52 protein-coding genes are annotated in these 57,671 nt (G+C 61.2%); 19 read left to right on the forward strand and 33 right to left on the reverse strand.

Annotated elements, in window-relative coordinates; all coding sequences use genetic code 11:
- Nucleotides 1-746 (reverse strand): LysR family transcriptional regulator (locus BCY88_RS24690; protein ID WP_147408555.1); only part of this gene is annotated, 746 nt, incomplete at its 3' end.
- A gap of 273 nt (nt 747-1,019) precedes the next feature.
- Here BCY88_RS24690 and BCY88_RS24695 point away from each other — a divergent pair.
- Nucleotides 1,020-2,447, forward strand: a complete 1,428-nt coding sequence (locus BCY88_RS24695) for an aminotransferase-like domain-containing protein (protein ID WP_120346791.1) — start codon at nt 1,020-1,022, stop codon at nt 2,445-2,447.
- 51 nt (nt 2,448-2,498) lie between these two features.
- On the opposite strand, the gene BCY88_RS24700 is transcribed toward BCY88_RS24695, so the two are convergent.
- From BCY88_RS24700 to BCY88_RS24730, 7 genes are all read right to left on the reverse strand, one after another.
- Nucleotides 2,499-3,410: a bestrophin family protein gene (locus BCY88_RS24700; protein WP_120346792.1), complete on the reverse strand. Its 912-nt coding sequence runs from the start codon at nt 3,408-3,410 to the stop codon at nt 2,499-2,501.
- A gap of 37 nt (nt 3,411-3,447) precedes the next feature.
- Nucleotides 3,448-4,455, reverse strand: a complete 1,008-nt coding sequence (gene cydB / locus BCY88_RS24705; RefSeq protein ID WP_120346793.1) for a cytochrome d ubiquinol oxidase subunit II — start codon at nt 4,453-4,455, stop codon at nt 3,448-3,450.
- Between the two features lie 4 nt (nt 4,456-4,459).
- Nucleotides 4,460-5,848: a cytochrome ubiquinol oxidase subunit I gene (locus BCY88_RS24710; RefSeq protein WP_120346794.1), complete on the reverse strand. Its 1,389-nt coding sequence runs from the start codon at nt 5,846-5,848 to the stop codon at nt 4,460-4,462.
- Nucleotide 5,849: 1 nt separating this feature from the next.
- Complete coding sequence (locus BCY88_RS24715) at nt 5,850-8,132, reverse strand: FdhF/YdeP family oxidoreductase (protein WP_120346795.1); 2,283 nt, start codon at nt 8,130-8,132, stop codon at nt 5,850-5,852.
- A 251-nt stretch (nt 8,133-8,383) separates the two neighbouring features.
- On the reverse strand, nt 8,384-11,176 hold the full coding sequence (locus BCY88_RS24720) for an ATP-dependent Clp protease ATP-binding subunit (protein ID WP_120346796.1): 2,793 nt from the start codon (nt 11,174-11,176) through the stop codon (nt 8,384-8,386).
- A 342-nt stretch (nt 11,177-11,518) separates the two neighbouring features.
- Nucleotides 11,519-11,899, reverse strand: a complete 381-nt coding sequence (locus tag BCY88_RS24725; RefSeq protein ID WP_120346797.1) for a TraR/DksA family transcriptional regulator — start codon at nt 11,897-11,899, stop codon at nt 11,519-11,521.
- 198 nt (nt 11,900-12,097) lie between these two features.
- The gene (locus BCY88_RS24730; protein WP_120346798.1) at nt 12,098-12,349 is read right to left on the reverse strand and encodes a hypothetical protein; all 252 of its coding nucleotides are present in this window, start codon (nt 12,347-12,349) and stop codon (nt 12,098-12,100) included.
- A gap of 235 nt (nt 12,350-12,584) precedes the next feature.
- Here BCY88_RS24730 and BCY88_RS24735 point away from each other — a divergent pair, with 235 nt between their 5' ends.
- The gene (locus BCY88_RS24735) at nt 12,585-12,932 is read left to right on the forward strand and encodes a DUF6566 family protein (RefSeq protein ID WP_259461502.1); all 348 of its coding nucleotides are present in this window, start codon (nt 12,585-12,587) and stop codon (nt 12,930-12,932) included.
- Nucleotides 12,933-13,003: 71 nt separating this feature from the next.
- Here BCY88_RS24735 and BCY88_RS24740 read toward each other — a convergent pair whose 3' ends face one another.
- The 7 genes from BCY88_RS24740 to rhaM all read right to left on the reverse strand — a co-directional run bounded on the left by BCY88_RS24740 (nt 13,004) and on the right by rhaM (nt 19,778).
- Nucleotides 13,004-13,366: a host attachment protein gene (locus BCY88_RS24740; protein WP_259461503.1), complete on the reverse strand. Its 363-nt coding sequence runs from the start codon at nt 13,364-13,366 to the stop codon at nt 13,004-13,006.
- Between the two features lie 363 nt (nt 13,367-13,729).
- A complete protein-coding gene (gene rhaS / locus BCY88_RS24745) occupies nt 13,730-14,737 on the reverse strand; it encodes a rhamnose ABC transporter substrate-binding protein (RefSeq protein ID WP_120346800.1) in 1,008 nt (335 codons plus the stop codon).
- A gap of 93 nt (nt 14,738-14,830) precedes the next feature.
- A complete protein-coding gene (locus tag BCY88_RS24750; RefSeq protein WP_120346801.1) occupies nt 14,831-15,847 on the reverse strand; it encodes an ABC transporter permease in 1,017 nt (338 codons plus the stop codon).
- Complete coding sequence (locus tag BCY88_RS24755) at nt 15,840-16,898, reverse strand: ABC transporter permease (RefSeq protein WP_120346802.1); 1,059 nt, start codon at nt 16,896-16,898, stop codon at nt 15,840-15,842. The genes BCY88_RS24750 and BCY88_RS24755 overlap by 8 nt, the downstream gene beginning before the upstream one ends.
- Nucleotides 16,895-18,424, reverse strand: coding sequence for a sugar ABC transporter ATP-binding protein (locus BCY88_RS24760; RefSeq protein ID WP_120346803.1), 1,530 nt, complete (start codon nt 18,422-18,424; stop codon nt 16,895-16,897). Before BCY88_RS24760 ends, BCY88_RS24755 begins: the two co-directional genes overlap by 4 nt.
- A 76-nt stretch (nt 18,425-18,500) precedes the next feature.
- A complete protein-coding gene (locus BCY88_RS24765) occupies nt 18,501-19,394 on the reverse strand; it encodes an amidohydrolase family protein (RefSeq protein WP_120346804.1) in 894 nt (297 codons plus the stop codon).
- Between the two features lie 60 nt (nt 19,395-19,454).
- On the reverse strand, nt 19,455-19,778 hold the full coding sequence (rhaM, locus tag BCY88_RS24770) for an L-rhamnose mutarotase (RefSeq protein WP_120346805.1): 324 nt from the start codon (nt 19,776-19,778) through the stop codon (nt 19,455-19,457).
- A 130-nt stretch (nt 19,779-19,908) separates the two neighbouring features.
- On the opposite strand from rhaM, the gene BCY88_RS24775 reads away from it, so the two are divergent.
- Nucleotides 19,909-20,907, forward strand: a complete 999-nt coding sequence (locus BCY88_RS24775; RefSeq protein ID WP_120346806.1) for a LysR family transcriptional regulator — start codon at nt 19,909-19,911, stop codon at nt 20,905-20,907.
- A 29-nt stretch (nt 20,908-20,936) separates the two neighbouring features.
- On the opposite strand, the gene BCY88_RS24780 is transcribed toward BCY88_RS24775, so the two are convergent.
- From BCY88_RS24780 to BCY88_RS24820, 9 genes are all read right to left on the reverse strand, one after another.
- Nucleotides 20,937-21,719: an L-rhamnose 1-dehydrogenase Lra1 gene (locus BCY88_RS24780; protein ID WP_120346807.1), complete on the reverse strand. Its 783-nt coding sequence runs from the start codon at nt 21,717-21,719 to the stop codon at nt 20,937-20,939.
- Between the two features lie 84 nt (nt 21,720-21,803).
- Entirely contained in the window at nt 21,804-22,982 is a 1,179-nt protein-coding gene (gene rhmD, locus BCY88_RS24785; RefSeq protein WP_120346808.1) for an L-rhamnonate dehydratase, read from the reverse strand.
- 48 nt (nt 22,983-23,030) lie between these two features.
- Nucleotides 23,031-24,362, reverse strand: a complete 1,332-nt coding sequence (locus BCY88_RS24790) for an MFS transporter (protein WP_120346809.1) — start codon at nt 24,360-24,362, stop codon at nt 23,031-23,033.
- A gap of 94 nt (nt 24,363-24,456) precedes the next feature.
- Nucleotides 24,457-25,209, reverse strand: a complete 753-nt coding sequence (locus BCY88_RS24795) for an SDR family NAD(P)-dependent oxidoreductase (RefSeq protein WP_120346810.1) — start codon at nt 25,207-25,209, stop codon at nt 24,457-24,459.
- A 222-nt stretch (nt 25,210-25,431) separates the two neighbouring features.
- Nucleotides 25,432-26,190 carry a GGDEF domain-containing protein gene (locus BCY88_RS24800; RefSeq protein ID WP_120346811.1) on the reverse strand — a complete coding sequence of 253 codons (759 nt, stop codon included), beginning with the start codon at nt 26,188-26,190 and terminating at the stop codon, nt 25,432-25,434.
- Between the two features lie 11 nt (nt 26,191-26,201).
- Nucleotides 26,202-26,588 (reverse strand): DUF1987 domain-containing protein, encoded by a 387-nt coding sequence (locus BCY88_RS24805; RefSeq protein ID WP_120346812.1) that lies wholly within the window; start codon nt 26,586-26,588, stop codon nt 26,202-26,204.
- A gap of 20 nt (nt 26,589-26,608) precedes the next feature.
- Nucleotides 26,609-27,172, reverse strand: coding sequence for a SiaB family protein kinase (locus tag BCY88_RS24810; RefSeq protein ID WP_120346865.1), 564 nt, complete (start codon nt 27,170-27,172; stop codon nt 26,609-26,611).
- Nucleotides 27,173-27,186: 14 nt separating this feature from the next.
- Nucleotides 27,187-28,302: a SpoIIE family protein phosphatase gene (locus tag BCY88_RS24815; protein ID WP_120346813.1), complete on the reverse strand. Its 1,116-nt coding sequence runs from the start codon at nt 28,300-28,302 to the stop codon at nt 27,187-27,189.
- A gap of 324 nt (nt 28,303-28,626) precedes the next feature.
- A complete protein-coding gene (locus BCY88_RS24820; protein ID WP_310796133.1) occupies nt 28,627-29,655 on the reverse strand; it encodes a LacI family DNA-binding transcriptional regulator in 1,029 nt (342 codons plus the stop codon).
- A gap of 115 nt (nt 29,656-29,770) precedes the next feature.
- Here BCY88_RS24820 and BCY88_RS24825 point away from each other — a divergent pair, with 115 nt between their 5' ends.
- The gene (locus BCY88_RS24825; protein ID WP_120346814.1) at nt 29,771-30,964 is read left to right on the forward strand and encodes a phytanoyl-CoA dioxygenase family protein; all 1,194 of its coding nucleotides are present in this window, start codon (nt 29,771-29,773) and stop codon (nt 30,962-30,964) included.
- Between the two features lie 91 nt (nt 30,965-31,055).
- On the opposite strand, the gene BCY88_RS24830 is transcribed toward BCY88_RS24825, so the two are convergent.
- Both BCY88_RS24830 and BCY88_RS24835 read right to left on the reverse strand, forming a co-directional pair.
- A complete protein-coding gene (locus tag BCY88_RS24830) occupies nt 31,056-32,303 on the reverse strand; it encodes an MFS transporter (protein ID WP_120346815.1) in 1,248 nt (415 codons plus the stop codon).
- 299 nt (nt 32,304-32,602) lie between these two features.
- A complete protein-coding gene (locus tag BCY88_RS24835; RefSeq protein ID WP_120346816.1) occupies nt 32,603-32,911 on the reverse strand; it encodes a hypothetical protein in 309 nt (102 codons plus the stop codon).
- A gap of 786 nt (nt 32,912-33,697) precedes the next feature.
- Between BCY88_RS24835 and BCY88_RS24840 the strand changes: the two genes are divergently transcribed.
- Nucleotides 33,698-34,024 carry an H-NS histone family protein gene (locus BCY88_RS24840; protein ID WP_120346817.1) on the forward strand — a complete coding sequence of 109 codons (327 nt, stop codon included), beginning with the start codon at nt 33,698-33,700 and terminating at the stop codon, nt 34,022-34,024.
- A gap of 213 nt (nt 34,025-34,237) precedes the next feature.
- Nucleotides 34,238-34,513, forward strand: a complete 276-nt coding sequence (locus BCY88_RS24845; RefSeq protein ID WP_120346818.1) for a hypothetical protein — start codon at nt 34,238-34,240, stop codon at nt 34,511-34,513.
- Nucleotides 34,514-34,570: 57 nt separating this feature from the next.
- Here BCY88_RS24845 and BCY88_RS24850 read toward each other — a convergent pair whose 3' ends face one another.
- Nucleotides 34,571-35,071: an arsenate-mycothiol transferase ArsC gene (locus BCY88_RS24850; protein WP_120346867.1), complete on the reverse strand. Its 501-nt coding sequence runs from the start codon at nt 35,069-35,071 to the stop codon at nt 34,571-34,573.
- Nucleotides 35,072-35,337: 266 nt separating this feature from the next.
- Here BCY88_RS24850 and BCY88_RS24855 point away from each other — a divergent pair, with 266 nt between their 5' ends.
- Nucleotides 35,338-36,642 carry an MFS transporter gene (locus BCY88_RS24855; protein WP_120346819.1) on the forward strand — a complete coding sequence of 435 codons (1,305 nt, stop codon included), beginning with the start codon at nt 35,338-35,340 and terminating at the stop codon, nt 36,640-36,642.
- A 35-nt stretch (nt 36,643-36,677) separates the two neighbouring features.
- Here BCY88_RS24855 and BCY88_RS24860 read toward each other — a convergent pair whose 3' ends face one another.
- Entirely contained in the window at nt 36,678-37,370 is a 693-nt protein-coding gene (locus BCY88_RS24860; RefSeq protein ID WP_120346868.1) for a J domain-containing protein, read from the reverse strand.
- Nucleotides 37,371-37,854: 484 nt separating this feature from the next.
- Here BCY88_RS24860 and BCY88_RS24865 point away from each other — a divergent pair, with 484 nt between their 5' ends.
- From BCY88_RS24865 to BCY88_RS24885, 5 genes are all read left to right on the forward strand, one after another.
- A complete protein-coding gene (locus BCY88_RS24865) occupies nt 37,855-38,514 on the forward strand; it encodes an NADPH-dependent FMN reductase (protein ID WP_120346820.1) in 660 nt (219 codons plus the stop codon).
- 410 nt (nt 38,515-38,924) lie between these two features.
- Nucleotides 38,925-39,140, forward strand: coding sequence for a transcriptional regulator (locus BCY88_RS24870; protein ID WP_120346821.1), 216 nt, complete (start codon nt 38,925-38,927; stop codon nt 39,138-39,140).
- A gap of 125 nt (nt 39,141-39,265) precedes the next feature.
- Complete coding sequence (gene iaaH / locus BCY88_RS24875; RefSeq protein ID WP_120346822.1) at nt 39,266-40,720, forward strand: indoleacetamide hydrolase; 1,455 nt, start codon at nt 39,266-39,268, stop codon at nt 40,718-40,720.
- Between the two features lie 66 nt (nt 40,721-40,786).
- Entirely contained in the window at nt 40,787-41,569 is a 783-nt protein-coding gene (locus tag BCY88_RS24880; protein WP_120346823.1) for a CDP-diacylglycerol diphosphatase, read from the forward strand.
- Nucleotides 41,570-41,759: 190 nt separating this feature from the next.
- Entirely contained in the window at nt 41,760-42,848 is a 1,089-nt protein-coding gene (locus tag BCY88_RS24885) for a fatty acid desaturase (RefSeq protein ID WP_120346824.1), read from the forward strand.
- A gap of 131 nt (nt 42,849-42,979) precedes the next feature.
- On the opposite strand, the gene BCY88_RS24895 is transcribed toward BCY88_RS24885, so the two are convergent.
- The gene (locus BCY88_RS24895; RefSeq protein ID WP_120346826.1) at nt 42,980-43,864 is read right to left on the reverse strand and encodes an SDR family oxidoreductase; all 885 of its coding nucleotides are present in this window, start codon (nt 43,862-43,864) and stop codon (nt 42,980-42,982) included.
- A 105-nt stretch (nt 43,865-43,969) separates the two neighbouring features.
- Between BCY88_RS24895 and BCY88_RS24900 the strand changes: the two genes are divergently transcribed.
- The 6 genes from BCY88_RS24900 to BCY88_RS24925 all read left to right on the forward strand — a co-directional run bounded on the left by BCY88_RS24900 (nt 43,970) and on the right by BCY88_RS24925 (nt 50,115).
- The gene (locus BCY88_RS24900; protein ID WP_120346827.1) at nt 43,970-44,389 is read left to right on the forward strand and encodes a winged helix-turn-helix transcriptional regulator; all 420 of its coding nucleotides are present in this window, start codon (nt 43,970-43,972) and stop codon (nt 44,387-44,389) included.
- Between the two features lie 206 nt (nt 44,390-44,595).
- Entirely contained in the window at nt 44,596-44,904 is a 309-nt protein-coding gene (locus tag BCY88_RS40450) for a DUF4148 domain-containing protein (RefSeq protein ID WP_120346828.1), read from the forward strand.
- 63 nt (nt 44,905-44,967) lie between these two features.
- Nucleotides 44,968-46,620 (forward strand): FAD-dependent oxidoreductase, encoded by a 1,653-nt coding sequence (locus BCY88_RS24910; RefSeq protein ID WP_120346829.1) that lies wholly within the window; start codon nt 44,968-44,970, stop codon nt 46,618-46,620.
- A gap of 480 nt (nt 46,621-47,100) precedes the next feature.
- Nucleotides 47,101-48,753, forward strand: a complete 1,653-nt coding sequence (locus BCY88_RS24915) for an alkaline phosphatase family protein (protein ID WP_120346830.1) — start codon at nt 47,101-47,103, stop codon at nt 48,751-48,753.
- A 272-nt stretch (nt 48,754-49,025) separates the two neighbouring features.
- Entirely contained in the window at nt 49,026-49,304 is a 279-nt protein-coding gene (locus BCY88_RS24920; protein WP_120346869.1) for a DUF1488 family protein, read from the forward strand.
- 19 nt (nt 49,305-49,323) lie between these two features.
- The gene (locus BCY88_RS24925; protein WP_120346831.1) at nt 49,324-50,115 is read left to right on the forward strand and encodes a phosphate/phosphite/phosphonate ABC transporter substrate-binding protein; all 792 of its coding nucleotides are present in this window, start codon (nt 49,324-49,326) and stop codon (nt 50,113-50,115) included.
- A gap of 31 nt (nt 50,116-50,146) precedes the next feature.
- On the opposite strand, the gene BCY88_RS24930 is transcribed toward BCY88_RS24925, so the two are convergent.
- From BCY88_RS24930 to BCY88_RS24945, 4 genes are all read right to left on the reverse strand, one after another.
- Nucleotides 50,147-52,171: an acetyl/propionyl/methylcrotonyl-CoA carboxylase subunit alpha gene (locus BCY88_RS24930; protein ID WP_120346832.1), complete on the reverse strand. Its 2,025-nt coding sequence runs from the start codon at nt 52,169-52,171 to the stop codon at nt 50,147-50,149.
- A 97-nt stretch (nt 52,172-52,268) separates the two neighbouring features.
- Entirely contained in the window at nt 52,269-53,054 is a 786-nt protein-coding gene (locus BCY88_RS24935) for an enoyl-CoA hydratase/isomerase family protein (protein ID WP_120346833.1), read from the reverse strand.
- Between the two features lie 29 nt (nt 53,055-53,083).
- On the reverse strand, nt 53,084-54,691 hold the full coding sequence (locus BCY88_RS24940) for a carboxyl transferase domain-containing protein (RefSeq protein WP_120346834.1): 1,608 nt from the start codon (nt 54,689-54,691) through the stop codon (nt 53,084-53,086).
- Nucleotides 54,692-54,926: 235 nt separating this feature from the next.
- Nucleotides 54,927-56,108 (reverse strand): isovaleryl-CoA dehydrogenase, encoded by a 1,182-nt coding sequence (locus BCY88_RS24945; protein WP_120346835.1) that lies wholly within the window; start codon nt 56,106-56,108, stop codon nt 54,927-54,929.
- Nucleotides 56,109-56,385: 277 nt separating this feature from the next.
- On the opposite strand from BCY88_RS24945, the gene BCY88_RS24950 reads away from it, so the two are divergent.
- The gene (locus tag BCY88_RS24950; protein ID WP_120346836.1) at nt 56,386-57,129 is read left to right on the forward strand and encodes a TetR/AcrR family transcriptional regulator; all 744 of its coding nucleotides are present in this window, start codon (nt 56,386-56,388) and stop codon (nt 57,127-57,129) included.
- Nucleotides 57,130-57,671: the final 542 nt, after the last annotated feature.

Below are 57,671 nucleotides of genomic sequence, written 5' to 3' on the forward strand. Positions count from 1 at the left end.
AGCGCATCGACGCACGCCGGCTCTTCCAGCACGCCGATGCCGACGCCCGAGAGGATCATTTCATACATGGGCCGCCAATGACTCGTCTTGATTGCAGTGCGGATCGGCACGCTCTCCACGACGGTCTCCAGGTGTCTGAGCGGCAACTGTTCCGTGCCGAACATGCCCTGCACCCGAATGAACGGATGCCTCACCAGCTCAGACGGTTCAGCAATCGGACCGTGCCGGCTGAGATAGCCCGGCGCGGCAACCAGCACACGCCCGACCTGACCCAGCTGACGGGCAATGAAGACCCCTTCGCCGAGCTGACCAAGACGAAACGAAATATCTACGCCCTCCGTCACGAGGTCGACGATCCGGTCGTTCAGGACCAGCTCCAGATCCAGTTGTGGATACGCTGCGCGCACCAGCGTCAACGCCTCCGGCACGACCGTCTCGCCAAAGCAATGAGGCGCCGCGATACGGATCGTGCCCTTCAGATCCTGCCCGTCACTCGACACCTCCGCGACCGCCTGTTCCACGGCGTGCAGAATCCGTTTGCTGCGGTCGTAGAAAGTGAGACCCTCGGGCGTGCAATTGAAAGCACGCGCGCTGCGCAGCAGAAGCCGGCAGCCAAGGTACTTCTCGAGCCGCTCGATGCGCTCGCTTGCGGCCGGTTGCCCGATATTGAGGTCCCGCGCCGCGCCGGAGATACTTTCCCGCTCAACCACCCTGACGTAAATACGCATGGCTTCCAGCAGATTCATCGTGCCCAACCTCCCTGTGTGCCGATTGCGCGTCACTCAAGCCCACTGTTACGCGTCGAAAGATCCCAACGTGGGGACCTGGCAATGTTCATTCGATGGAGTAAAGGTTAAGGCCGGGCCATCAACCGCAGAGTGCACACATCGGGCCGGCTCGCGTCAGTACAGTTCGGCTGCGACGCTGAAGCCAGATAGCTGCATGGCGACGCGAGCGCGTGTAAGCCATGAAAGAGACCGGTACAATTTACCGCAGCAAACCGCCAGGGGAATCGTCCGATGAATCTGTATGACAAGCTGGCAGACGATATCGAGAAACTGATCCGGCAAGGCGTGTACGGCCATGGCGAACGTCTGCCATCAGTGAGGCAGACCAGCCAGCAGCATCGGCTTAGCGTGACGACCGTTATCCGCGCCTATTTGCTGCTCGAGAGCCGTGGTTTGCTAACGGCCAGACCTCAGTCGGGTTATTTCGTCAACTTCAGGGGCGACGGGGGCGAACGGAAAACACTCGAACTGCGGCCATCGAAACCGATTCCGATATCGTCGCCGGTGGACGTCAGCCGGCTGGTGCTGTCCACCTTGCGCTCGATCGGTGTCGACGACGCCGTGCCGCTCGGCTCACCTTATCCCGATTCCAGTCTGTTTCCGTTCGAAAAGCTCAACCGCTACGCTTACGACGCGGGACGAGGCAAGACGCGCTGGGGCGTAACGGACGCGTTGCCACCCGGCAATGCCGCACTCGTGCGCCAGATCGCGCGTCGTTATCTCGAGAACGGCATGGCCGTCGATCCGAACGAAATCGTCATCACGGTCGGCGCGACTGAGGCGATCAATCTGTGTCTCCAGTCAGTTGCGAAACCGGGCGACGTGATCGCTGTCGAGTCGCCGACGTTCTACGCGATGCTCCACGCGATCGAACGCATGGGCATGAAAGCGATCGAGGTGTCGACTCATCCGGAGCACGGCATCGACATCGAGGCGCTTGCCGCAATCCTGGACTCGCACACCATCACCGCCTGCATGGTCATGCCGAACTTCCAGAATCCGCTGGGTTTTCTGATGCCCGACGAACGCAAGCGCGAACTCATGGAACTGCTGACGAAGCGCGACATTCCGGTCATCGAGAACGGCGTCTACAACGAGTTGCACTATGACAGCACGCACCCGAGCACCTTGAAGTCCTTCGACACGAAGGGGCTCGTGCTTCACTGCGGCTCTTTCTCGAAGACGCTCACGGCAGCCTACCGGATTGGTTGGGCGCTGCCGGGCCGTTATCGCGATCAGGTCGAGAAGCTCAAGTTTCTGAACACGCTGACCTCTCCGTCGATTCCGCAAATGGCGATTGCGGAATTCCTTGAGCGCGACGGTTACGAGCATCACCTGCGAAAAGTTCGACGGGCGTATGCGCAGCAGGCCAGACTGATGAAGGCCACCGTCGCGCGTTTCTTTCCTGAAGGCACGCGCATGTCCAACCCTGCGGGCGGATACGTGCTGTGGATCGAACTGCCGCCCCAGGTCGACGCAATGCGGCTCTACAAGCTCGCGCTCGACCAGGGGATCACCATTGGACCCGGCTACATGTTCTCGGTCTCGGAGACGACCTATCGGAATTTCATCCGCCTCAATTACAGCAGCGCCTGGTCGAGCGAAATCGAACAGGCGGTGATTACGGTGGGCAAGCTCGTCGCGATGTGTGCCCGTTAGCGGCACGCTCGCCGTCAGGCAGAGCGTTGGGCCGTGCGCGATGAGCGCCTCCTAAGTCAGCTGGTACGAGCGCACCGGCGCAACCTCGTCGGGAAGCTCACGGCCACATAGCTCAAGAATCGATCGTTCAATATTGCGGGTCATCGCGTCAAGCGCCAACGCATTCGGCGCGAGACTAAATGGCTCGGCGACTTCGCTGGCAATCGCCTCGAGTGCAATCAGCGTATAGGAAATGAAAACGCACAGAAGCGGCGTAAAGAATTCCGTTGAATCGACCAGACCGAACGGCAGCAACACGCAATAGGCGTAGACGGTGCGGTGAAGCAACACACTGTAGGCAAACGGAATGGGCGTGGATGCGATCCGCTCACATCCTCCTACTGTTCTGCCCAACTCGTTGATCTGTGCGTCGATCATCCAGAGCTTCGTATCCGATAACAAACCCCGAAGCTGCAGATCGGCGAAGTCATGGCGAACGTCGTTGAGCAGTGCCGTCGGCTTATAGCAGGTGTGCTGCAGCGCCTCGGTTCGCGTGCGTCCGAGAAAGCGCAGGAGATCAGGCGTCGGGTCGGTCCCACGCAACTGGTGCTTCAACGCGTACACACACGCAATCAGTGTATGAGCCACCTGAACATTGTGATCGCCCCGTGGCACGTAACACAGCATTTGCGAAGTCAGCGCACGCGCCGAGATCAGTGTGCTGCCCCAAAGATGACGCGCCTCATTGAACCGTTCGTAACTTGCGTTATTGCGAAACGCCAGGAAGATCGCCAGCGCGAGGCCGAACAAGGTGAACGGCGCGGTATTGAGTGGGATCTTCTCGCCGAAAATGCGCCCTTGCGTCATGACAGCAACACTGCTGACGATCCCCATGACAACCAGTTGCGGAATAATCGACTGCAACACGGAACCGTTCCAGATAAACAGCAGCCGGAACCAGTTTTCCCCTGGTCTGACAATCATGATGTGCTCTTTTAGTGTGTCGATTGCGCCGTTACCCTCAGTGGTAACCGGCGTCCCCTTCGCGTACCTTGCCGCGGAAAACGCGATACTGCATGACGTTGTAGACGAGAATGACCGGCAGCACGATCACCGTGCCGACCAGCGCGAACAACTGGCTCGCATGACTCGATGAAGCCTCCCAGATCGTCAGGGAGGGCGGAACGATGTTCGGCCAGATGCTGATGAGCAAGCCGCTGTAGCCGAGAAAGCACAGCGCGAGCGAGAGAAGGAACGGAGTCGCTTCGTGCTTCGAGCGAAGCGAACGCAACACGCCCCATACGCAGGCGACGACAAGAATCGGCACCGGCAGAAACCAGCCGAGATTGCCGCTCCCAAACCAGCGAAACGCCACCGCCGGCAAACCGATCACGGTCCAGAGACTCACGACGGCCATCACCCCGAGCAGGATGCTCACGAGCGGCCGCATCACCTCGCGCATCTTGCGCTGCAGTTCACCATCGGTCTTCAGGATGAGCCAGCCGCAGCCGAGCGTTGCATACGTGAAGAGCACACCGATCCCGCAGAACAGGCTGAACGGCGAGAGCCAATCGAACGGACCGCCGGCGAAACGGCCATCGACGATCTTGATGCCTTGCAGCAGCGATCCCAGCACGATGCCCTGGCAGAGCCCCGCGAGCGCGGAGCCGGCAATGAAGGCGAGGTCCCACGCGTGCTGGGTCCTGACGGCCTTGGCGCGCAGTTCGAAAGCCGCCCCGCGGAAGATCAGGCCCACCACCATCAGGATCAGCGGCAGATAGTTCGCAGGCAGCAGCGTCGAATAGACCACGGGAAACGCCCCGTAAAGCCCGGCGCCGCCGAGCACAAGGAAGGTCTCGTTACCGTCCCAGACCGGCGCGATGGTATTGAGCATCACTTGCCGGTCGGCTTTCTCCTCGAAGAACGGAAATAGCAGACCGATGCCGAGATCGAATCCGTCCAGCATCACGTAGATGAAAACGCCGAGTCCGATGATCGCGGCCCACACGACAGGAAGATCGATCTGCATGGCGTCACTCTCCTTCCAATGCGTCGAGCGGGCGATTGGTCAGCACCGGATACCGGCGTGACTTGCCGCGCTCGGGATGCTCCTCCGGTCCGCGCTTCATCATTTTCATCATGTAGTAGAACCCCATGCCGAACACCAGAAAATACACCAGTACAAAGATCAGCAGCGAAACGCCGACCTGCTGCGAGCTGACCGGCGAGACGGAGTCCACAGTACGAAGCACGCCGTAGACGGTCCACGGCTGGCGGCCGACCTCGGTCGTGACCCACCCCGCCAGGAGCGCCACAATTCCGGAAGGCCCCATGCACAGCACGAGCACCTGGTACCAGCGCGTCTCGTAGAGACGGCCGCGCAGCCGGAGCAGCAAGCCGAGCAGCGCCGTCAATAGCATCAACATGCCCAGACCCGCCATGATGCGGAAGGTCCAGAAGATGATCGGCGAGTACGGGCGATCCTGCGGCGCAAACTCCTTCAGCCCGCGGATCTCTCCGTCCCAGCTGTGAGTCAGGATCAGGCTGCCCAGGTGCGGTATCTGGATCGTGTAGCGCGTCACTTCCGCATTCATGTCAGGCAGGCCGACCAGATTGAGCGCCGTGCCGCCTTTCTCGGTTTCCCACAGCCCTTCGATCGCAGCGATCTTGGCCGGTTGATATTCGCGTGTGTTGAGGCCGTGCGCGTCGCCAACGAAAATCTGTATCGGCGCGAGGAAAAGCAGAATCCACAACGCCATCGAAAAACTCCGCGTGACTGGCTTGTCACGCCGGCCCTGCAATAGATGCCACGCGCCGCAGGCGGCGACGATGAAGCCCGCGACAATGAATGCGGCAATCGTCATATGCGCAAGGCGAAACGGGAACGACGGGTTGAAAATCACCTTCATCCAGTCGACCGGGACGATCTTGCCATTTTCGATGACGTACCCTTGCGGCGTCTGCATGAAACTATTCGACGCGAGAATCCAGAACGTGGAAATGAGCGTGCCCACCGCCACCATGAGCGTGGCGAAGAAGTGCGCGCGTGGACTGACCCGCTGCCAGCCGAACAGCATGACACCGAGAAAGCCGGCCTCCAGAAAGAACGCCGTCAGCACTTCATAGGTCAGCAGAGGCCCCGTGACGTTGCCGGCAACGCTGGAAAATCCACTCCAGTTGGTCCCGAACTCGTAGGCCATCACCACACCTGAAACCACCCCCATGCCGAAGCCGACCGCGAAGATCTTCGACCAGAACAGGAACATGTCCTTGTAGGCAACGTCGCCGGTCAGCAACCAGCGCCATTCCAGCACGGCGAGAAAACTCGCCATGCCGATGCTGATCGCGGGAAAGATAATATGAAACGAGACCGTGAACGCAAACTGCAACCTGGCAAGGTGGAATGCATCGAAGATTTCCATGTCAGGCTTCTGCCGAGCGCACAACATGAACCGGAACCGACTTGTACGAAGGCGTGCCGCTCTCCTTGTCGATGAAGTCGAGCGGTACCAGCACGTTGGCTTCCGGATAATAGGCCGCCACCGAACCCGGTGCGATGTTGTAAGCGATCGCCGTGATCTTCTTCAGGCGCAGCTGTCTGCCTGCTGAAATGGTTTCAATGTCGACCAGGTCGCCGTGTTCGAGCCCACGTTCGGCAAGATCGTCTTCGTTCATAAACAGCACGTCACGCCGGCCGAACACGCCCCGGTAACGATCGTCGAGCGCATAGATGGTGGTGTTGTACTGGTCGTGGCTGCGGATCGTGATGAGACGCAGCACATTTTCGGCACCGAGAACGTCGGCGTCTTCCCTCACGCCACCGTACACCGAGAACATCGCTTTGCCTGACGGCGTGGGCCACACGCGTTCGGTCGGAGGAAGCGGCATACGGAATCCACCCGGCACCCGGATTCGTTCATTGAAGGCCTCGAATCCCGGCACGGTTTGCTCGATCAGGTCGCGAATCCTGTCGTAGTCCGCGACCAGATCCGACCACGCCACCTTGCTGTGCGGCAGCGTTGCCTGTGCGATCCCGGCGACGATCGCCGGCTCGGATAGCAGGTGTTCGGACGCGGGCGTCAGCTTGCCCGAGGAAGCGTGGACCATCGACATGGAATCCTCGACCGTAATGGATTGCCGGCCTGTTGCCTGGATGTCCAGTTCCGTGCGGCCCACAACCGGCAGCACGTACGTTTCTTTTGCCACCAGCAGGTGCGAACGATTGAGCTTGGTGCCGAGATGAACGCTCAGGTCGAGCTTGCCCATTGCCGCAAAAGACTGCTCGGAATCGGGTAACGCAACCGCGAAGTTTCCGCCAAGGCAAATCAGGGCCTTGGCCGTGCCGGCGATCATCGCCTGCATGGCTTGCACGGCGTCGTGCCCGTGCGCCGCCGGCGGCGTGAACCCGAACACATCCTCAATCTGCTTGAGGAAGGTAGCGGACGGTTTCTCCGTGATGCCGACCGTACGGTTGCCCTGCACGTTGGAATGCCCGCGCAAAGGGCAGATGCCTGCGCCGGGCTTGCCGATGTTGCCGCGCAATAACAACAGATCGGCAATCAGACGGACATTGGCGGTGCCTTTGTTATGCTGGGTGACGCCCATGCCGTAGGTGACAATCGTCGCATTCGATTTTGCGTAGGCAACGGCAACTTCATCCAGATCTTCACGCGTGAGGCCGCTTGCCTTTTCGATATCGTCCCATGACGTCGCGTCCAGATCGGCGGCAAACGCCTCAAAACCCTGGGTATGCGTCGCGATGAACGCGTGGTCGAGGACGGTGTTGCCCTGCTCCGCGTCCATCTGCAACAGCGCCTTCATGATGCCCTTGAGCGCGGCTGCGTCCCCCCCGGCGTCGAGTTGAAAATAGGTCGACGCAATCCGCGTCGATCCGAAGGTCGCCATTTCAATGACGCTCTGCGGATCGGCGAAGCGCTCAAGCGCGCGCTCGCGCAGCGGATTGAACACGATGATCGGCACGTTGCGCCGCGAGCACTCGTGGAGTGTCCCCATCATCCGGGGGTGATTGGTCCCGGGATTGTGGCCAATCGAGAGGATGAGTTCGGTCTTGTCGAAGTCCTCCAGCGATACCGTGCCCTTGCCGATCCCGATCGACTGGGGCAAGCCGACGCTGGTCGGTTCGTGGCACATATTCGAGCAATCGGGGAAATTGTTCGTCCCATACTCGCGTGCGAGCAATTGAAAGAGATAGGCCGCCTCGTTCGAGGCCCGGCCTGAGGTATAGAACTCGGCCTCGTCGGGCGAGGACAAGCCGCGCAGCACTCCGCCGATACGCGCGAACGCATTCTCCCATTCGACCGCCAGGAACTTGTCCGTCGCGCGGTCGTAGACGAGCGGATGCGTCAGCCGGCCGAGATCCTCCAGTTCGAAATCGGTTCGCTGCAGCAGCGACGTTACCGTGTTGCTGGCGAAAAACTCCGGCGTCACCCGCTTGGTCGTCGCTTCCCATGTGACTGCTTTCGCGCCGTTCTCGCAGAACTGGAAGGTCGATTTGTGTTCCTTGTCCGGCCACGCACAACCCGGGCAATCGAAGCCGTCGGGCTGATTGGTCCGCATCAGCGTGATCGGCGCCTCGATGCTTTCCATCTGGGTTCGAACGGCTTGCGCTGTCGCTCGAAGGGCTCCCCACCCTCCGGCGGGTGCGTCGTACGGGCGGATTCCGGGAACTTCGCGTCGCGTGGTCATATGAGACTCCATGGCCTGCCTTGGGAAGCCTTAAGGCCTTATCGTGGGAAACTACGCCGTATCAAGCCATAAAGTCTGGATACGGATTCAGTCTAGTTGTACCGACGCGCTGCGAAGCGTACAGATTAACCGGCGGCTGGCGTGCACAGTTCAAACAGCGTCACGCCGCTACACCGTTACCGGTCTCGACCAGGTGGGTGCCGCACACGGTCGGCGGCGACGCGGCAGACCCGCCTGACCTGTTGCGGACATCACTCCTTGGTGGCGGCGCTTTCAGTCGGCTCGGCACTGCCGGCCTCTTTAGACGGTTTTTTCTTCGCGCGCCCATTACTCCCCTTCCCGCTCGCCGCCTTGGGCGCAGGCGCTGTTTCGCTCTTCGTGAACTTCACTTCGCCGCTGTCCTTGTCATAACTGACCTCGACGCTGTCGCCCGACTTCAGGACGTCGCCGAGCATCTCCTTCGCCAGCCGTGTTTCCAGCTCCTGGCGAATCTGGCGTTTCAACTCGCGTGCCCCGAACTCCGGCCGGTAACCGGCCTCGGCGAGGTGATCGATCACCGATTCGTCCATCTTCAACGTAATGTCCTGCGCAGCGGCGGTGCGCGCCACCCGTTCGAGCTGGATCTGCACGATCGAGCGGATGTTGTCGCGCGAGAGTCCATGGAAGACGATGATCTCGTCGATCCGGTTCAGGAATTCGGGCCGGAAGTGGCCCTTGAGCACGCCCATCAGTTCCTCGCGGATCGCTTTCTCACCCTGGCGATCCGCCTCGGCTTTCTCGAGGTTGTCCATGATGATCGATGCGCCGAGATTGCTCGTCGCAATGATGATCGTATTGCTGAAGTCCACGACCCGGCCCTTGCCGTCGGTCAGCCGCCCGTCGTCGAACACCTGCAGCAGCACGTTGTACACGTCGGGGTGCGCCTTCTCGATCTCGTCGAGCAGGATCACGCAGTAAGGACGCCGCCGCACGCGCTCGGTCAGTTGCCCGCCCTCGTCATAACCGACATAGCCCGGAGGGGCGCCGATCAGGCGCGCAACCGCGTGACGCTCCATGTATTCGGACATATCGATACGAACCACCGCCTGCTCGTCGCCGAACACCGTTTCCGCCAGTGCCTTCGCGAGTTCGGTCTTGCCGACGCCAGTGGGCCCCAGGAACAGGAACGTCGCAATAGGCCGGTTCGTCTGGCCGAGCCCCGCACGCGACAGACGCACGGCATCGCTCACGGCAACCACCGCGTCGTCCTGCCCGATCACGCGCTCGCGCAGCTTGTTCTCCATCTCCAGAAGCTTCCGGCGCTCTTCCTGCGTGAGCTCGGTGACCGGAATACCGGTGAGGCGCGATACGACTTCGGCAATTGACTGCACGGTCACTTCGAGCGTTTCCGAGCCGGTCTTGCGCTGCCATGTCTCCATCTGTTCGTCGAGCTTCTCCTGCTTTTCGCCGATCCGTGTCTCGAACGCTTTCGCCTCATCGAAGCGCTTGCGTGAAGACGCATAATCCTGCTCGCGCTTGAGCTGGGCAATCTCGGCTTCGAGCTCCAGGATGGGCGCAGGACGCGAAGTCGCGCCGATGCGCACGCGTGCCGCTGCCTGGTCGATCAGGTCGATGGCCTTATCGGGCAAAAAGCGCGACGTGATGTAACGATCCGACAGTTCGGCCGCGGCCACAAACGCATCGTCGGCGAACGTCACCTGGTGGTGCGCTTCGAGCTTGTCGCGCAGGCCCCGCAGGATGACGATGGTCTGCTCGACCGTCGGCTCCGGCACCAACACCGGCTGGAAGCGCCGTTCGAGCGCGGCGTCCTTCTCGATGTACTTCTGATATTCGTTGAGGGTTGTCGCGCCGATCAGACTGAGCTCGCCACGCGCCAGCGCGGGCTTGAGCACGTTGGCGATGTCGAGACCGCCTTCGCCCCCACCTTGTCCCGCGCCCACGATCGTGTGCAGTTCGTCGATGAACAGGATCAGTTCATCCTTCTTCGCCGTGACTTCATCGATCAGCTGCTTGGCACGCTCTTCGAATTCGCCACGATACTTCGCACCGGCTACCATCGAATTGATGTTCACCTCGACGAGGCGCTTGTCGCGTAGAACCTCAGGCACGTCGCCATTGACGATACGCTGGGCCAGCCCTTCGACGATCGCAGTCTTGCCGACACCCGGCTCGCCGATCAGCACAGGATTGTTCTTCTTGCGCCGCGCGAGCACTTCGATCGTGCTCTCGATTTCCTGCGCACGTCCCAGCACCGGGTCGAGCTTGCCCTCACGCGCCATGGCGGTGAGGTCGCGTCCGAACTTGTCGAGGTTGGGCGTACCCGTTGGCGCATCGACACGTCCGTCTTCCGCGCCTTTTCCCACGACTTTCACGACCTTCTGACGCAACGCTTCCGGCGTCACACCATATTTCTTCAGCAGCGTGCCCGCAATGCTGTCCGGCACCGCGGCAAGGCCGATCAGCAGATGCTCCGGGCCAACATAAGAGTGCCCCAGATCGCGCGACGCCTGGAACGCATATTGGAACGCCTTTTTCAAACGAGGCGAGACGGTCATCTTGTCGATCGGCGCGTCCGGATCGACGGTTCCCTTTTGCGCATGCTGATCGATATAGCTCTTGATGTCCTGCGGCGAGAGCTTGAGCTCCTTCAACAACGCCGCGCACACGTCGGCGTCCGCGAGCACGTACAGCAGGTGTTCGGAGTCGAGTTCGCTGCGGCCAAGCTCATGCGCCTTCTCCGCGGCGCGCTGCAGCAATTCGAGCGTCTGCTCACTGAAAGCATCGGTCGCATCGACCGATTCGCGCGGCACCTCGGCGGCGAACCCGGCGTCTTCGTCCTCGGCCCCTTCCTCCATGCCGCCGAAGAAGCGCGACAGGCCGCCTCCCCCGAGCAATGAATCGAATGGGTTGAGCATGCTTTGGTGCCGCATTAATTGCCGGTAGTCGTAGTCGCAGATCGACATGGATTTCCGCTCGCCGTTTTGCACAACGGTCACACGGGCAACAGCGGGACGGGCGTTACAGATTTCGCAGAGGGCGGGCATCGAGAGTCACCTTTATCGGTTAAAACATGCGGCCAGTTCAAAGGTTATAGAACGCGTCCATCTGAATTGCGAACACCCCGGAGCCGCCGTCCACGGTCCGTTTGTTTTGTTCAATAAGCGAGGAACCGCGATAGCGCCGGCGCATCGGGCACGGCACGTTCCGATGCGCTTTATCTCGTCCGTTTTCGACGAACATTGTCGGAAAAGCACGGATAGATCATCGCGATGCTTTCAACATGATTAGCATAACGAAACCCGGAAACCGTACGTGGATTCTATGAGGGGTGCGTCAGGAAGGGAATATTGGCTTTTCCGATGATAGGCATTGGGCGGCGCCAGGTTTCATCGTCCGGCCTCGCGGCGGCCTTGCTCTTCAACGGTCAGGATCGCTTCGGGGGCGACTTCGAGCCGGGCTTTCGGTATCGGCTCGCCACTTTCGTCGGAGATACCGTAGGTACCTTCGTCGATCTTCTGCAGCGCGCGTTCAATATCGCCGATGCGCTGGTCGTTCACGTCATGCAGCGCCTGATTGACCTCGTTCTGTGCCATGCCTTGCGCTACGTCCTCCGGCTCTTCGGCCTCGTCGCCATGCTGCTCCTGGGCCGTTCGTTCGTCGGCGGTCGTTCTCTCCTCGCCGCCCAGCAGTTCGCGGCGCAACGCCTCGAGGCGCTGACGCTGCTGCGCGATGAACTCGTCACTCAGTTTGGCCTGCTGCTCCGACATGGTTTTCTCCCTGACCCCTTGCGGCTTCGCACAAGACCGGCAGTTACCTGGATTCACCGAACGACCGTCATGCGACAGTGCGCTTTCATCCAGCGTAAGCTTAGGATAGTCCTAATTTGCAGCAGCCGATGCGCTATCTCGGCGAATTCCCGCATTGCAACACCTCACGCGAGAGTCGACGCAAGCGCGCAGGATGAATCAACTATCGTCGACATTGTTTGCGTAATGATCGATCGCGACCTTGCACTCGTCCACCACGACCTGAAGGAACGCAGGCTCGTTTCTTTCAACCCATCGCTCCACATGAATAAAGCGTTCTGTGCCGAGATCGGCGATGCGCTCCGGGTCCGTGGTCGTGACATCGACTGTGACGATCCCCCGGCTAGCTTGCAGCGGTGCGATCGTCGCGGAAATCAGAAACCGTCGATATGAAAATTCATTCTGTGCCATACCACCTCCAGCCACTGGATGAGATGAAGTCCTGTACTTCCTTCGTACTGCAAGTCTATGAACAGGTCATGACGCTGTGAACATGGGTTTTTCCGATGCTAGCTATTGGTCAAATATGTCTGGCGGTTTACCGCTCGGCCGCGATATCCATGTGTTGGAGGGCCGCAATTGCGGCATGATGGCAGCAGCGGCCAGGAGCCCGGCATGCACGCTGGATTGCAGATAGAGGTCGATCATGAACGCGGCAAAGGAGAAAACGATGCCAGCAAGCTCTGTTTCTTACGGCGAGTTTGAAATTGTCGTGCATCCTGAGCGTAACAAGCTCGGCGCCTGGATCGCAAGTGTGAGCGTGAGTCGCGGCGCCCAGACTGTCGTCGATGTCGTTCCCATGACGGTTCAACCCGAGTGGCTGACCGAGGAGGAAGCGGTGAGAGACGGGGTCGAATGGGGGCGCCGGTTTATCGATCGCGAGTTCAACACGCCGCAGTCCCGCTCCTGGGTTGCCGAGCGCTCTCATGCAGAAACCTGGTTTCGCGATACCGAGGAGTCCAGCGGCTCGGAAACGCGCGTCAGTGACACATAAAACCCGCAGGGGCGCAATTCAAGGCAACGTAGCATTCACCATGTGAATGCGATACGTGCCCTGATTGTCAATCAGTGCCGCCGCCCCAAGTGGGCCTCGATCTGCCTGACGTTGAGTGTCGACAGATCCTCGCTAACCTGCTCGAATATCAGCCGGCGTGTTTCCTCGTGGAGATTCGCTTTGACCATGCCGAGGAATTTGGGCTCGATGGCGAGCCTTAGCCTGCTGTAAAGCTGATGGAGCCGGCCTTCTTCCAGGTAATCGGAAACGCGCTTTGCGAATTTCTCACGGTCCTTTTCCGTGAGCATGGTGCCGGTGTATTCCGTGTTGATGAGATCTTCTTTCTCATGCAAATCGAGCGTCAGCCCTGGCGCCAGGAAAACCCGGGCGCGACCTCCGTCAGCCACCACAAGCCAGGTCACATCGATCATCATGCACCTCCAGGCAAGGATTTGTCCGCGTGTACGGCATCCGTTCAGACTGTGCGCCCTCGTCCTCACCGAAAACCGCGGCCATCGAACACTATGCCGGCGATCATCCGTTATCCGAACGGTTGTCACGCAAGATAGCAGTTCGGGCGCACGACGCCCACGGTCGGCTTACCGATTCATAGTATAGGTCTCAAAGTTCGCGCCAAAGCCGCTTACGCGCATTCAACGCGGCTTCGGGTTTTGATCGGCCGGTCTGCATATCCCGTACCAAACAGCGCACAAACCTGGCATCAAACCGCGGTAGGGTGCGCGATGCCTTATGGCACGTCGCGCACCTTGCGTTACTTACGGCGCCCGGCTTGCCGGCTAGAAATTGAAGTTGTCGATATTGCTCGCATCGAACGTGGTCGGCGGTCCGAGAATGATTTCGCCCTGCGGCCCGATCGTGCGCTTGCCGAGCTTGCCGGCATCAAACGATTCGCCTTCCTTGCCGGTGATCGTCCCCGAGCACAGCGCGGCGGCCGCATAGGCAGCCAGATAACCAAGCTGATTCGGATCCCACAACTGGAACGCCTTGACCGTGCCGTTCTTCACGAACGCGCGCATCTGGTTCGGGGTGCCCAGCCCGGTCACCTGCACCTTGCCCTTGCTCGAGGACGACGAGATATAGCGCGCCGCCGCCGCAATGCCTACGGTGGTCGGCGCGACAATCGCCTTCAGATTCGGATAGGCCTGAAGCAGGCCTTGCGTTTCGACGAACGACTTCTGGTCGTCGTCGTTGCCGTACGCGATCTTCACGAGCTTGATCTTCGAGTACTCCGGTTTTTTCAACTCCTCCTGCATCCATTTGATCCATGTGTTCTGATTGGTCGCGTTAGGCGTGGCCGACAGCACGGCGAATTCGCCCTCGCCCCCCATCAGCTTCGCCACCAGCTGGATCTGGCCTCGACCGATGCCCTCCGCATTCGCCTGATTGACGAACAGTTGGCGGCCCTCAGGCGCCGTGTCGGAATCGAAGGTCACGACCTTGATGCCTTGCGACATCGCTTTCTTCAGATACGGCACGACCGCATTCGCGTCGTTGGCCGCAATCACGATCGCGTCCTGACGCTGCGTGATCAAGGTGTTGATGTATTGCACCTGCGACGATGCGCCCGCATCCGACGGCCCCACGACCTTGCCCACGCCGTTGAATTCCTTGATCGCGGCCATGCCGCCGTCGTCGGCAATCACTTCATAAGGGTTGTTGATCTGCTTCGGCACGAAGGCAATCTTCAGACCGCTTTTCAGGCCCGCAGCGGACGCGGCACAACTGATCGCAACGAGAGCAATGCAAAGCGCGGCCTTGCCGGTGTGACGTAGAGGATTGAACATGAAGCGTCTCCTGCTTTGTTGTCGGACGAATCGCTGTCCGGGTTGTCGGTATTTGGTATGCGGTATTTCTTCTGGAGCCGGTTTGAGAAAACCTTATGACGATGCAGCGGACTTCGCGATGAAACGCCGGTCACGCGCCGCGCGCCAGCGGGCAACCAGATTGGGAATCAGCACCGACGCCAGCAGCAGCACGCCGGTCACGATCGTGAGCGTTTCGCTCGACACGTCATCGAGCGTCAGCGCATTTTTCAACACACCGATAATCAGCAGCGACAGCAGGACACCGAACATCGAGCCGCGTCCGCCGAAAATACTCACGCCGCCAAACAGCACCGCCGCGATCACCGACAATTCGAAACCCTCGCCGTTATCGCCGCGGGCGCTGGTGAACCGCAGCGTGTAGACGACGCCCGCCAGCGCGCTCATCGCGCCGGACAGCACGAATAGACGCAGCCTGATCTTCGCGACCTCGATACCCGAGAAAGCCGCCGCGGTCGAATTCGCGCCGATGGCGTAGAGGCTGCGGCCAAAGGCGGTGGACTGCAGCAGCACGGTAAACAGCAGCGCGGCGACAATCACAATCGCAAAAGGCAGCGGAATGAAGGTCGAGGCGACCGTGTCCATGCCGAATGCCGTATAAGCGGGCGGAAAATCCGCCACGGCCTGATCGCCGAGCAACACGTAGGCAAGTCCGCGAAACAGCGCCAGCGTGCCGATGGTGACCGCGAGTGAAGGCAGATTGAGCTTGACGATCACGAGACCGTTCAGCAGTCCCGCCAGCGCGCCGGCAATCAGCACGAGTACGATCACGAGCGGCATCGGCAAGCCCATGTGCCACAGCACACCCATCAGCGCACTGGAAGCGCCCAGCACCGACGCCACCGACAGATCGATTTCAGCGGCGACGATAATCAATGTCATGGGCAGCGCCATCAACGCGATCTCGGTCAGATCGGCAAGGATGTTGCTGACATTCGCGCCGGTGAGAAACACCGGCGACAACAGGCGTCCGAGCCCGAGCGACAGAGCCAGCACGATGACCAGCAGCACTTCCCATTGCAAGGGCGTTTCGCGTTTGCGCGTGAGCAGCGCGGAATCGGGTTTAGCCATGATCGCGTTTCCTCATCATGCGTTTAGCGACGGAGCGGGCCAGCAAGGTGTCGGCGGCAATCGCGGCGACGATCAGCGCGCCCTGGATCGCCTGTTCCCAGAATGGCGAAACGTGCAGCACGACCAGCGCGATGCTGATCACACCCAGCACGAGCGCGCCGAGCGTGGCGCCAAGAATGGTGCCCACACCGCCCGTGATCGCCACGCTCCCCACCACGGCGGCGGCCACCACCTGCAATTCGATACCCTTCGCGGTGCTCGCATCGACGGTACCGAAGCGCGCGAGCCACAACGCGCCCGCAAAACCGGCAATCGCGCCGGACAGCAGAAAACCCGCCATGACGCGGCGCTCGACGTTCACACCGGCAAGCCGCGCCGCCTCCGGGTTCGAACCGATCGCATAGTGTTCCCGTCCGCCGCGAAACTGCTTCAGATAGACGGCGAGGCCGGCGAGCACGACGATCGCGATCAGCGCGAGCGTCGGTATGCCGAAGAGCGTTCCGGTAGCGAGACGGGAGAACGCATCGGGCAAACTGGTCGCATTGATCTGCCCGCCGTGTACCCACGCATAGTCCGCGCCGCGAAAGATATAGAGCGTGGAGAGTGTCGCCACCAGCGACGGCACGCGCCCCACCGCAACGAGCAACGCGTTGATGCTGCCCGCCACCAGACCGATTGCGAGTCCGGCCAGCAACGCGACGAGCACCGGCATATGCGGAAACGCCACGTACAGACTGCCGACCGCATAGGCGCTAATACCCACCGTCGAACCTACCGACAGATCGATATGCCGCATCAGGATCACCACCGTCATGCCGGCGGTCAGCAAGCTGATAATCGACACATTGAGCAGCACGTCGCGCAGATTCTGCAGATTCAGAAACTGCGGCCTCGCGAGCCCCGTGCCCACGATCAGCAGGATCAGCACGACAAAGAGCGTGGTCTCGCGGCTCTTCGCGATGCCCGCGATAAAGCCGCCAAGCGCGCCGCCGCTGCGCCTGGGGACGGACGCCTGAACCGGCGCGGGATGGGTTGAAGAATGACGCATCATGCCGCGTGCCCCAAAGGTGGAATAGGCTGGCCGAGCGCGGCGCCCATGATGCACTCTTCATCGGCTTCGGCGCGCGCGATATCGGCGCTGATACGGCCCTCGTGCATGACCAGTACGCGATCGGCCATGCCGAGCACTTCCGGCAATTCGCTCGAAATCATCAGCACCGCCATGCCGTCGCGCACCAGTTCCGCGAGCGCGCCATATACCTCGGCTTTGGCGCCGACGTCGATACCGCGGGTGGGTTCGTCGATGATGAGCACCTTCGGATGAGTGGCGAGCCACTTGCCCAGCACGACCTTTTGCTGGTTGCCGCCGGAAAGCGTGCCGACCGGCGCATTGGGGTCACCCGCTTTGAGACGCAAGCGCGTGCCCCACTTGTCGGCCAACTGCGTTTCGCTGCGAGTGGAGATCAGGCCATGTTTGACGAGACGTCCGAGCACCGTCATCGAGGCATTGCGTGCAATGCTCAACTCCAGCGCCAAGCCTTGCTGGCGGCGGTCCTCCGGGACTAGCGCAAGACCGGCGCGCACTGCCGCGGCCGGGCTGCCCGCGGCGAGGCGCTGGCAGCCAATCGAAATCTCGCCCGAGTCGAGTGGGTCGATGCCGAAGATCGCACGCGCCACTTCGCTGCGCCCCGCGCCGACGAGACCCGCCAGCGCGACGATCTCGCCGGCGCGCACGTCGAAGGAAATGTCCTTGAACACACCCACACGCGTGAGTCCACGCACGGACAGGCGCACTTCGCCTGGCGGGCGGTCGGCCTTCGGATAGAACGTCTCCAGATCGCGGCCCACCATCTTCGCGACGATGGATTCGGTAGTGAGATCGGCAGTGAGCCCGTCGAATACCTTCGCGCCGTCACGCATGATCGTCACGCGCTGCGTCAGCGTGAACACTTCATCCAGCCGGTGCGTAATGAAAAGAATCGCCACGTCGCGTTCGCGCAGCTTGCGCACGATCGCAAAGAGCCGCTCCACTTCGGGCAGCGACAAGGCGGCGGTCGGCTCGTCCATGATCAGCACGTTGGCGTTCAAGGACAACGCCTTCGCAATCTCGATCACCTGCTGATCGGCAATCGACAAACCGCGCACCAGCTGATCCGCCCGCAGATCGACCCCAAGCGAAGCCAGTAAGCCGTCCACTTCGCGCCGCATGGCGTCGTACTGAATGCGGCCGATCCGGTCGACCGGCTGCCGTCCCATGAAAATGTTCTCCGCGATCGAGAGATCGAAGAACAGCGTCGGTTCCTGATAGATCACCGCGAGACCGGCATCGCGCGCTTCGGCCGGCGTCGCGAAGCGGCGCGCCACGCCGTCGACGCGCAACTCACCGGTGTCCGGCTGATGCACGCCCGCGAGAATCTTCACGAGTGTCGATTTACCCGCGCCGTTTTCACCGAGCAACGCATGCACTTCGCCCGGCCACAACGCGAGATCGCCATCGGATAACGCACGAACCCGGCCAAACGATTTGCTCGCGTGCCGCAGTTCGAGCCTGGGCACGGCGGATGGGGATTGCTGCACGACCTGTCTCCTCCTTCTTTTTCGCTTTCGAGCGTGCCGCCGATGCAGTACACCGGGCGCGGCACTCCGGATACGATCAGATACGATAAAAACGTTCCGCGTTACGGCAAAACAGCGCGTCTTTCTCAGCCATGCTCGCGCCCTCGACAATCGACGCGTACGCGTGCCACAGATCCGCGTAAGAGCCAAACAACCGGTCGACCGGAAAGTTCGACGCGAACATCGCTCGCTCGACACCGAACGTATCGATCGTTTCGAGCACATAAGGCCGCAGACTTTCCACCGTCCACCGGTGATCGAACATGGCGAGTCCGCTGATCTTCACCGCGACATTCCTGCAAGTGGCGAGCATTCGCATGCCGTCGCGCCACGCGCGATAGCCGGCAACACTGCTGCGGTCCACGAACATGCCCGCGTGATTGACGATAAAAACCGTATCGGCATGGGTACGCGCCAGCTCTGCGGCCGCTTCCATCTGCGACGGATACAGTTGCAGATCGAACGAGAGGTCATAGCGGCGCAATAACGCAAAATGTTCGCGCCACGTGGGCTCGTGCATGAAATGACGGCCCACGTAATCGAACAGCTTGTTCTCGTGCACATTCAGTATCTGCCTGATGCCGCGCGTATTGGCGAACGATGCGTGCGCCTCGAGCAGTGCCGGTGCGTTCGCCGCGGACAGATCCACTGCGGCGACAATCGCCTCCGGCATACCGCGCGACGCCGGACGATCCGCAATAGATTGCAGCCAGCGCGTTTCCTCGACCGGATCGGCCGGATCGTGATTCGCTTCCACGTGCACCAGTTTCAGCACCTCGATATCGCCCGCCTCGCCCAGCAGATCGTCGAGCAGATAGTCGTGTTTCAGCGCGCGTGCGTCTCCCACGAACGACACGCCCGGGTTTTCCAGCCACGGATAGCGATGCGTCTTCAGGTCCCACAAATGAATATGCGAATCGACCACCTGCATGCGACATCCTCCGCGCCAAGGTCCAGGCAAAATCAGCTAATTGAAGTCAGCTAATTGCAGTCAGCTAAGTGAGTTCAAATGAAAAACCGGTTCGAGCGGCTGCTGAAGCGGCGTATGGTCGGGGGCTGTCTGCATGATGTCCGCCATGTAATCCCACCATTTGCGCATCACGTCGAGCCGCGGCAGCGCGTTCATGGTGTGATTCGTGGTGCGCGTCAGCACGGCGAAAAGGTGATTCGATTCGGCGTCGAAGAAAATCCGATAGTCGTGCACACCGGCGTTGTGCAATGCATCAACCAGTTCAGGCCAGATTTGCGCATGACGTCGCTCGTATTCTTCGCGCATGCCGGGGTTGAGCACCATCCGGAAAGCGATTGTTTCCATTGCGGCCTGTCTCCCGTCGTATCCGGCGCCTTCTCCTCGCGGCGTCTGATACGACTATAATTCCTGCGTCGATAGCATCTCAATCCGTTGTTGGGATTGGGCGATCCACAAACCGAATCGCACCGGAACCATGAGCCAACACTCAGCTGCCATCGCACTCGTCAATCGGCTCAAGTTCAAGCACCTCGCGCTGCTCGTCGCGCTCGACGACGCACGCAATCTCCACCAGGCCGCCGAGGCCATCAACGTCGCACAACCCAGCGCGAGCCGCATGCTCGGCGACATCGAGGAAGCCTTCGGCTTCCTGCTGTTCGAACGCAACGCACGCGGCATGACGCCCACGCCGCTCGGCGTGGTCACGCTGGCCTACGCGCGGCGCGCACTGGCCGAGTTGACCCGTTTTGCCGAAGACCTCGACGTCAAACGCCGCGGCGGACACGGCCAGTTGACCGTCGGCGCCATCATGGGCGCCGCGCCCGATCTGCTGGCCATGGCGGTCGCCGCCCTGAAAACCGAAAGCCCTTTGCTGAACGTGCGCATTCTGGGCGAGACCAGCGACCAGGTCGTTCAATTGCTGCATCGCCGCGAGATCGACCTGGCGCTTGGACGCCTGACCAGTCCGTTGCAACACAACGATTTCAGCTTCGAACCGCTCGCTCGCGAAACCTTGCTGCTGGTGGTGCGTTCGGTGCATCCGCTGGCGCAGCGCTCGCACATTACGCTGCGCGAGCTGATCGACTGGCCGTGGGTCGCGCAACCGGTTACCAGTCCGGCGCGCGTACTGTTCGAGGAGGAACTCGCACGTGCCGGACTTGCGACGCCGGTCAATCTGACCGAGTGCGCGTCGATCTTCGCCACGCTGCAATTGCTCGAGAATTACGACGCCGTGGCCATGCTGCCCGAATCGGTCGTGCGCGATCACGTGCGTGGCAAGCTGCTGGTGGCGCTGCCGCTCGAAATCGGCAAGAGCCTCGCCGGGTTCGGCATTCTTACGCGCAAGGAAGAAGCACTCGCCGATCCGGCGCTGCGTTTCATCGATTTGCTGCGCGGCTTCTCGCGCAAGCTCGCCCGCGACGATTCTGCCGCCGCAACGGCCGGGCCCGCGATCGTATCCGCACCGGTCAATTGATCGCGCCATCGTAACGTCGGCATCTCGCGCTACTGCAGGTTGACAAACAGGCCGCCGTCCACGAGCAGCGCGGCGCCTGTGACATAGCGCGCGCGCTCCGAGGCAAGGAACACGACGCAATCGGCAACATCCTCCGGGCGGCCCAGTCTGCCCAGCGGAATGCGCTTTTCGAAGTAGGCTTTTTTCGCTTCGTCGGCGAGATCTTCCGCGTTCAGGTCGGTCGCGATCGTGCCGGGCATGACCGAATTGCAGCGAATGCCGTACGGCCCCAACGCCACCGCGCATGACTGCATCAGCGAATGCACACCGGCTTTGGTCGGCGTGTAATGCGTTTGCATGCCGCCGCCTACCAGCGCGCTGATCGAACTCGTCGCCACGATCGCGCCGCCGGTACCCTGTGCTTTCATTTGCTGCGCGGCAGCCTGTGTGACGTAGAACGCCCCGTTCAGATTGACCGCCACTGTCGACTCCAGTATGTCGGGCGGCATGTCGAGAAAGGCGTGGAACGGACAGATACCGGCATTGCTCGCGAGCACGTCGACTTTGCCGAACGCTTCAACGGTCTGGCGAACCAGCTCGTGGCCGGTTTCACGCAAGGCGACATTGCCTTCGACCGCGATCACGCGCCGCCCCAACGCTTCAATTTCGCCGACCACTTCCGCGACGGCCGAACGGCGGCCATAGGATGCGTCGTTATCGCCCCAGTAGTTGATCGCCACATCCGCGCCTTCGGTTGCGCATGCAACGGCTATCGCGCGGCCGATGCCCCGCGAACCGCCTGTGACGATCACGACCTTGTCCTTGAGCAACACGTCATTCTCCCTGTTGGCTGAATCAATACGGTATCTTGCGGGTTGAAGTCGAGGTTACGTCGCCTTCGTACGTGCTCATCGCGCTCATCTTGGATAAGGCCGCACCAGCGCGCACTCCGGATTGAGCCGCACACCGAAACCCGGCGTGTCCGGCACTTTCATGCGCCCGTTCACGGGCACCGGTTCGTCGAGCAATAACGGCGTAAACATCGGCACGATTTCATCCGCTTTCGGCGCCATCATCAGAAACTCGGCGAACGGCGAGTTGTGCCGCGTGACGACGAAGTGATAGCTATACACCGACGAGCCGTGCGGCACCACCATCACATTGTGGGCATCGGCGAGCGCGGAGATCTTGATGAGTTCGGTGATGCCGCCGCACCAGCCCACATCCGGCTGGATCAGATCGCAGCACTGCATTTCCAGCAGCATGCGAAAGCCCCAGCGCGTTGCTTCATGCTCGCCGGTCGACACCATCATGCCGCGCGGCACGTTGCGGCGCAGTTCGGCGTAACCCCAGTAGTCGTCCGGCGGCAGGCATTCCTCGATCCATTTCAGCCCGTATTCGTGCGCGGCCTGCGCGAGGCGTGTGGCATACGGCACGTCGAGACTCATCCAGCAGTCGTACATCAGCCAGAAGTCATTGCCGACCCGGCTGCGCATCTCGGCGAGCTTCTCCAGATTCTTTCGCAGACCATCCTCGCCCTCCGCAGGACCATGCTGCAACGGCAGTTTGCCGCCGATGAAACCCATCGCCTTCGCGAGGTCGGGACGCGCGCCGGTCGCATAGAAGACGAGCTCGTCGCGCACCGGACCGCCCAATAGTTGGTACACGGGCTCCTTGCGGACTTTCGCGAGCAGATCCCACAACGCGAGATCGACGCCGGAGATCGTATTGAGCACCACGCCCTTGCGACCGTAGTACAAGGTCGAGAAATACATCTGATCCCACATCTTCTCGATGTCGGTGACAAGCTGACCTTCGAGAAAACGCGCGAGATGTTTCTCGACGATGAATGCACCGATTTCACCACCCGTCGTCACCGCGAAACCGACTGTGCCGTCGCTCGCTTCGATCTCGACGACCAGGGTGCCGAGCACGTTGATACCGAATGACTGCCGGCTCTGACGATACTCCGGGTAACGCGCCATCGGCGTGGAAATGTGATCGTCGATCCAGTGCCCGTCGGGTTGGTCGTGATAATCCGCCCCGCCGCCGCGGACGATGAAGGCACGCACGTGCCGGATAGTAGGCATGGCCATGAAGAGTGCTCCGTTGTTGGTGCGTCGAACGCGCAACCGAAAATGCGCCTAGCGGGCGCGGTGCAGCAAGTTCTGGAACGACCCGCCGGATGACAGCACGCCGTCGCGTCGCAACAGCGCGCCGATCATGAGCGCCGCCAGCAGACTCGACACGCCCAACACGATCAGCCCGGCCGAGGTCGACGAAAACGCCCGCTCCGCAGCGGTACGCAGACTCGGCGCGATGAATCCTCCCAGGCCGCCGAGCGAATTGATCAGCGCGATACCGCCCGCCGCCGCCGCGCCGGTGAGATAGCGTGTCGGGAATGTCCAGAACAGCGGCTGCGCCGCGATAAAACCACTGGCCGCGAAACACAGCGCGATCAAGCCGATCGACGGGCTATGCGCAAGCCCCGAAGCGCCGATGCCAAGGCCCGCGAGCACCAGCAGCGCGACCGCCCAGCGCCGGTGTCCGCCCGTGCGGTCCGCACGGCGCGGGACGTACCATGTCACGGCCAACGCACACAGCCACGGCAACGCGGCAACGAGGCCCACGCGCAAGCCGACCGCTGTGCCGAGCAAAGCGGCTACCTGTTGCGGCAAATAGAAGATCACGCCGTAGACACTCATCTGGATCAGCAGATAGATCACCGAGAGCAGCAACACCCGGCGGTCCACCAGCGCGGCGAGAATATGATGCGGTCCATGAGCGGATGCGGCGCGCGCATCGTCGTCCAGCGCACCGCGCAAGGTGCTGCGCTCTTCTGCATCGAGCCAACGGGCGTCTTCAGGGCGATTGTCGAGATACCAGAACGCCCATACGCCGACCAATGAGGCCAACGTGCCCTCGATCAGAAACAGCCACTGCCAGCCGGCCAGACCCATCGTGCCGTGCAATTCGAGCAATGAACCCGACAGCGGACTGCCGAAGATAAATGCCAGCGGCGCACCGAAGTAAAACACGCCGACCGCGCGTGCTCGCGCCACTTGCGGAAACCAGTGGGTCAGGTAATAGATCACGCCGGGAAAGAAGCCCGCTTCGGCGACACCCAGCAGAAAACGTAGCGAGTAAAAGGCGGTTGGCGTATGCGCAAGACACATCGCCGCCGAGACGAGTCCCCAGGTCACCATGATCCGGCACATCCATGCGCGTGCGCCGACCCGATGCAACAGAAGATTGCTCGGGACTTCGAACAATGCATAGCCGACGAAGAACACGCCGGCGCCGAAGGCAAACGCCGCGTTGGACAAGCCCGTATCGTGCTGCAACGCCTTCTGCGCGAAGCCGATATTGGCGCGATCGAGAAACGCCAGCACATACATCAGTAACAGGAACGGCAACAGCCGCCGCATGACCTTGCTGTTGATCGCCTCCAGCGAAACGGGCGATTGCTGATTCATGTCGTCTCCTTCGCAGGGTGCGCGGGTCGCGCTCTGCGTTTTCTTTTTGCCTCTTGCATTGCCACGGCCACCGCTTAAGTCATGCAGCGATGCCTCAGTAAGTGGCACGGCCGCCGGACAGATCGAATACCGCACCCGTGCTGAACGCGCAGTCTTCGGACGAGAGCCAGAGAATCAGGGAAGCCGCTTCTTCCGGCAACAGGAACCGGTTCATGGGAATCTTCGAAAGCATGTAGTCGATATGCTGCTGCGACATCGAATCGAATATCTCGGTTTTGGCCGCGGCCGGCGTGACCGCATTGACGAGAATGTTCTTTGTCGCGAGTTCTTTGCCGAGGGATTTGGTCAAGCCGATGAGCCCGGCTTTGGAGGCGCTGTAGTGCGAGGCGTTCGGGTTGCCCTCTTTGCCGGCCACCGACGCGATATTGACGATCCGGCCGTAGCCCTGCTTGAGCATCTGCGGTACGACCGCACGGCAGGTGAGGTAGGGGCCGATCAGATTCACGTCGATTACGCGGCGCCAGACCTCGGGGTCCAACTCCCACGTCGCGCCGTTGCCGCCGGTGATGCCGGCGCAGTTGATCAGGACGTCGATCGCACCATGAGCGGCGAGTGTCTGCGCCACCGCCTGAACGACCGAGGCTTCCTGGGTGAGCTCGACCGTGACGGCCGTTACCTTGCCCAGTTCGCTGAGCTCGTGCTGGCTGCGCCCGAGCCGCTCGGCGTCGATATCCCATAGCGCAACCGATGCGCCCGATTGCAGCGCCCGTTGCGCCACCGCGTAGCCAATGCCGCGTGCGCCGCCGGTAATGGCGACAACACGCCCCTCCAGATCGATTCGATTCATCGCTGTGCTCCTGCGGCAGGCCTGGGCGGCCTGCCTTTCGGTTGTTGTATTTGTGCTGATCGTGCTGCGTCTGCTTTCGTTCAGTCACTATACGAGCGGTGCGATGCGCTAACAATCCGTGTATTGGAGGAGGCGATAACAAAAGTGAATCGGTCGCGGCATGTTTGAGGGACTCGCGAATGATGAAGCTCCGCGGCCGCGCCAGCTACGATGAATTACCGCTCAATCCGGGGTTGCGGTCGTAAGCGAAAGCAATTGCGGATCAGCAAACTCGACGCGATTCCGCCCTCCTCGCTTCGCCTTATACAAGGCCGAATCTGCTAATCCGTATGCAGTATCGAAATCGGTCCGTACCGGATTGGCACTGACTCCAAAACTGGCCGTGATGCGACGATTCACAGGCGCGGCGAAAACGTGACTGCCGATTGCGCCTCGCATCTTCTCCGCCAGCTGCAGTGCGTCGGCAAGACCGTACCCCGGCAACAGCACCGTAAACTCTTCGCCGCCGACGCGGCCGATGACGCCCTGCTCACCGACAATGCGCCGCAAACAATCGACTATGCCGAGTATCACCGAGTCGCCAACAGGATGTCCGAAATCGTCATTGACTTTCTTGAACTCGTCGATGTCGAGCAAGATCATCACTGCCCGATCGACGCGCAACGCCTTGCTCGTCCGTTCGATCACGGCACTGCGGTTCAGTACATTAGTCAACGCATCGTGTGTCGCGCGATATTGCAACTGTTGAGTCAGTGCATGCATCTCGCGCTCGGCGCGGTCACTGCGCCCGATAAGACGGCGCGTCTCGCGCATCAGACGTTCGAAATGCCCGATGAGCTCAGCGAGCGCCAGCCGGCATTGCTGTGCGTCGGCGTTGACATCCGTATGAATCGCGCGTGCTTTCTCCAGCGCCTCGCTCTCGTTCTGGAACAGATCCGGAGCGTCATTCGACGATGCGTCTGAAGATGAGTTTGAAACCACCGTGGCCTTCCTTAGGTCGAAACCGGACAATCGTTGAACTGGATCGCCGTGAAATCGGCTTGCAATTCCTCGCCGAATTCGAGAATGGTTTCGTCCTCCGCGTCCCGGTACCACCTCACCAGCACTCGATTTCCAGATGAAGCCGCCTCATCCAACGCATCGAACACGCTGAACAGCACCTTCGTGCTCGAACTGTTGAAGTAAGTCAGCGTGACTTCAACCGTAATATCGGCATTGTTGCAACTTGCAAGATACGCGCGGAGGCGCTCGATGATCGGAGCATAGAACGCGGCCGCGTTCTCCGGATAAGACTCTCCCCTGAAAATCAGCACGTTCTGGTCGAATTGAAAATCAATTTCCGGCGACGTAGTCGTGGCCGCTATATGAAAATTTTCCATGGATCCTGCTCGTTCCTTCGTCAGATGATGGTCTTGAGGCAAAACAGCGTGATTTCCGGGGCATCGGCACGCGGATGGAAGGCAAATTCCAGCGGAGCGCTCGCGTCGCGAGCCATCGTCAGGAAGCCAAGCCCCGCGCCCTTACTTTCCTCCGGCGTATCGGAGCGCAGCGTTTGCTTGTACGCCTGCTTGATTTCTTCGAGCGACATGTTGCGCAACGGCTCGAGCTTCTCGCGCAGATCGCCTACCGCTGTGGTCGCAATGGGATTCACGCACGAGAGCAGGTGACGCTCGCCGTCGGTGGTAATACACATTGCGCCCTCACGTATGGCGTCACCCGCCCCGTCGCCCTCGACGAGCGAATCGGACGAATAGTGGACGATATTCTGCGAGAGTTCGATAAAGGACGAAAACAGTTTGCGCCGGGTCGGTGCGCTGATCCCTGCAACTTCCAGTTGCAGCTTCACGACCTCGCTCATCGCCGCGACGATGCTTTGGGAGAAATAACCTTTGTGGTAGAAAAGCAGGTTGCGACTCTGAGCGAGTTCGAAAAACGCGGCATCCTGGCCTAAGAGTTTAAACATGTTCATGGGCTACCCTAAACGTGCGCAAAAAATAGCGTCATGTCATCGCGACGTGCTTGTGTACCTTGCCATTCGGCCAGTGCGCGCTGCAGACCAACGCATATGGTGGTTAGTGATTGCGCACGATTCCCGATAATGAACTCGAGCGCCCGACGCCTGCTAAAAGCAATCTTTTTCGGACCACCGATCTGATCGATCAGCCCATCTGTCGAGACGAACAGGAGGCTGCCCTCGGGAAGATCTACGGTGTTCAACGCCCACTCATAGTCCTCCAGACTATCGACATATCCGACGCCCATGCGTTCGCCCGAAAGACTTTCAAAGTGATCGGCATCCGGCCGCAAAACGTGCAGCGCGATACGCGCGCCGGAAAAATACAGGCGCCGCTGACGCGTGTCGAACCAGAAGAAAGCCGCATCGAGGCCGTCGTTGGACTGCGGCGACTCGCCGACCCTATGCACCTGACCCAGCAAGCCCTTGACGTTGCGATTGAGCGCCGCGAGAAGGGCCGCGGGATCGCGTGGTCCGATTTTTTCGAGTGCCTGCGACAGCGAGGCGGAGGCAAGCAGGGTCATGAAAGCGCCGGGCACACCATGTCCGGTACAGTCAGCGACAGCGCCAAACCATCCATCGGAAAACGATGCGAAGTGATAGAAATCGCCGCCGACCACATCACGCGGCTCCCATACCAGCCCGGCGTCCGGCAACATGGAGGACAGCGCATCGCGCGAAGCGCGCAGCATGGCCTGCTGGATCACGCTCGCATACTCGATGCTCTGCATGATCTGACGGTTCTTTTCCGCCTGCATCTCCGCCATCGCGCCCAATAACTGAAAGCCGCTGGCAAGTCCGGCGAATCGGCCCTGCCGTGTCACGATGAATCCGTCGGACAGCGCCTTATTACCCACCTCAACCGTCTTGAACGTAAGCGCCTCGATGCTCATGTCCATGTCGACGATGAGCGGCTCCTTGTCCATGAACGCGATACAGCTTTTCTTGTCGTAAAGCTCCCGGTGAAACGGCTTGCTCATTTGCGACAGCAAAATATCGCGGTTGATCAGTCCGATGGGCCGGTCGCCTTCCACCACGGCCAGGCTGGTCATGTCGCGCCGCGCGTAGAAAATCTCCATGGCCCGGGAGTTTGAGTCGGCGGCATCGATGGCTGGGACTTCCTGACATAAATCGCCGGCGCAACGCGGGCTTCCGGCGATGCCGGGGCGACGTAACTGCACGAGCGCAGGATGCATTTCGAGACTACCGGTTGTACAAGAAGTCTGCACGCTAATCGGTCTTTATGACAGTTTCGTTGCGCCCGCGATCGAAAAATAACGCCCAAAAAGACAAGCGGGATATGAGCGCGCCGGAAGACCGATAGCAAACGTTTTCTTTGTTGTTTTCACCGCCGTGCGCTTATTTCAGGCCCCGTTGCATCTCTACGACTGCCGCAGCGGCGCTTACCGATTGCCGAAGCGCTGCTCGACAGATTGCGGAATGTTCGCCGGCGTCACCACCACCACCGACGAAGACAATCCCACCGCCGACGCCGGCAACAGCTTATGAAAGTGCATGATGTAGTGGCACGCGGTTCGCATGTCCTGGCGCAGGTCATGGTGCAATACAGCACTCAGTTTTCCCTCGCGCAGCAGTTCGACATTGTCGCGATCCAGGTCGTGCCCGATGAAACACTTCGGTGTCTGGCCCATCGACCTGAGTGCGCGCAATATCGCCACGTTCCCGCCACCCATCGAATACACCGCCACGATTTTCCGGCCCGAACCAACGGCTCGTTTTACCCGCTCCTCCGTTTGAGCGTCCAGTCCCTGGCCGCCGCTGGCGTCGACGAGTTTTAGCTTCGGAGACTGTCGCAGCAACTCGTCACGAAAACTGCGTTCGCGTTCTTCTTCGCCCCTGAAGCGCTCGTGACTCATTGTGACGAGGACGTCACCCTCCCGGCGCGCGAGCCACTGAGCGATCAGATAGGCGGCTGTCGCTCCTGCCATCCGGTTGTCCAGACCTGCGTAAGCAATGCGGGCCGATTGCGCAATGTCCGTAAAGATAGTGACGACCGGGATACCCCGTTGCTGCAAATCCGCGACGGCGCCGGCAACCGCAGGGACGTCCCGCGCCTTGAGCAACACGCCGTGGCTGCCTCGTCGGCCAATCGCTTCTAGCGCGTCCACGACTTGCGCCGTCGTCATCATGTCCTGCATCAGAAAGCGCGGCCGGAATACGGCCGGTTGCAGTCCCGGCAACTCCGACTCCAATGCTTCACGTATCTCGTCGGAGAATCTGCGCGGCGCTTCGACAACAACATCGACAACGAGCTTGCGCCCGCTGGTCGCCAACTGGAACTGCTGCTTTTCCAGTTCCTTTATCGCATGCTGCACGCGCTGGCGAGTGTGCTCACGGACATGCTCCCGCCCGTTCAGCACCCGGTCGACCGTGGCGAGTCCAAGGCCCGCCTGAAGGGCGATTTCCTTCATGAGAAAGCGATGCGCCACTGTGAGCCCGCCGAGATTTGAGGTGTTTTTGAGGTATTTATGGTAACGCAAGCGCCCGCTTAAGGACTATCGTTGGTCAAGAACAGGAGGAGACGTCATGAGCGCCAGTGCACCGCGTAGCGACACGCGCGTAAGCCATGGGTACCGGGAGCAGAACTGTTCGCTCCAGGACTTTGTCGCTGTGCTTCAACCCCATGCGGATACCGGCAAACCTCGGTTTGCCGCTGAAATAGTCGACCATGTTCCGCTGTACGACTGCCAGGCGCTTTGCGGTGTGCTTGAAGACGCGGCGCGGCGCGCGGACCTTCAGGCCGAGTGGGCCAGCGTATTGGACACGGGCGCCGGCGTGCTGGTGCTGAAACGGCTTTATGCCGACACGGCGCCGATTGACGAAGCGACCCGCGTCTTCGAGTCGGTCATCCGCGAGGAGCGCGAAGGCGGCGGCGCAGCGGCGGACCACTTCGCCAAGGCGGGTGCCAATGACCGTATCTGGAACGCGCAGGAAAAGCTTTGCCTGCGCGCCCCGGCCGTGTTTGCCCGCTACTTCGCGAGCCCGGCACTTTGCGCGATCGCTGAGGCGTGGCTCGGGCCGCACTTTCAGATGACCTCGCAAGTCAATGTCGTACGACCCGGTGGACAGGCACAAGAGGCACATCGCGACTACCACCTCGGTTTTCAAACCGTCGCGCAGGCCGAACGCTATCCGCCTCACGTTCATGCGATGTCCCCTTTTCTCACGCTGCAAGGGGCGATTGCTCACACCAATATGCCCGTGGAAAGCGGACCGACCAAGCTGCTGCCCTTCTCACAGCGCTATGCCGAGGGGTATCTCGCATGGCGTCGCCAGGACTTCCGCGACTACTTTGAAACGCACTACGTCCAACTGCCGCTCGAAAAAGGCGATGCGCTGTTCTTCAATCCCGCGCTCTTCCACGCAGCCGGATCGAACCGCACGGCCTCGGTTCAGCGCATGGCCAACCTTCTGCAGATTTCATCGGCCTACGGCCGTGCGATGGAGTCGCTCAATCGCACCAGGATGTGCGAGGTGTTGTATCCGGTCTTGCTGGACCGGATGCGGATAAAGAACATCGCGCACGAAGAGGCCGACGCGGTGATTGCGTGCTGTGCGGAAGGCTATCCGTTTCCAACCAACCTGGACCGGGACCCGCCGCAAGGTGGCCTCGCCCCCGAGAGTCAGCAGGCGCTATTCAGCCGGGCGCTCACAGAACGGTGGGACGCGGGCAGATTCACAGCCGCAATTCGTGAGCAGGCCGAGCGGCGCAAGGCATAGAGGCATAGAGACGTAGGGACGCCGCTTTGTCAGGTCACACGCTCTTTCGTTTGCGCTCAATTTACCGCGGCCCGTGGCTGACCCGCGCGCACTAATCCGTACATGCCGGACACGCGATCGCTTGCGCCGCGACCGCCTGTTCACTGCGCCCGAAACTCGCGAGTGCCGCGAGCCCCAGCAGCGCCAAACCGCTGCCGAAGAGAAAATCGGCGGAAATGCCGACATGGTCGACCACGACACCGCCAATGAGCGATCCCAGCGCGATAGCAACCTGAATGATGCTGACAAAGAGCGCCGAGCCCGCTTCCGGCGAGTCCGGTGTGGCGCGTTGAATCCAGACGCTGAAACACAGCGGCAAGGCTCCGAACGAAACACCCCACGCGAGGACGAGCGCGGCGACGCCGAGTTGCGATTGTTGCAGGAGCGGCATCGCCACCAGCGCGAACATGAGCAGCGAAACCATCACGCCAACCGATGTTTTCAGATTGCGCGTCACCGTCGACGAAACGGCGAAGTTCGAGAAGAACCCGATAATGCCGAAGCCGAGCAGCAACCACGTGATCGTCGCCATCGTGAAACTCGCATTGCGCAGCAGGAACGGCGTGATGTACGTGTACGAGGAAAAGTGCGCGCCGAACACGAGTCCCACCATCAACATGCTCCTGCGCGGATGCGGCCGGCGCAACAGCGCCACCAGGTCGCGCAGCCGCAAGGCGGCATTCGACGGCAAGGACGGCACGAAGAAAAACTGGGCCACGAGCGCGACGGCGACCAGTACGCCGGTCGCCATGAACGACGCACGCCACGACGCGTAGCTGGCAATGAACGTGCCGAGCGGCACACCGATCACCGTCGCGCAGGTCACGCCCGTCAGAATCGTCGCCATGGCCCGGGCCGAATCCTTCGGCCGCACGAGGCGCCCCGAAGCAGCCGTGGCGAGCGTCCAGAATCCGCCCAATGCCGCGCCGAGCAATGCGCGCCCGACCAGCATGGAGAGAAAATCGGGCGCAAAGGCGGAAATCAGATTCGACGCCAGCAACAAGGCCGTGAGCAATAGAAACACCCGCCGGCGATCCATCCGTCCAGCCACCAGCATCAAGCCGGGTGCGGAGATGGCGGCAATCACGCCCGGCACTGTGACCATCAGTCCGGCGGTGCCTGGCATCACGCCCAGATCCGCGGCTATGCGCGGCAGCAATCCAACGGGTAAAAACTCCGTGGTCACGAATGCAAAAGCACCGATTGCAACGGCCACGACAGCAAGCCAGGAGCGCAGGGACGACGAGGCGCCATCGTCCGGCGAGGCAGTGCTCACCGGCAGATTATCTTCCATCAACATAGTATTGTTTGCGAGTAACTCAACAACGGGTGGGATTGGAGCAGTTGCACCGGACTAATCAATTCACGAACCGCAAATCATGAATAAAAAAGCAGGCGGTATTGGCCTGCTAATGATTGCAATTGGAAAAGATGGCGGGTGAAACCCTGAATGAGACACACCTTAACATCGTATTAAATCGCCCGCTGGCGACTCCGTAAAATTGCAGTCGGGCGTATGGGTATTCCGATCAGGGCGAGGTGGTGTGCATGGGAAGAGGCGGCGTGCTGCTCCCCACCGCCTCCTGAACGGCCGGCCGGCTATTGGCCAAAGTAGATCCTGCACTGCGGCCCGGAAGAGCACGGCCGCTCCTGTCGGCCTCCCGCTCCCGTCGTGCCCGCGGCAACGCCGCCATAGGAAACGCTCTGCGCCGCTCGGGCTGCCGGCATCGTGGCCTGCCCGGTTTCACCAAACGACATGTCGGTGATGTCCTGCGCTGATTCGTTTGCGTTGTGCATCAGCACCCGGTCCGGCGCGGTATCGCCCTGCTGGCTGCCCTGCGCGCCAGCCGTATTCGGTGCCAGAAAGAAAACGGCGCTTGCTAACACCATCAGTAAACCTGGTTTCATGTCCAGACTCCTCGAATCCGGCGCAGCAGTTGCTTTTCCCTTTGAAAAGAATTGATCCGCGAAAAGACGTCATGTTGCCAGATCGAGCTGACGGACGGGCGAATGCCTATGCGGGACTGCTGCGGCGAGTCACCGAACTAAACGAGTAAATAGTTGCCAAACCTGAAACTGATGTCGGATATGCACGTATGGCTTGCCGGAATCGGTCGGCACCAGGTTGGAAACGCGGATTGTGGTTCCGCTGTTTCGTTATAGGTCGGCCGCTCAGGATTTCAAACCCGGCACGACACGCTGTTTGTGGTGCCGGTTACAGCCGGTTGCGCCCCACTCAGGCGCCTGCGGCAACAAAATCCGCCGGTCTGGTGCGTGCTTTAGCCGAACAGTGCGCTATGATGCTGGAATAACGCACAAATCAGTCCGCACGAGACACCGGCGAAAGTCGGCGGCGAAAGTTGGCGTGCGGGCATGAGACCGGCGATTCGCAATCAGTGTATCGTCTCACCGTTTTTTCCATCGCGACCGTAAGGCTTACCCAGCCGTACCCGACGCGCGGCGGAACGCTTGAATATTGACTCATTGGCGCGGTTAGCCGCATTGGCAGCCTCGCTGGGCATACGTAGTAACGCAATTTATGAGGCACCGTTTTTGACGCTGCCAGTGGAATTTCCTTCGATCAATAACCTTGCCGCGCGCAGACCCCATTTCTATGGGCGCAATGCTTGCGCGGCTTGCCCCTGCAATCTGTAACTGACAGAACGCCACACGCTTTAGAAGGACGAATATCTTATGGACGAAAGGAAGAGAGATAGCATGATTGCGTATCTCCGCCATCGCATGGAAGAGTTTGGCATCAAACCAGAAGACCTCGCCGCCGTGCTGGCGGTGGAACCGAAGAGGCAAGCCGCCGCGCGCTACCGTAGCGCAACCGGAGATAGCTGGGACGGCCAGGGCGAAATGCCCCAATGGCTTAAACAGGCAATTAGCGCAGGTCAATCAATTGACCACTTCGAATTATCGGCAACGCCGGCACCCGCCCCGCAGCCGAGAAAACAGGTGGATTGGGTAAACGACCCGTTCGCAGGCAGCCCGCTTGCGCGCCAGAACAACCGCTAAGCAGCCAGATTGTCCAATCGCTAGCGCAAACGCATAACCCGCACTCGTCTGCTGGGCACAACCGGCTTCGCGCGTCCGTCGACGGTCGCATTTTCGCGCCATCTACGCTGACGAAGAGACGCTGTGCCTCGACGGTTTGCATCCAGTCATCCGGGCCCGCCGTATATCCGGTCAGAGCAGCGCAATAACGCGTTGCATCCTGAGGGGCAGGTCATGAAAGGAAAATGGGGTTTTGCAGCAGCGGTTTTATCGATTGCCGCCGCGAGCGGCGCGGCGTTCGCACAAGGTGGCGGCAATGGCCAGGGCGGCACGGGTGGAGGCAATGCGCACAGTGCCGCCACATCGGGAATGACGTATCACGGCGACCCGGCCAACAGCCCAATGGCGAGGGCGCCGGGAAACATGATGCAGACGATGAGTTTGAACGATGCCGGCAGCCAGTCCGTGCCGCCTGACAGCGCAATGAATGCCCCGAAAACCGGGCAGTAAATCGTCGCCTCATTGTGCGTCAGGCGTCGTTCAGGCTCATGAGTTGCTGAAAGATGCTCACAATCCGTCACCCACGCAAGCCGGCGCCTGCGTGTTCGCGGCAGCTTCCCGCGCCGCCGCGAAGCGCGGCGACTCAATGAATGCGCTGACTTGCCGCACGATTTGCCAGAACACTTTTTCAAACACGCGGACTCGCTCCGGCTCGGGCAAGCCGTCGACGAGCGGATCGGCAAAGATCCAGCTGCAGAGCGATGGTTCTCCGGGAAAGCGCGGCGCATGATGCCCGGCGACGCATTCGTCCATGGCGACAATAAGGTCCATCCGCGGCGCCCATTCGCCCGTGAATTCCAGCCAGCTTTTCGGGCTGAGCACGCCGAGGTCCGAAATACCCGGCCGCAATTGCGCGATCGCCATGGGATGAACTCGCACGGCCGGCTCCGGACCCGCGCTGAATGCCTCGAACCGGTGTCCCGCCAGTTCGCGCAGTAAAGCTTCGGCGACGATGCTGCGTGCTGAATTCTCCCGACAGAGAAACAGCACCTTGTATTTTCTGGTCACGCTCACCCCGTACCTGTGCTCTTTTTATCTCTTCGACTGATTCTGCCGCGTCAGTTTTGCGCCGTCATGACATTTCGGTGACGTGGTGTGCCGCACTGCAGCGCATGTACCAGAACAGCCGCCCCACAGGTATCGCGCGTTGCATTTGTGACGAAGTTCAACAACGTAAAGTCGAATCTTTCAGTATGCTGTCAACCGCGCGCCAACCAGGTGGCCTTCGCGGCGACTGCAAGCGTGCGCGAAAATCCCATAGTAATTAGAGACACATGAACGCTACAACGTTGAACCCTGCCGCCGACCGGGACAAACTGGAATCCCTCGCCTACGCCAAAGTCACCTGGCGCCTCCTGCCCTTTTTATTTCTCTGCTACGTCGCGGCCTATCTTGACCGCGTCAACGTCGGCTTTGCGAAGCTGCAAATGCTCAACGACCTGCACTTCAGCGACACGGTTTACGGGCTGGGCGCGGGTATTTTCTTCATCGGCTATTTCTTTTTCGAAGTCCCCAGCAACGTCCTGATGCACCGGTTTGGCGCACGCGTATGGATCAGCCGGATCATGATTACATGGGCAGTCATCTCGGCTGCCACCCTGTTCGTCACTACGCCAACCCAGTTCTACGTGTTGCGATTCCTTCTCGGTGTCGCGGAAGCGGGTTTTTTCCCTGGCATCGTGCTGTACCTGACGTACTGGTATCCGGCTGCGCGCCGCAGCCGCGTGAATGCGTTGTTCATGATGGGCATTCCTGTCGCCGGCGTGTTCGGCGGCCCATTGTCCGGCTGGATCATGCAGGCATTCAATGGCGTGCATGGGCTCGCAAACTGGCAGTGGCTGTTCCTGCTGGAAGCCATTCCTTCGATCGTGCTTGGCGTCATGACGCTGAAGTACCTGCCGAATGGCATCCGCTCGGCAAAATGGCTCACGCAGGAGGAAAAGACGCTGCTCGAACAGCGCGTTGCGCAAGACGACGCCGGCAAGCTGCACGCCACGCTGTCGAGCGTGTTGAGCAATGGCCGGGTGTGGTTCATGGCCGCGATTTACTTCTGCTGCATGATGGGTCTCTACGGCGTGAGCTTCTATCTGCCCACGCTCATCAAAACCGCCGGCGTGAAAGATGCACTGGACGTCGGCATGCTCACCGCGATCCCGTACGGCTGCGCGATCGTCGCGATGCTGCTGATCGCCCGGAGTGCCGATCGCATGCGCGAGCGCCGCTGGCATTTCGCCGCCGCAAGCCTGATGGCGAGCGTGGGCCTCCTGAGCGCCACGTTTTTTACGTCCAACGTCGTTCTCGCGATGATCGCGCTGTCGATCGGCACGGCCGGCGTACTCGCCACGATGCCGGTGTTCTGGGCCTGGCCTGGCGCGATGCTCGGCGGTAGCGCCGCAGCGGCCGGCATCGGCCTGATCAACTCGGTAGGCAATCTGGCAGGCTTCGTCAGCCCGACCATCGTCGGGTGGATGAAGGACGTCACGAACAGCACCAATGCCGGCATGATCGTGATTGCCGCCGCGCTCTTCGCCGGCGCCTGTCTCGCCTTCTTCCAGCCGCGCGAGCAGGTTCGCAAGTAAGCATCCGGGCGGCTTCAGTGCCGCCCGGATGCGCTTCAGAACTTCAAGCCGTTCAGAAACTGAAACCAGAGCCCGCCCAGTACGCCGGCCGGATGGGCGGCGTTTGCATTTTCTTCACGCTTGCCTGGGTTGCCATGGTTGCCGGGGTTAGGCGAGGCGCCTCGATTGACGGCGGCGTCATCGTTCATTGCCTGCGCCTGCGCCGTGGGTGCAACGTCAGGGACGTCCGCCGCTTTTGCCGCCGCCTCGGCCGCGGCTTGCGCCTTCTGCGCCTCGCGCCGCGACGCCTGCAAGGCCGACACACTGTCGGCGATCTGCGCGGCCTGCCGCGCCTCGCATTGGCGTCCTAGCAGCACGCCGAACAGCACATCGCGATTGTGGCCGGCGTCGGCGAAACGCATGGCAAGCGACACCATCTCGGCATAGGCCGTTTCGCGCGCGGCACGCGCCGCCGCCTCGCGGTCGGTGTGCGCTTTTTGCTGGCGCGCACGCTGCGCTTCCCAGCCGCGCATCTGCTCGGTATAGACCTTGTCATACACCTTGCGCTGGGCGGCATCGGAGAGGATCGCGTACGCGTCCTTGATTTCCTGGAACGTGGCGCGCGCAACTTCTTCGGCGCCGCTGTTGCGATCCGGATGCCATTTCATCGCGGCCTTGCGGTAGGCCCGTTTGATTTCTTCGTCGGTGGCGTGCATGGGCACACCGAGCATGTCATATAGGGTTGCCATCGCCTGCTCGACCTCGTCGGGAATCACTTCGCGGACCATCGTAGCATGCAGAAAACGGCTTTATCGTGAAGCGGCCGGCGCTCACGCCATTGAAAGGCCAGACGAAAAAAAGGCCTCGCTACTGGTGTAGCGAGGCCGAGTCCCATGTCAAGGAGATGTCATGGAGGAGACGACCCGATCATAACCGTGCGTCATCGCACCCCCAAACAATGGTTCGCCATATGCTTATCCAGCGCGGCTTCAACTGCATTGCACTGGATCGCGTATCGGGTGCGCCAGGTGTTCGAAGCCGGGTTCGCGGCATCCATCAGACAGGCCACCGAGCCGCCAATAACCCCGTGCGGTTATATCGTTAGAACAAAAAGTCGCTTCGTGCGGGTCGCGGCGGTCATTAAGATAACGCTTCAAAGTCCGGTTCGCCCCGGTTCGTCTACGCGCAGCCCCGCGCCAGCGTCCCGTGAGCCGCTACCGAAGGAGCATTTCGTTGACCAGTTTCGATCATCAGCGCCGGCCACTCGTCATCGGCATCGGCGGCACGACACGCGCGGCGTCGTCGACCGAGCGCGCACTCGGCTTTGCGCTGCGCGGCGCGGAAGCCGCCGGAGCGAATACCCGGCTGTTCGGCGGCACCTTCCTGCATAGCCTGCCCCACTATGCCCCCGAAAATCCTCAACGCACCGACGAACAGCTCGAACTGATCGAGGCCGTGCGCCACGCGGACGCGCTGATCATCGCGACGCCCGGCTATCACGGCGGCGTCTCGGGTCTCGTCAAGAACGCGCTGGACACGCTCGAGGAACTGCGTGCGGACGAGCGGCCGTATCTGGATGGCCGCGCGGTCGGCTGTATCGTCACCGCTTATGGCTGGCAGGCTGCCGGCTCGGTGCTGACCTCGCTGCGCTCGATCGTCCACGCCTTGCGCGGCTGGCCTACGCCGTTCGGCGCCGGGATCAACACGCTGGAAACGCGCTTCGACACCGTCGACACCTGTTCCGACGCCAAGGTTGTCGATCAGCTCGCCACGGTCGGCCAGCAGGCCGCGCAATTCGCGCTGGCCTTCAACGCACACCGCACGCCCACGGCCGCACCGCTCGGCCAGGCAGTCAAGGAAGCGCAACCCGCCCGCCTGCTGCACGCGGTTTAAGCGCGAACCGTACGACATCGTGGATCGCAATTCGCGATCCACGAATCCTGTGTCCATCGCCGCGCATTTACCCTTGTATTTGCCCCCGCACTCCCTCGTGCATGCCCGCTTCCGGCCGGTTTCCTCGACCCGTCGCGTCCGCTCCGTTCCAAACCGTGCGCCACATAACAGACCGTCCGTCAACAAGGCTGGATAGTGTCTTTACGTCTGGCGACTATGGACCGATCCAGCCTCCTGAAGACCGTTCCAGAATCACGCTGATTTGCTTACGAGGAAAGATTGGTTCACCCGCTGCGTGGCGCGGCCTACGCTGGATCCTGCCCGCTGACTCACCGGTTGCCCGACGCACAGGGTTGCGTCCCGTTTGCCGGCTCCCTGGCAACACACACGGGCACCTCACTGCCACGATCATGAATTCACATATCCGCTACAAAGGCTACGAAGTCGCACCGGCGGCACAACGGCTCCCCAACGGCCTGTTCGCCGCCAATCTGACTATCGAGAAAACCGCGGCAAACCACGCGCAGGCCTACTCGTTCGACGCGCTCGATTACTTCTTCGACGAAGAGCATGCGCTCGCCTATGCGTTCCGCTGGGGACGCATGTGGATCGACAGCCGAAAATAAGCGCGGCACGTTTCGCAGGTGTGTTTCGCAACCCGGCTAACGCGGGCCTCTTTGCGATCCCTGACGTCGGTTTCAGAACGGCTGTGCCAGAATAGGCGACACCTGAGTTCAAGGAGTCGCCTGCAATGACGTGGACCGTCGATCAACAGTTAGCCCTAAGCGCAACGGAAGCGATCGCTGCGATCCAGTCCGGGCGCCTCAAAGCCGCCGACTATATGGCCACGCTGCTGGCGCGCGCGGCGTCGCTCTCGAGCCTCAATGCGCTCACCACGCTCGACCTCGACGGCGCGCTGGCCGCCGCGCAACGCATCGATGCGTTGCCGCCCGAAACGAAAGCGCAGTTGCCGCTCGCCGGTTTGCCCATCGTCGTGAAGGACAACATCAACACGGCCGGCTTGCAGACTTCGGCGGGCACGCCCGCTCTTGAGGGTTTTGTGCCGAAGACGAACGCGCCTTCGGTACAGCGGCTTCTCGATGCCGGGGCCATCGTACTCGGCAAAGCCAACATGCACGAACTCGCGTTCGGCATCACCAGCACGAACCTCGCCACGCACGCCGGGCCGGTGCGCAATCCGTATGACCCCACCGTGATTCCAGGCGGCTCGTCGGGCGGCACGGCCGCCGCGATCGCCGCGCGCATGGTGCCTGCCGGTCTCGGCACCGACACCGGTGGCTCGACGCGTATTCCGGCGGCGTTGACAGGCACCGTGGGGTTTCGCCCGTCCGTCGGCAACGGCGGCGCCGAGCGGCGCTATCACGACCCGAACGCCGTCGTGCCGATCAGCCATACGCGCGACACCGTGGGACCGATGGCACGTACGGTCGCCGATGTCGCCCTGCTCGATAGCGTGATCACCGGCGCGGGGCCGTTGCCCGCGCTCAGCCTGAACGGCCTGCGCATCGGCTTGCCCGCACCGCTCTGGGAAGGACTCGAAAGGCAGGTGGACGAAGTGGCGCGCGCCGCCTTGCGCCGCCTCGAAGCAGCGGGCGTTATCTTCGTGCCGGTCGCAATGAGCGAGCTGGAAACCCTGAACGGCCTGGTAGGCGGTCCAATCGCCATCCATGAGGCGCGCGAGGACGTACGCACCTGGCTCGTCGCCAACGATGCGCCGGTCAAGACCGTGGCTGAGCTCGCGGCCCGCATTGCGAGCCCGGACGTACGCGCGATCTACGACGACGTGCTCGCCGACGTGCTCGGTGACCGTTACGATGCGGCACTGCTGCAATGGCGACCGCGCTTGCAGCAGTACATCGCGGCAACGTTCGCCGACGAGCGCCTCGACGCGCTGCTGTTCCCGACCACGCGCCTCGCTGCGGTGCGCATCGACGATCTGAACGGCTCGTCGACCGTCTCGATCGATGGCGCCGCGCCGCTCGATACGATGGAAGCGTTCCTGCGCAATACCGACCCAGCCAGCACGTCCGGCATTCCGGGCTTGTCGCTGGCGGCCGGGATGACCGCCGGCGGCCTGCCGGTCGGCCTGGAACTGGACGGCCCGCTTGGCGAGGACCGGCGGCTACTGGCGATCGGCGTCGCGTTCGAGCAATTGCTCGGCGTGCTGCCGGCGCCGGCACTCTGAGCGCGCGGCTTGACGATGCCCCTCAAGGATGCGGTTGAAAACACCGCTAAAAGAGCGCCGTTCCGCATGCTGACGAGCGCGCCAGCAACGCGCCGTCTTCAGCAAACGATTCTGCGAACCGCCGCGGCATTGGCGCTCGTCTGCACTGCCGCCGCCTGCGCGCGCCTTGCGGCGGTCGATTCGAACGCGCTCTGGAAAATCGTCGATATGCGTTGCGTGCCGTCGCAACAGGCCACCGGTACGCCGGGCCAATGCACGGTCGTCAATCTCGACAAACGCTACGCGATCCTGAAGGATATCGTCGGCCGCTCGCAGCATCTGCTGATTCCCACCGATCGCGTCACCGGCATAGAAAGTCCATTCGTGCTGGAGCCGAATGCGCAGGACTACTGGGACGACGCGTGGGCTTCGCGGCTTTACGTCGAGAAATCCGTCAAGCAGATGTTGCCCGACGATCAACTCGGCCTCGAGATCAACTCGCAATACCGTCGCTCGCAAAACCAGTTGCATATCCATATCGATTGCATGCAAGGCAGCGTGAGCGCCGCACTCGCGCGTCACGCGAAGGATGCACCAGGCAAGTGGCAGTGGGACACGCTCGACGGCAGGCGCTACCGGGTCATGCGCGTCACCTCGCTCACTCAGGCGAACAATCCGTTTCGCATCGTCGCGCGTGACAATCCGGACAGCCAGGCAATGGCCATGCAAACCATCCTCGTGACCGGTGCGGGACCATCTGCACAGCAGGACGGCTGGCTGATCGTGAATAGCGGTCTGGATGTCGACAATGGCAGCGGCACGGCGGAAGGTCTGCTCGATCACACTTGCCGCGTGGGGGACAGTGATTGAGTGCCGGTTGCCTGGATTTTGCAAGGCGCTCTGAGCATCGGACAGTGCCGACCCGGCTCGAGGTAAGGGCTGGCGATGTGTCCCCCAGCTTTTGCATCTATACGCAGATGCATTGCTGAACAAAATGGTTCTAGTACTGCCAATTGGTCCGTAGGATCGGTCTAAACCTGCATTCCGACCGATCCAGCCGATGGCGATTTATCTCGACGACACGCAACGCGAAGCACTCGCCCACCAGGCTGCAAGCTGGACATGGCGCACACAATGGCCGACGTGGCTGCTGATCGTCACGATCTACGGCGGCTGGATCGGCGTAGCGACGCATGCGCGCACCCTGGGCCTGCCGCTCACTGCCGTGCTGCTGGCTTTGTTGGGCGCGTGGTACATGTCCCTGCAGCACGAACTCCTGCACGGTCATCCAACACGCTCGCCGCGCTTTAATGCGCTGTTGGGGTTCGCGCCGCTCGCGGTGTGGTTTCCGTATGGCGTCTACCGCGATTCGCATCTGCAACATCACGACGATCCGCATCTGACGCGCCCGGAGCGCGACCCCGAAAGCTATTTCGTGAGTGAACCTGTGTGGCAACGCGCGGGTTTTGCGATTCGTGCGCTGCTGACCTTGCGCAATACGTTTGTCGGCCGGCTGCTGGTTGGGCCGGCTTTTTCCATTGCGGCAACGGGCGCGAACGCGCTCGGCAAAATCAGACGCGGCGATTGGCGCGACGTGCCGACGTGGCTCGCACACCTGGCCGCGCTAGCGGCACTGACAGTGTGGCTTCAGCGCATCTGCGCAATCCCGGCGTGGGTCTTTATAGTTGGTGGGGGCTATGGATCGTTGTCGTTGGGTTCGATCCGCTCGTTTCGGGAACATCGCACGGCAAGTGCGTACGAGCATCGCACCGTCGTCAACGAAGCCGCGTGGTTCTGGCGGCTGCTGTTTTTGAATAACAACTATCACCTCGTGCATCACGATTTGCCGCATGTGCCGTGGTTCGCACTCCGGAAGGTTTATGAAACGTCTCGCCAGCAGTATGTAGAACGCTCGGGAGGGTTTCTCGTGAAGGGTTACGGTGAATGGATGCGGCTTTACGCGTTAACTCCGGTTGCGCATCCGGTGCACGATCGTCAGTCCGGTTTGATCCACGGGAACCCGCCTGTTTCCGAGGTTTTTTCGGGTAAATCGCGGACGGAATTCATGGCATTAGTCCGCCGGGGAGAACGCCATGACGTTGACCTACCTGCTACCGCCGAACGCCAAACCGCAACACAAGCGCTATAGGCTCCGCGACCGCGGCTCCATGTATCTGCGGCTGGCGGTCTCGGGTCAACAGCGCTTCGATATCACGCAGGCTAAACTGAAACCTGCAATACCAGCGCACCACGCCACTGATGACCGTTGCCGGAAAACGATCAAGCCGTATAACTGGCCTTGGCCTCTTCCAGATAATCCACAAGCCGCTTCGGCGGGCGGGCAATGAGCGATTCGAGATGATCCGTGACGATAGAAAGATTGCCGGCCCGAACCTCCGCCTCAACTGACACCAATAGAGAAACAAATACGTCAGGAACACCTGCCGCTTTCAGCCCCGTGACGAATTGCTCGTCAGTCACATGGACAACAGCAAGCGGCTTACCCGTAGCCCGCCGAGCGAGGTCAGCGATTTCTTCGCTTGACAGCGCCTCGGTGCCTGTGAGCGTGTAGGTCCGGCTATCGGAGATTGGCGTAACCAGCGCTGCGGCAATCGCTTCAGCGATCTCTTCGCGTCCAGCGTACGACGTCCTCCCCCCTTCAGTTGCCGAATACCATTGCCCGTTTTTCAGCGCATCAGGGAGCGATCTGAGCAGATTCTCCTGATACCAACCGTTTCGGAAAATCACGTGCGGCAAACCAGTGGCCTTGATCGTCCGCTCGGTTTCCAGATGGTCTGGTGCGAAAGTCAGCAGCGAACTCTCCGGATTGGGCAACGACGTATAGGCGAGCCGCTCGACGCCTGCCGCGGCGGCCGACAATACCGCATTGCGATGCTGCTTCAATCGCTTGTCGGCTCCATCCAGAGCATCTGTTGAAATGATGAGGACAGTACCGGCGCCTTTGAAAGTTTCGCTCAGATGTTCCTGATCCTCGAAGTCCGCCTTGCGAACCTCAATGCCTGCTGCCGCAAGGTCCGTCAGCTTTTCGGGGCTGCGGGTGCCGGCAATGATGCGCTCGGGCGCCACGCCTCGCGCAAGCAGATGCTTGATGACAAGCTGACCGAGTTGACCGGATGCACCGGTGACGAAAATGGTGTCGCTCATGGACTAGCCTCATTCTGAGTGTTACTCTCGTTTTGAGAGCAGCTCGATAATCAGGTGTCTGCGCCCTTTCGTAAAGAAGGCAGTTTTTCAGGAGATAGTTACCAAATGGGAACCACCAAGCCGTTGACTAGCGCTCTCAAGACGAGGCTGGACGAGGCCCGATCAAAATACGGTACGTTTTCGAATTGTCCCGTGCGCGACGTCATGGATGTCATCAGCGGGCGGTGGAGCTCGTTGCTGATGATGGCGCTGGCCGAGCACCCACACCGGTTCGGTGAACTTCGCCGCCTGGTACCGGACATTTCGCAGCGAATGCTCACGCAGACACTTCATGAGTTACAACGCGACGGCTATGTACATCGCGAAGTCTTTCCTACGAAGCCGCCGGGCGTCGAATACAGCCTGACCGAGCTCGGCCGTTCGATGTTCGAGGCGTTGAACGTCCTGATTCAGTGGGCCGATGAGAATCATGCCTCGGTCACAGCGGCTCGCCTGCACTTTGATGGCGAGAAGGCATCTGCGTGAGCGGCGTCGCACACCGTCTGTCGTGAACAAGATGACTTGTCGTAACACATAAGCTGAGCTGATTGACGACGTTGCCCGTGCAATGTCCCGTCCTCGCTTCTGAGCGGGACTGCCGCGTGTATGGCCAAACCGAACGTCAAACTACGGTCCGTTCACGGCTTTTTGCCGCCGCTATCCTGTGTCGCCTGCATGGAGGGAGACGTAATATGAAGAACCAACCATGGAAATGTCTGATGTTTTCACCGTTGCTCATAGCGCTCGCTGGCTGTGCGGCAGGCGGCACGCAACAAAGCACGGCGCACCTGAGCGCGTTGCAATGCAGCGACCTCGCCGCGCTCAGGAACAACGCGCCTCCAACCCCCGAACGAAATCGCAGTGAACTGGCAGCATTAAGGAAAGCGGGTTACGACCCATCGAGGTGGTTTGACCCATACTATCCGGGGGATCTAGAGGCCGCACAGCGCCAGGTCGATCGTTGGTTCCAGACGGAATGTCAACCGGCGCCGCCCGCTTGACGTCAACCCCATTTGGGGTTTAGCTCACCAGATGCATTCTCACTTGCCTGTTTGGACGAAGCCATGCTGACAATCGACGACATTCGGGCGGTTCCGCTATTCTCCACGCTCCCTGACGACGAACTGGAGCATCTCGCGCACACGTCCGCGGACCTGCATCTGTGCGCGGGTGAATTCGCGGTCCACGAAGGTGGCGAGCGGGCGCTGTACGCCGTTCTGGCCGGCAAGATGGAGGTCATCAAGACGTTCGACGGTATCGAGCGCACGCTGGGCTGGCGTCTGCCCGGAACCATCTTTGGCGAAGTGCCGCTCGCGCTGAGCTCCCCGTTTCCGGGGGCTTATCGGGCTGCTGAGCCGTCGCGTGTCATGCGCGTGGATGCGCCGCGCTATTACGTACTTGCCGCGGCGTCGCCGGAAATTGCCTTCAGGATGGGCGCCCTTGCGCGCGAGCGCATTGGCGGATTGCAGGGTCTCTCCGCTGAGCCGCCCAAGGCTCGCGTGATCATGATCGGAAGTCGCTGGGACACCGCTTGTACGGCGTTGCGCCAGTTCCTCGCTCGCAACCAGATCAGCTACGACTGGCTGACGCCGGATGCGCCCGAACTGACGGCGCGCTGGCCTGGAACCTGTCCACCCGAGCAGGATTGCCCGGCATTGCGACTGGTCGACGGCACGGTGTTGAGCCGACCGACGACACGCGAGCTTGCGGAGTTGCTGGGGCTGCAGACACAACCGCGCCTCGCCGAATACGACACGATGATCATTGGTGGCGGCCCGGCCGGTCTCGCTGCGGCAGTGTACGGTGCCTCAGAAGGCTTGCGTACCGTGGTGCTGGAGCGTGAAGCGCCCGGCGGCCAGGCCGGGACCTCCTCGCGTATCGAGAACTACCTGGGCTTCCCTAACGGGGTATCGGGCGACGAACTGGCAAGCCGTGCACTGCAGCAGGCAAGGCGGCTCGGCGCAGAGATTCTGGTGACACGCTCAGTTGCCCGAATCGATGTCGCCGGACGTAGCGTTCAGCTTGACGGAGGCGACGTCATCCGGGCGCGAACGATCATTCTCGCGACGGGCGTCACGTGGCGCCGCCTCGCGATCGACGGCTTCGACCGGTTCATCGGTAAAGGCATCTACTACGGCGCGTCACGCAGTGAGGCGAGCGCGACTCACGGACTCGACGTTTATCTGATCGGCGGTGGAAACTCGGCAGGCCAGGCGGCGCTGTACTTTGCCAATCATGCGCGCATGGTGACGCTCGTCCTGCGAGGCGATTCACTGGAAAAGAGCATGTCTCGCTACCTTGTCGAGCAGCTTCATGCGAAGTCGAACATAGGAGTGCAACTGCGCTCGGAAGTCGTTGGTGCGCACGGCGACACTCATTTGACAGCAATCGACGTACGGGATGGTTTAAGCACCGAGGTACGTCGACACGACTGCGGTGGATTGTTCGTATTCATTGGCGCCGATGCACAGACCGAGTGGCTGCCGGCGGAAATCGCACGCGATGCGCGTGGATATGTTCTGACCGGCGACGACGTCGTCAAGGCGGGACGCTGGTCCCATAGCCGCGACCCCTATCTCCTCGAATCGAGTGTTCCCGGTGTGTTTGCCTGCGGGGATGTGAGATTGAGTCCGGTCAAGCGCGTCGCTTCAGCCGTTGGCGAGGGCAGCATGGCGATCGCGTTCGCTCATAAATATTTGCAGCACGACGCCAGCTAGCCTTGGATTCGGCAGTGAGGTGTTGTGGGCGCGAGCCGCCTTCTCTCTCGCGAGCGCAATCTCCCGCGTGGAGCAGCGACACGAAAAGCGGAATCAGATCGGCAAGATAACGCGCGCCGGCTGGGTTATGCGTTTGGGTTAGTACGGCCGTCAGTGCATTCGCTCCAAACACAGTGCAGATATTCACTAAGCATTCCTCAATCTCGGCTGTCCTCTTGTCTTCTGGAACGTCTTCACGTGCATGGCACCAGTTGTTTGAACCAACCTCTTAATCAAAGGATGCAAACGCGCCGGACAACCACCCGAGCGCTGCGCGGCATATACACCGCGATCTTGCACCCACAGGATCGCCACGCCCGGCCACGATCATCCTTGTAATAAAATGTAATCGAAAGCCGTTATTCATCGCTTCGACGTAATTTGTCTGCAAATTGCACCTCGTTTCGCACGATTTCCCCCCACGAGCAAACGAGGTGAACGATGAAAGCGACACGGAGATGGTCAGCGGGTATGGCGGCGCTTGGCGCAGGTGCGCTCGCTTTAGGTGGTGCACTCGCGCCTGCACAGGCGAGTGAAACGGACGGTGTCAAACATGTCTTGCTCATCAGTTTCGACGGCCTGCACGAGCAGGACGTGGCACGTTGCATAGCCGGCAATACCTGTCCGAATCTCGCGCTGCTCGCGAAATCGGGCATCACGTATGCGAACGCGTTTACGCCTGGACTGTCCGATTCGTTCCCGGGCCTCACCGCACTCGTAACGGGCGGCTCGCCGAAATCCGCCGGCCTTTTCTATGACGTCTCATACGACCGCACGCTGTACGCGCCCAACGACACGGGTTGCGTCGGCAAACAGGGCTGGAACGTCGTGTTCGACGAAACCACCGGCAAGGACGCCGAAAACGGCGGCCCGCTCATGCACCTCGACGGCGGTGGCGCGTTCAATCCGCAGGCCATTCCGCGCGCGCGCGTAGGCGCGAAGTGCGTGCCCGTCTATCCGCACGACTACGTGAAGACGAACACGATCTTCGAGGTCGTCAAGGAGCACATGCCCAATTCCTACACCGCGTGGGCCGACAAGCACGCGTGGGGCTACGACTGGCTGAACGGCCCGTCGGGCCGCGGCGTGGACGATCTCGCGCGCACCGAGATCAATTCGATCGACCCCGCCACCAACACGTACTACCTCGACACATACACGCATACCGAGAAGTTCGACGACTATCACGTGCAGGCGCTCATCAACGAGATGGGCGGCAAAGACTCCACCGGCACGCGCGACGAACCGGTGCCGACGCTCTTCGGCACCAACTTCCAGACACTGAGCGTGGCGCAGAAAGCCACGGTGGCGACGGGCGGCGGCTATCTCGACGCCAGCTTCACGCCGGGTCCGCAAGTGACGGGTGCAATCAGCTATCTCGACAATGCGCTCGGCCGCATCGTTGCCGCCCTCCAGCAGCAGAACCTCTACTCGTCCACGCTGATCATCGTGACCGCCAAGCACGGCCAGTCGCCCACCGATCACACGAAACTCGTGAAGAACGGCGACACGCTAACGAAGCTGCTTGAAGCGAACAACTATCTGGATCCGAATGGCAACTTCGGCCAGAACAACACGAAGAGCGGCAACCTGAACGACGGCACCGGCCTCGTCAACACCGGCTTCGTGCAGACCGACGACGTGGGCCTCGTCTGGTTGCGCGATCAATCGCAGCGCGATGCGGTGGTCACGACGCTCAAGAAGAATCTCTCGTGTAATGCGCCAGGCATCTGCGCGGACGGCCCGCAAGCGTACATTCTCTATGGTCCCTCCCTCGTGAGCCGGTTCGGTGACCCGGCGCAAGGCCGCACGCCCGATATCATCGTGCAGCCGAATCCCGGCGTGATCTACACGTCGAGCACGACGAAGGATGAAGAGCACGGCGGCAATGCTCCCGACGATAGCCATCTCGGCCTCGTCGTTTCCTATGCGGGGCTGCACCACCCCGGCCGCAGGGTCGATGAGCGCGTCACGACCACGCAGGTCGCGCCCACCATCCTGAAGGCGTTCGATCTCGATCCGCACCTGCTGCGTTCTGTTGCCCTGGAAGGCACGCGTGCGCTGCCGGGTCTCGGCTTGAGAAGCGGCGAGTAACGCACGCAGCAGCGCTGCCCGCCTCGAGCACAACGGCGCTTTCCTGGTGAAAGGCTACACGGCCTGACTGACCCGCTACACGTTGACGCCGGTCAGTCAGGCCGTCCACCCGGCAAGCGAACCGCCTCCTGATGCAGCGAGGCTCGCCCCATCGCCGTGGACTAACAACTGGGGACAGTAGCGCCCATTTCACATCAAATGCCGGTTTTCCCACAGACTGAAAGCTGGGAGCCAGTCACCCTGAAGACTCGGGCAGGCGGTGGGAGATGGCGATGTCGGTATATGTCGATGAAGGATTCAGGCCCTGTGTCACGGAATGCGCAACCGTCGCGTTCCGGGTCTGTTTTGACGAGCGGGTGCAGATCTTCGAGGTCAGCGCCGAGGCACTGGTGACCTATTGCGGGGCCGCGAGCAAGCGGCGCAAGGATTTGCTCGTTGCGTTCGAGAGCGCGCAACTCGAGATACTGAAGGTGGTGGAGTGTAAATGGCCGTTCAAACAGAACGGGCCCGTACGCCTAGGACTCGACGAATTCCGAATGGTCAGACATTAGGTGTGCCAGAATTGCGGCCATGACCTGGATCGCCGCCCTGCCGATGTACAACGTGACGCCCGCGCTCGCCACTGCGTGGCGCGATTGGCTGGACGACGTCCTGAGCAGGGTGAAGCCCGCCTGCCGCATCGTCGAGCCCGACGAGGAGCTGCACGGTTTCTGGCGGCGCCCTAACGTGCTGCTCTCGCAAACCTGCGGCTATCCCCTGATGCACGGTTTAAACGAGCAGGTTCAGCTGATTGCCACGCCGCAATTCGATGCGCCGGGTTGCGAAGGCGCGGACTATTCGAGCGTACTGGTCACGCGGGTTGACGCACCATTCGATTCGCTCGCGGCATGCCGTGGTGCAAGAGCCGCCTACAACCAGGACGACTCGAACAGCGGCATGAACGTATTTCGCCACGCAGTAGCGCCGCTTGCGCGCAACGGCACATTTTTCAGCGCGGTTCTGCGCACCGGTTCGCATCTCGGATCATTGCGGGCGGTGGCGGAGAATCGCGCGGACGTCGCCGCGATCGACTGCGTGACGTTCGCGTTTGTCTGTGATGAATTGCCTGAACTGGCGCGGCAGGTCCGGCAAATCGGCGTGACGGCAGCGTCGCCGGGTTTGCCTTTGATTGCTTCCAGCCACGTGCCGTTCGCGACGATCGTGACGTTGCGCGAGGCCCTGAGCGAAGCGCACCTTGCCCAGCCCGAGCGTGCCGGACGCCTGCGTTTGAAGGGTTTTTCCACGTTGCCGCTCGCGGACTACGAACGGATCGAGCACCTTGAAAACGAAGCGCGTGCCTTCGGCTACGCGCGCCTCGCTTAATTCACGTTTAGCCCACGCTTAAGCTTCGCGCCTAACCAACTTCCAGCACCAGAAGCTGCGCCCCATCGGCAACCTGATCGCCAACCGCATACAGCACTTCCGACACCGTGCCTGCCGCCGGCGCACCGATCGTGTGCTCCATTTTCATCGCTTCCATCACGATCAGCGGCGTGCCCTTCTCCACCACCGTGCCCGGTTCGACCAGCACCGCGATCACCTTGCCCGGCATCGGTGCGGTCAGGCGGCCTTCGCCGCCCTCAACATCCGCGGCATGCGCGAGCAGGTTCTGCCATTCGAACGCCAGCGCCTCGCCGAGGCAGAACACGTGGAATGTATCGGCGTCGATGAAAACACGCCCCGTTACCCTTGCATCACCAATCGTTGCGCGGTATTCGTGCTCGCCCGTGCCGCCCGCCCACGTGAAGTCCTCGCGCACGCTGTCGTGTTCGAGCGTTTGCGTCGCGCCGTCGCGGGCAAACGTGACGGTGAAAACGTCCGCGTTGTCGCCGTTGCCGTCGACATTGCGCCAGCCAAGGGTCTGCATATAGCCGCTGTTCAGGCGCCAGTGCGATAGTGCATCCCACGGCGACGCGCCATGCGCGGTACCGCCTTCGCGCGTCAGCAATGCGGCACAGGCGAGCGCCAGGGCTTCCTTGAAGGGTTTCCTGACAGGTGCGAACAATGCATCGTGATGACGTTCGATCAAACCCGTATCCAGATCGCCGGTCGCGAACGGCTCGCTCGTAACGATGCGTTGCAGGAACTCGACGTTAGTATGCGGCCCCACCACTTCGCAAGCTCGCAGTGCGCGATTCAGCCGCGCGAGCGCTTCCTCACGCGTCGCGCCGTGAACGATCAGCTTGGCGATCATCGGATCGTAGAACGGCGTGATGGTGTCGCCTTCGCGCACGCCGCTGTCGATACGTACCGGCGCCTTGCGGCCCGGCTCGCCAATCGAGAATTCGACGCCTGCCGGCATGCGCAGATGCTTGAGCGTACCCGTCGATGGCAGGAAACCGCGAGCGGGATGCTCCGCGTAAATACGCGCTTCGATCGCGTGGCCGTCGATTTTCAGCTGTTGCTGCGTGAGCGGCAGCGGTTCATCCGCGGCGACGCGCAGTTGCCATTCCACCAGGTCCTGCCCCGTCACCATTTCCGTAACCGGATGTTCGACCTGCAGGCGCGTGTTCATCTCCATGAAGTAGAAATCGCCGGTGCCGGTCATGATGAACTCGACCGTGCCCGCGCCGACATAATTCACCGCGCGCGCGGCGGCCACCGCCGCTTCGCCCATCTCGCGTTTGATCTCCGCGGACAAGCCCGGCGCCGGCGCTTCTTCCAGCACTTTCTGATGACGCCGCTGCACCGAGCAGTCGCGGTCGAACAGATACACCGCGCCGCCGTGACGGTCTGCGAATACCTGTACTTCGACGTGACGCGGCCGCGTCAGATACTTTTCGATCAGCACGCGATCGTTGCCGAAACTGCTGGCCGCCTCGCGCTTGCACGATGCCAGCGCCGCCGCGAAATCTTCGGTGCGCTCGACCACGCGCATGCCTTTGCCGCCGCCGCCCGCGCTCGCCTTCAGCAGGACCGGGTAGCCGATGGCATCGGCCTCGCGATGCAGCAACTGCGGGTCCTGATCGTCGCCGTGATAACCCGGCACGAGCGGCACGGCGGCCGCATGCATCAGCGCCTTCGCGGCCGCCTTCGAGCCCATCGCAGCGATCGCTTCGACCGGCGGTCCGATGAAGACGATGCCGGCCGCTTCGCAGGCATGCGCGAAGTCTTCGTTTTCCGACAGGAAGCCGTAGCCCGGATGCACCGCCTGTGCGCCAGTGGCGCGCGCGGCTTCGATGATGCGCTCGACGCGCAGATAGCTTTCGGCCGCAGTCGATCCGCCGATATGCACGGCCTCGTCACAGGCGGCCACGTGTTTGGCGTTGGCGTCCGCATCGGAATACACGGCCACGCTCGCGATACCGAGCCGCTTGCAGGTCGCGGCGACACGGCACGCAATCTCGCCGCGGTTGGCAATCAGGATCTTGTTGAACATGAGCTGTCTCGGTGATGGTCCCGAAGTGTCCCGTTAGGGGCTAGGTTGTTCTGATGGAGGCCCGCATGCGCCCCGGAATAAATACCTGCGTGGCGACTCAATTGCGCCAGGACGGCGTGCGCTTTTCGAGGAACGACGCGACGCCTTCGCGGCCTTCCGCACCGGCGCGGGTACGTGCGATGCGCGCCGCCGTATCCTCGATCATGGCGTCGTTCAACGTGTGCCCGGCGATGTCCTGCACAAGTTGCTTACAGGCGCGCACCGCCTGCGGACCATTTGCGCAAAGCGTTTCCGCGATCTGCCGCACGGTGGCGTCGAGCTGTTCCATGCCCACCATTTCGCTGACGAGACCCAGGCGATACGCCGTCGCGCAATCGAACTGCTCGGCCGTCGTGAAGTAGCGCCGCGACGCCTGCTCGCCCAACGCGCGGATCACGTACGGCGCGATGGTCGCGGGGATCAGACCGAGACGCGCTTCCGAGAGGCAGAAGCGCGCGCTTTCCACCGCAACCACGATGTCGCACGCCGAGATCAGGCCCATGCCGCCCGCGTAGGCGTCGCCGTTCACGCGCGCGATCACCGGCTTGTTGCAGCGGTAGATCGACGACAGCATGTTGGCGAGCAGCATCGCGTCGGCGCGGTTCTCGTCGTCCGAGTAACCGGCCATCTTCTTCATCCAGTTCAGGTCGGCGCCCGCGCAGAACGCCTTGCCGTTCGCGGCAAGCACCACCGCGCGCACGTCGTCGCGCGCGTTCAGGGCCGTGAAGGCCGACGTCACTTCGGCGATCATGGTTTCGTTGAACGCGTTGCGCACGTCCGGCCGGTTCAGCGTGACCGTGGCGATCTGGCCCGCGAAAGCGACATCCAGCGTTTCGTATTGCATCGTTGCAGTTCCTCGCGCGTAGCGCTGCGTCACATTCTGAACACGCCGAAACGCGTGTCTTCGATCGGTGCATTCATCGTGGCCGAGAGGCCGAGACCGAGCACATCGCGCGTTTGCGCCGGATCGATCACGCCGTCGTCCCACAGGCGCGCGCTCGCGTAGTACGGGTGGCCCTGGTGTTCGTATTGATCGCGGATCGGCTGCTTGAACGCCTCTTCCTCTTCGGCGCTCCACGAACCGCCCTTGCCTTCGATACCGTCGCGCTTGACCGTGGCCAGCACCGACGCTGCCTGCTCGCCGCCCATCACCGAAATGCGCGCGTTCGGCCACATCCACAGGAAGCGCGGCGAATATGCGCGGCCGCACATGCCGTAGTTGCCGGCCCCGAACGAACCGCCGATGATCACCGTGAACTTCGGCACCTTCGCCGTCGCCACAGCCGTCACCATCTTCGCGCCATTGCGCGCGATACCTTCGTTTTCGTACTTGCGGCCCACCATGAACCCCGTGATGTTCTGCAGGAACACCAGTGGAATCTTGCGTTGGCAGCACAGTTCGATGAAATGCGCGCCCTTGAGCGCCGACTCGGAAAACAGAATACCGTTGTTCGCGATGATGCCGACCGGATGACCCCAGATATGCGCGAAACCACATACGAGCGTGGTGCCGTAGCGGGCCTTGAACTCGTCGAAAGCGGAATCGTCGACGATGCGCGCGATCACCTCGCGGATATCGAACGGCTTGCGCGTATCGACGGGGATCACGCCGTACATGCTCTTCACGTCATAGCGCGGCGGCTTCGGTTCCTGCAACGCCACCGGTACCTGTTTCGTGCGATTCAGATTGCCGACGATGCTGCGTGCGATGCCCAATGCGTGCGCGTCGTTCTGCGCAAGATGATCGACCACGCCCGACAGACGCGTATGCACGTCGCCGCCGCCCAGGTCTTCCGCGCTCACCACTTCACCCGTGGCGGCTTTGACGAGCGGCGGGCCGCCCAGAAAAATCGTCCCCTGGTTCCTGACGATGATCGACTCATCGCTCATGGCGGGCACATAGGCGCCGCCTGCCGTGCACGAACCCATCACGACGGCGATTTGCGGAATGCCGGCCGCGGACAGATTCGCCTGGTTGAAGAAGATACGGCCGAAGTGATCGCGATCAGGGAACACGTCGTCCTGATTCGGCAGATTCGCGCCGCCCGAGTCGACCAGATAGACACACGGCAAATGGTTTTCAGCGGCGATTTCCTGTGCACGCACGTGTTTTTTCACGGTGACGGGATAGTAGGTGCCGCCTTTGACCGTTGCGTCATTGCAGACGATCACGCACTCCTGCCCCGCGATGCGGCCAATGCCGGTGATGACGCCTGCGCCAGGCGCATCGTTGTGGTACATGCCATAGGCCGCGAGTTGCGAGAACTCGAGAAATGGCGTGCCCGGATCGAGCAGTTTCTCGATCCGGTCGCGCGGCAGCAGTTTGCCTCGGCCCGTGTGTTTGTCGCGCGCCGCCTGACCGCCGCCCAGCGCGAGTTTCTCGATCTTCGCGCGAAGATCGGCGACCAGCGCTTCGAGCGCTGCCGCGTTGGTGCGGAAGTCGTCCGAGCGAGGATTCAGCTTTGATTCGATGATCGCCATTACGTGGCTTCTCCAATGTCGACCGAAGTTGGCGTGTCGACCAGAGTTAGCGCTTTAGCTGTCGGCTGGAGTTGGCGCTTTAGCTGTCGGCTGGAGTTGGCGCTTTAGCGCCTACTCCAGCCCCATGCAAAGCTCTTACTCCAGCCCCATGCAAAGCTCCTACTCTGGTCCCATGCAAGGCTGTCGACCAGAGTTAGCGCTTTAGCTCTTACTCCAGTCCCATGCAAAGCTAGGTTCAAATCGTCTCGGCGAACAATTCGCGGCCGATCAGCATGCGGCGAATTTCGCTCGTGCCCGCGCCGATTTCATAAAGCTTGGCATCACGCCACAAACGGCCAACCGGATATTCGTTGATATAACCATTGCCACCGAGAATCTGGATCGCCTCGCCGGCCATCCACGTCGCTTTTTCAGCGGTGTAGAGAATCACGCCCGCGCAGTCCTTGCGCACCTGACGCACGTGTTCTTTGCCGAGCGTATCGAGTTGACGGCCCACTGCGTAGAGATACGCGCGGCACGCCTGCAATGTGGTGTACAGATCGGCGACCTTGCCTTGAATCAGCTGGAATTCGCCGATCGGCTGACCGAACTGCTTGCGATCGTGGATATACGGCACGACCGCATCCATGACCGCGACCATGATGCCGGTCGGGCCGCCGGCGAGCACGGCGCGCTCGTAATCGAGGCCGCTCATCAGCACTTTCACGCCGCCGTTCAACTGGCCAAGAATATTCTCTTCCGGTACTTCAACGTCCTGGAACACCAGTTCGCCGGTATGGGAGCCACGCATGCCGAGTTTGTCGAGCTTTTGCGCAACCGAGAAGCCCTTCATGCCCTTCTCGACGATAAACGCGGTAATGCCGCGCGAATTCGCTTCGAGATCGGTTTTTGCATAGACGACGAGCGTGTCGCAATCCGGGCCGTTGGTGATCCACATCTTCGTGCCGTTCAGCACATAGTGATCGCCCTTCTTGTCCGCGCGCAGTTTCATGCTGACCACGTCCGAGCCCGCATTCGGCTCGCTCATGGCGAGTGCGCCCACATGCTCGCCGGAAACCAGCTTGGGCAGATACTTTTCCTTTTGCGCCGCCGTGCCGTTGCGGTGAATCTGGTTGACGCACAGATTCGAGTGCGCGCCGTACGAGAGACCGACCGATGCCGACGCGCGCGAGATTTCTTCCATCGCGATCATGTGCGCCGTGTAGCCCATGTTCGCGCCGCCGTACTCCTCCGAGACCGTCATGCCGAGCACGCCCAGATCGCCGAACTTGCGCCACAGGTCCATGGGGAACTGATCCGTACGATCGATTTCCGCGGCACGCGGAGCGATTTCTTTGGCAGCGAAGCCTGCAATGCTGTCACGCAGCATTTCGATTTCTTCGCCGAGCGGGAATTGCAAACCGGGCAGGTTGCTCATTGCTGTGTCTCCAGAGTTCGTTGGCGGCCGGTCAGCCTGGGTAGGCACGGCGCGTCTGAGTGCGGCTCGGCGGACGGTGGCAGCCTTTTGGGCCGCCCTCACCACCCCGCACGAGGCGCGAAACGTTCAAGCCGCATTTCACGCTAGATTTACGTAAGCGTCAATAGGTATTTTGAGCAACACTCAGAAATTGGTTTCCGGGCCTCCAGCACTTTCATAGCGTGATAGTATTACTCTCACCGGGGCGAACCGCCTCACAAAACTGAACTTTACTCATATGACGGCTGTCTTGAAGGCTGAGCTACCCGCCTCGCGCCGCCAACCGGCCGGGCGCAAGTCCCAGCAGCGCGTGAGGGAGATCTTGCAGGCGGGGCGCGACGTATTCTCCGAGAAGGGTTACGAGCGCGCGACGACGGCGGAGATTGCGCAGCGCCTGGGCATTTCCGAGGCGACTGTCTTCAGCTATTTCCGCGGCAAGCGTGAGTTATGCGCGCGGGTGATCGGTGATTGGTACGACGAGATCATTGAAGCGATCGAATCGGGGCTGCCGCGTGACGGCAATGTGCGGCAACAGTTCGCCTTCATTGTGCGCACGCATTTGCGGCTGATGCTGGTCAATGGCACTGACCTGTGTGCCCTGGTGTTATCCGAGGGCCGGGCGCGGCATCATGAGTTGAGCGAAGCGCTGACCGAATTGCAGCGGCGCTACACGGCGCCATTGATGCGTGTGCTGGCGCGGGGTCAGGAGACCGGGCAGATACGGGCCGATATGCCATTGAGGCTGCTGCGCTCGATGGTGTTCGGGCCGATGGAGCATGTGCTTTGGGATGCTACGTTGGCGAATCGGCACATTGATATTGACGCTACCGCGGATCAGTTGATCGATGTTTTGTGGGCGGCGTTGATGCCGCCGGATCCGGCTGTTAGTGCTTTGCAGCAGTTCAGGGCCGAGGTGGCTGAGGCGAACCGGCGGTTTGAGGAGCTGGCCTGTAGCGCTCGAGGGGCGCCTCGCGGCGTGTAGTTGGGTTTTGGTTTTTTTTTGCCTGTGGCGTTTGGGCTTTCCTTGCTCTGATCGCTTTGGCCTTTCTCTGATTTTTTTCGTGCTCTGTTCTGTCTGTACGCCTGTGGCGTTGGCCTTTCCTTGATTTGATATTGGTTTATTAGCGTTGCCCCTGTGCGGGGCGGCACTCACTTCTCTTTGCCGGCCGCAAAGAGAAGTAAGCAAGAGAAAGCGGCTCAAACCGCCAGCTCATAAGCGGGTCCCCCGCACAGCCACGGTAGTGGTGCATCTGGAATCTGTGCCCCCGCACATTCGGCTCCAGTGACAAGGCCGTCATACCTCCGGCGGCGCTGCGCGCGCCGACACGCCGTTCAAACACCATCCGCCAAGCATTCGCCCCCTCCGTTCGCCCCGTTCCCAGATCATCGTTGCATCGCTACGTTGGCACAACCGCAGCAGCCGCCGCGCAGCGAATGCAGCGAATGCAGCGAATGCAGCGAATGTAGTGAATGTAGTGAATGTAGTGAATCGACATTTCATTTGAGGTGGGGTTCGCCAACCAG

The organism is Paraburkholderia fungorum, assembly GCF_003610895.1.
In the GTDB taxonomy this organism is placed as follows: Bacteria; Pseudomonadota; Gammaproteobacteria; order Burkholderiales; family Burkholderiaceae; genus Paraburkholderia; species Paraburkholderia fungorum_B.

Bases quoted from the DNA above. Each gene is read 5' to 3' on its own strand.
- BCY88_RS24695 (WP_120346791.1), top strand. From the start codon at position 1,020: ATGAATCTGTATGACAAGCTGGCAGACGATATCGAGAAACTGATCCGG.
- BCY88_RS24700 (WP_120346792.1), bottom strand. From the start codon at position 3,410: ATGATTGTCAGACCAGGGGAAAACTGGTTCCGGCTGCTGTTTATCTGG.
- cydB (WP_120346793.1), bottom strand. From the start codon at position 4,455: ATGCAGATCGATCTTCCTGTCGTGTGGGCCGCGATCATCGGACTCGGC.
- BCY88_RS24710 (WP_120346794.1), bottom strand. From the start codon at position 5,848: ATGGAAATCTTCGATGCATTCCACCTTGCCAGGTTGCAGTTTGCGTTC.
- BCY88_RS24715 (WP_120346795.1), bottom strand. From the start codon at position 8,132: ATGACCACGCGACGCGAAGTTCCCGGAATCCGCCCGTACGACGCACCC.
- BCY88_RS24720 (WP_120346796.1), bottom strand. From the start codon at position 11,176: ATGCCCGCCCTCTGCGAAATCTGTAACGCCCGTCCCGCTGTTGCCCGT.
- BCY88_RS24725 (WP_120346797.1), bottom strand. From the start codon at position 11,899: ATGTCGGAGCAGCAGGCCAAACTGAGTGACGAGTTCATCGCGCAGCAG.
- BCY88_RS24730 (WP_120346798.1), bottom strand. From the start codon at position 12,349: ATGGCACAGAATGAATTTTCATATCGACGGTTTCTGATTTCCGCGACG.
- BCY88_RS24735 (WP_259461502.1), top strand. From the start codon at position 12,585: ATGAACGCGGCAAAGGAGAAAACGATGCCAGCAAGCTCTGTTTCTTAC.
- BCY88_RS24740 (WP_259461503.1), bottom strand. From the start codon at position 13,366: ATGATGATCGATGTGACCTGGCTTGTGGTGGCTGACGGAGGTCGCGCC.
- rhaS (WP_120346800.1), bottom strand. From the start codon at position 14,737: ATGTTCAATCCTCTACGTCACACCGGCAAGGCCGCGCTTTGCATTGCT.
- BCY88_RS24750 (WP_120346801.1), bottom strand. From the start codon at position 15,847: ATGGCTAAACCCGATTCCGCGCTGCTCACGCGCAAACGCGAAACGCCC.
- BCY88_RS24755 (WP_120346802.1), bottom strand. From the start codon at position 16,898: ATGATGCGTCATTCTTCAACCCATCCCGCGCCGGTTCAGGCGTCCGTC.
- BCY88_RS24765 (WP_120346804.1), bottom strand. From the start codon at position 19,394: ATGCAGGTGGTCGATTCGCATATTCATTTGTGGGACCTGAAGACGCAT.
- rhaM (WP_120346805.1), bottom strand. From the start codon at position 19,778: ATGGAAACAATCGCTTTCCGGATGGTGCTCAACCCCGGCATGCGCGAA.
- BCY88_RS24775 (WP_120346806.1), top strand. From the start codon at position 19,909: ATGAGCCAACACTCAGCTGCCATCGCACTCGTCAATCGGCTCAAGTTC.
- rhmD (WP_120346808.1), bottom strand. From the start codon at position 22,982: ATGGCCATGCCTACTATCCGGCACGTGCGTGCCTTCATCGTCCGCGGC.
- BCY88_RS24790 (WP_120346809.1), bottom strand. From the start codon at position 24,362: ATGAATCAGCAATCGCCCGTTTCGCTGGAGGCGATCAACAGCAAGGTC.
- BCY88_RS24795 (WP_120346810.1), bottom strand. From the start codon at position 25,209: ATGAATCGAATCGATCTGGAGGGGCGTGTTGTCGCCATTACCGGCGGC.
- BCY88_RS24805 (WP_120346812.1), bottom strand. From the start codon at position 26,588: ATGGAAAATTTTCATATAGCGGCCACGACTACGTCGCCGGAAATTGAT.
- BCY88_RS24810 (WP_120346865.1), bottom strand. From the start codon at position 27,172: ATGTTTAAACTCTTAGGCCAGGATGCCGCGTTTTTCGAACTCGCTCAG.
- BCY88_RS24815 (WP_120346813.1), bottom strand. From the start codon at position 28,302: ATGGAGATTTTCTACGCGCGGCGCGACATGACCAGCCTGGCCGTGGTG.
- BCY88_RS24820 (WP_310796133.1), bottom strand. From the start codon at position 29,655: ATGAAGGAAATCGCCCTTCAGGCGGGCCTTGGACTCGCCACGGTCGAC.
- BCY88_RS24825 (WP_120346814.1), top strand. From the start codon at position 29,771: ATGAGCGCCAGTGCACCGCGTAGCGACACGCGCGTAAGCCATGGGTAC.
- BCY88_RS24830 (WP_120346815.1), bottom strand. From the start codon at position 32,303: ATGTTGATGGAAGATAATCTGCCGGTGAGCACTGCCTCGCCGGACGAT.
- BCY88_RS24835 (WP_120346816.1), bottom strand. From the start codon at position 32,911: ATGAAACCAGGTTTACTGATGGTGTTAGCAAGCGCCGTTTTCTTTCTG.
- BCY88_RS24840 (WP_120346817.1), top strand. From the start codon at position 33,698: ATGGACGAAAGGAAGAGAGATAGCATGATTGCGTATCTCCGCCATCGC.
- BCY88_RS24845 (WP_120346818.1), top strand. From the start codon at position 34,238: ATGAAAGGAAAATGGGGTTTTGCAGCAGCGGTTTTATCGATTGCCGCC.
- BCY88_RS24855 (WP_120346819.1), top strand. From the start codon at position 35,338: ATGAACGCTACAACGTTGAACCCTGCCGCCGACCGGGACAAACTGGAA.
- BCY88_RS24860 (WP_120346868.1), bottom strand. From the start codon at position 37,370: ATGGCAACCCTATATGACATGCTCGGTGTGCCCATGCACGCCACCGAC.
- BCY88_RS24870 (WP_120346821.1), top strand. From the start codon at position 38,925: ATGAATTCACATATCCGCTACAAAGGCTACGAAGTCGCACCGGCGGCA.
- iaaH (WP_120346822.1), top strand. From the start codon at position 39,266: ATGACGTGGACCGTCGATCAACAGTTAGCCCTAAGCGCAACGGAAGCG.
- BCY88_RS24880 (WP_120346823.1), top strand. From the start codon at position 40,787: ATGCTGACGAGCGCGCCAGCAACGCGCCGTCTTCAGCAAACGATTCTG.
- BCY88_RS24885 (WP_120346824.1), top strand. From the start codon at position 41,760: ATGGCGATTTATCTCGACGACACGCAACGCGAAGCACTCGCCCACCAG.
- BCY88_RS24895 (WP_120346826.1), bottom strand. From the start codon at position 43,864: ATGAGCGACACCATTTTCGTCACCGGTGCATCCGGTCAACTCGGTCAG.
- BCY88_RS24900 (WP_120346827.1), top strand. From the start codon at position 43,970: ATGGGAACCACCAAGCCGTTGACTAGCGCTCTCAAGACGAGGCTGGAC.
- BCY88_RS40450 (WP_120346828.1), top strand. From the start codon at position 44,596: ATGAAGAACCAACCATGGAAATGTCTGATGTTTTCACCGTTGCTCATA.
- BCY88_RS24910 (WP_120346829.1), top strand. From the start codon at position 44,968: ATGCTGACAATCGACGACATTCGGGCGGTTCCGCTATTCTCCACGCTC.
- BCY88_RS24915 (WP_120346830.1), top strand. From the start codon at position 47,101: ATGAAAGCGACACGGAGATGGTCAGCGGGTATGGCGGCGCTTGGCGCA.
- BCY88_RS24920 (WP_120346869.1), top strand. From the start codon at position 49,026: ATGTCGGTATATGTCGATGAAGGATTCAGGCCCTGTGTCACGGAATGC.
- BCY88_RS24925 (WP_120346831.1), top strand. From the start codon at position 49,324: ATGACCTGGATCGCCGCCCTGCCGATGTACAACGTGACGCCCGCGCTC.
- BCY88_RS24930 (WP_120346832.1), bottom strand. From the start codon at position 52,171: ATGTTCAACAAGATCCTGATTGCCAACCGCGGCGAGATTGCGTGCCGT.
- BCY88_RS24935 (WP_120346833.1), bottom strand. From the start codon at position 53,054: ATGCAATACGAAACGCTGGATGTCGCTTTCGCGGGCCAGATCGCCACG.
- BCY88_RS24940 (WP_120346834.1), bottom strand. From the start codon at position 54,691: ATGGCGATCATCGAATCAAAGCTGAATCCTCGCTCGGACGACTTCCGC.
- BCY88_RS24945 (WP_120346835.1), bottom strand. From the start codon at position 56,108: ATGAGCAACCTGCCCGGTTTGCAATTCCCGCTCGGCGAAGAAATCGAA.
- BCY88_RS24950 (WP_120346836.1), top strand. From the start codon at position 56,386: ATGACGGCTGTCTTGAAGGCTGAGCTACCCGCCTCGCGCCGCCAACCG.